Consider the following 40,922-nt stretch of genomic DNA (forward strand, 5'->3'; position numbering starts at 1 on the left):
AGGCCGTTGCTCGCCCCGTCCTGGTTGACCGCACTGCCCCGCACGACCGCGAGCACACGGTGCCCGTTGCGACGGGCGTCCGACAGCCGCTCCAGAACCAGGACTCCCACGCCCTCGGACCACGCCGTGCCGTCGACGTCCGCCGAGAAGGGCTTGCAGCGGCCGTCGGCCGCCAGGCCTCCTTGTCGGCCGAACTCGCGGAACATGCCGGCCGTCGCCATGACGGCCACGCCGCCGGCCAGGGCCAGATCGCACTCGCCCGACCGCAGGGCCCTCCCCGCCAGGTGTATCGCCACCAGCGACGACGAGCACGCCGTGTCCACCGTCACCGCCGGGCCCTCGAAGCCGAACGTGTAAGCCACCCGGCCCGAGATGACGCTGGGGGCGCTGCCGGTGAGGATCTGACCCGCGAGGTGGTCCGGCGCCTGGTCGGCGCGGGGGCCGTAGTCGTGCGGCGTGGCGCCTATGTAGACGCCCGTGGCCGAGCCGCGCAGACCGTTCGGGTCCAGTCCGGCCTGTTCGAGGGCTTCCCAGGAGGTCTCCAGGAGCAGCCGCTGCTGCGGGTCCATCGTCAGCGCCTCGCGCGGCGAGATCCCGAAGAAGCCGGCGTCGAAGTCCGCGGCCCCGTCGAGGAATCCGCCGCTGGGCGCGGCCTGGCCGGCCTCCGTTCCGGGCGGCGTCCAGCCACGATCCGTGGGCCAGGTCGTGGCGGGCGCCGCGCCGTCGGCGACCAGACGCCACAGGTCGTCCGGCGAGGCGACGCCGCCGGGGTAACGGCAGGCCATGCCGACCACGGCCACGGCATCGTCGTCGGCGTGCCGGGAGCGTGTGTCCCGCGCGGGTGCCGGGCCGGTCGTGCCGTCGTCCGGCCGAGCGGTGGACGGCGTGGGGCCGGGGTGATCCGCGCCCGCATCCGAGCTCGTGACGCCTGGTGACGCGGAGCGTGTGGCCAGTCCGGTGGCGGGCTTCTGGGAGCTGCCGGGTTCCGGGGAGCCGTTCCCCGGGCCGGTGGCCCCGGGGACGGTGGTGAGCGAGGCGTCGATGTGCGCGGCCAGGGCCTGGGGCGTGGGGTGGTCGAACACCGTGCTCCCCCTCACGGGCAGCCCTGTGCACGCCGCCAGGATCCTGCCGAGTTCCTCGATCATGACGGAGTCGAAACCGAGGTCCTTGAAGGTGAGCGCCGGATCGACCGGGGCCGTGTCTCGCATGACGATGGCCGCCTGCTCGCAGACGAACGTGCGCAGGGCCGCCGTCCGCTTCGGTCCGGTGAGCCCGCTCAGCACGGCGACGGCCTCACGTCCGGGGTGCGCGGGGTCGACCGCCGGGGCGGCAGGGGTGCCCGTGCCGGTGACGGCCGGCCCCTCAGCGGGTACCTCCGTGAGGGTCTGTGCGTCCGTGGCAGCCGGTGCGTCCGCGGTGGCCGGTGGCTGCGTCGCGGTCCCGGCCTCCGGGGCGGCCTGTTCCGGTCCCGTCTCGAGCCAGAAGCGGCGGCGCTGGAAGGGGTAGGTCGGCAGGTCGACGCTCCGGACGCCGCTCAGCAGAGGGGTCCAGTCGACGTCGGCTCCGGCCACCCACAGCGTCGCCAGCGACCTGACCGATACGCGGTCCTCCGCGACCAGCGGGACGAAGGCGGGAGGGATGTCGTCATCGAGCGTGGCGGCCGAGGAGGTGAGAGCCGCGTCCGGTCCCGCCTCCACGACGAGCGACAGGCCGCTGTCCCGCATCAGCGCTGAGCCGTCGGTGAACGGGCCCGTCTCCCGCGCTTGCCGCAGCCAGTGCTCAGGGTCCTGGAGGAGCTCGGGCTCCGCCGTGCCTCCCAGCATCGTCGACACCACGGTCAGCCGAGAGGCGCCGGGCTCGACCGAGGACAGCACCCTGCGGTAGGCCACCGCCCCGTCGGCCGGTGAGGTCTCCCCGAGCCAGCCGCGCGCCAGTGCCAGGCGTGCCGCGTCCCGCAGCGCCCATACACCCGCCGCGTGGGCGGCCGTCACCTCGCCCACCGCGTGTCCCGCGACCGTCGTCGGGCGCAGCCCCCACGATGTCAGCAGCCGCCACGAGGCCACGCCGAACGCGAAGGCGGCCGCCTGCTCCCGGCCGCCCTGACCCGGGCCCGGTTCCTGGACGTCCGGCTCCGCGTCGTCGGCCGCCGAGGTCATGGCCCGGCGCAACGCCGCACCGAACCCCCCGTCCGCCAGTCCCAGTCGCGTCCGCGCCCGCTCCGGCAGGCCGAGGGCGTCGGCGACATCGCCGGCCACCTCGTCGAAGACCTCGCACACCTCTGCCAGTGCCTCGGCGAAGACCGGGAAGACGGACAGGGCCGTGGCCGCGCCGCCCGCGCCCGGAGCGCCGCCCGAGAAGACCACTCCCACCTCGCCCGGAGTCGTCGGGCCGGACAGCACCACGCCGGATGCGGGATCGCCGTCGGCGAGTCCGCGTACTCCGGTCAGCAGGTCCTCGTGCGAGGCCGCTACGACGGCCGCGCGCCGCTCGAAGCCCTTGCGCGACGAAGCGAGGGACCAGGCGACCTCCGCCGCCGAGGCCTGTGTGTCGTCGGCCGCGCCGCTGCCGGCCAGCCGAGAGGCGGCGTCGCGCAGGGCGGCGTCGGTACGCGCGGACAGCAGCCACGGCACTTCGCGCAGCGCCACCGTCGGTGCGGCAGATGCCGTCGGTGCGGCGGATGCCTTCTGCTGGGGGTTCCAGTCGGACAGCACCACGTGGCAGTTGGTGCCGCCCATGCCGAAGGAGCTGACACCGGCGACGAGTTCACCGGCCTCGCCTTCCGGCTCCGCGGGGCCGTCGGGCCACGGACCCGGGCCCCGTTGCACACGGAGGTTGAGCTCGTCGAGCGGGATGCGCGGGTTGGGGTTCTCGAAGTTGAGGCTGGCGGGCAGCCGGCGATGCTTGAGCGAGAGGACGACCTTGATGAGTCCGGCGATGCCGGCGGCACCGCTGAGGTGGCCGATGTTGGTCTTCACCGAGCCGACGGCGAGGGGGCGCTCCGCGGGGCGGTGGCGGCCGAGCGCCTCGCCCAGCGCGGCGGCCTCGACGGGGTCTCCGGTGGGGGTGCCGGTGCCGTGGAGCTCGACGTAGCGTACGGCGGCGGGCGAGACGCCGGCGCTGCGGCAGGCGGAGGTGAGCACCTCGGACTGGGCCTCGGCGGTCGGCGCCGTCAGGGTCGCGCCGGCCGGGTCGTTGTTGGTCGCGCTGCCACGGACCAGGCACAGAATGCGGTCGCCGTCGGTGAGGGCGGTGTCGAGGCGCTTCAGGACGACGGCACCCCCGCCCTCGCCCGGTACGTAGCCGTCGGCACGCTCGTCGAAGGTGAAGCAGCCGCCGCGGGTGGACAGCGCACCGAGGCGAGCGGCGAGCAGCACGCTCTGCGGCAGCAGATGGAGGTTGACCCCGCAGACCAGGGCGGCGTCGGACTCGCCCGCGCGCAGGCTCGCGCCCGCGAGGTGGAGCGCCACCAGGGAGGAGGACTGCGCCGAGTCGACGGTGATGCTCGGTCCGCGGGCGCCGAGGAAGGCGGCCAGCCGGTTGGCGAGGACGCCGCGCTGCACGCCGGTCAGTGCGTGCTGCGTGGCGAGCGTTCCGACGTGCGGGGACAGGAGTTGGGCGTAGTCGTCGCCCGTGACGCCGACGAACGTGCCGAGCCGGGTCCCGCGCATCCGGTCCGGCGTGATCCGGGCGTCCTCCAGCGCCTCCCAGCCCAGTTCGAGGGCGAGCCGCTGCTGGGGGTCGACGAACGGCGCCTCGCGCGGTGAGATTCCGAAGAACGAGGCGTCGAACGCGTCGACGCGCTCCAGGTAGCCACCGGTACGGGGAGTGTGCTCGGCGGCGGCTCCCGTCCAGCGGCCCGACGGCACCTCGCCGACGCCGCTGCCACCCGCGGCCAGCAGTCGCCAGAACTCGTCCGGATTCTCCGCTCCGGCGAAACGGCACGAGACACCGATGATGGCGAGCGCCGAGTCCCGACCGTCCGCTGCCCTCATGAGTACGACTCCCTGGATTTCCTGGATTCCCCGGGACTCCGGACTCTTCGTGAAAAGGAACGGAGGAACGGGGTGAATACCTGTAGCCGAATGCGCCCGAATTCGAGTTCCGGCGGTATGCGAGCGGCGCTTCCCGCCCTACGCTTTCACCCGACGGACACGTCACCATCGGCGAACTCCGCCGTTACACGCCGGCGGCACGGGTGTCCCCCGAGCGCCGCGGCCGGCTCATTCGAGGTAGTCCTCGGGGCCGCCGTCCCGCACGGTGTCGAGAGTGAAGCAGTGAAATCCGCCGCCGAAGAGGCGCCGGTGCCGATGGCGTACCGGCACGACGGTGAACTTCGCGTCCTCCAGGGTCCGGACCAGCTCCGGGCTCGCCTCGTTGACCAGCACGGTCTCCGGGTCGACGGACAGCACGTTCAGGTCGATGAAGGGGCTGGTCAGGATGAGGTCGTCGTCCTCGTACCGTGGGAAGTCGTTCCGCGTGGGGGTGGGTGCGACGATACGGTCCCAGCGACGCAGGGCGGGCGGCAGGAGCTCGACGACCGCCTCGGAGCGGACCAGCAGCAGGCCGGGGCGCAGGGCCAGCACCATGCTGTCGATGTGACTGTCGCTCAGCCGGTGGACCCGGTGGACGCGGAAGCGGCCTTCGAGGTGCCGCTCCAGCCAGGCGACACCGAGCTCGTGGTTCTCGGTCGAGACGTTCGCGACGATGTCCCGGCCGAGCCGCAGGCACTGGGCCGCGTCGAACATCATCTCCAGACCGACGTCGTAGGGCGACGGCTGGGGCTCTCCAATGGGTTCGGTCGGTCCTCCGGCGGTCGCGGAGCGCACATAGGACAGATCGAACGACGCGTCCGTCATCAGCGGGCGGGGCATGACGGTCCAGCGGCAGCCGTTGCGGAAGTACTCCTGGAACAAGGGTTTCAGGAGCTGGGTCTCGAAGTAGCGGGAACGGATCATCGGTGATGTCTCGATGATCTCGTCGCCGAGGACGAGCGTGTTGTCGCGGATGTTGAGCGGCGGCACGACGGAGGCGGACCAGGCCGGGGTGCTGACCTCGGCGGTCGTGGCGGGCAGCGCGCGCGGGCGGTGGACGGTGACGCCGAGGCCGCGCAGGGTGTCGGCCAGCCCTTCGAGATCCTCGTTCAGCTCGTCGACGTAGCGCCGGGCCACCGGCTGCCGCCGGCGGTCGGACCGCTCGCCGCGTGCGGACAGCCTTGGGTAGTACCACTCGGAGCGGCCGGGGTTGTCCTGGGCGAGGTTGTCGTGGAAGAACAGGTCGAACGAAAGCTCCCGCTCGTGCGAGACGTAGTTCTCCGCCGATCCGACGACAACCTCACGCAGTCGCGACCACTCGTCAAAACTGTTCAGAAGCATGCAGTGAACCGCCTACTCGTCGGGGGCCGGCCGTGAACTCCGCAGAGCACTCGCCATCCTCACCGGGCTCCGCCCCCGCGGGCATCGGGGAGTTCCACCGTTACGGCACGGGTTCCCTGTTCACCCACTCACCGACGGTGAAAGGCATCCCCCATACTGGGCATGTAATGTCGCGGCGGATTCTGCGGAACAGCGAAAGGCAAAGACGAGGAGCGGGGTGGACACGCCCGCCGCCCGGCGGGTAGAAAGGCGCATGCCTTTCGGGCCTTGTCGAATTCGTTCTCTCGTGAGATGAGGAAGGGTCATGGGTGACCCGTTGCACACCGTCTCCACACTGCCGGCCGCGCGGCGACCGGGCTGCCCCTTCGACCCTCCGGCAGAGCTCCTCGAAGCCCAGGGCCACGGCCCCCTCAGCAGCTACACCTTCCCTGGCGGACACGACGGCTATCTGGTCACGGGGTACGATCTGATCAGGTCGGTGCTGTCGGACCCGCGGTTCAGTTCGCGGCGGGAGTTGATGCGTCATCCGACCGTCGACTACGGCGGCCTGAAGCTGCCGCCGGTCCCGCCGGGCGAGTTCCTCCTCATGGACGACCCGCAGCACAGGCGCTACCGCAAGCCCCTGATGGGCATGTTCACCGTGCGCCGGATGCGGCTGCTCACCGAGCGCGTGGAGGAGCTCACCGCCGAGCACCTCGACGCGATGCGGGAGTCAGGCCCTCCCGCGGATCTCGTGAGCGCCTTCGCCAAGCCCGTCCCGGCCAGGGTGATCTGCGAGCTGCTGGGCGTTCCGGCCGCCGACCGGGCCTCGTTCCAGGCGCAGTTCGAGTCGTTCATGGACGCCGAGGCCCGGGACGAGGACACGGCCGCCGCCTACACCACGACGCGCGAGCGTCTCGGGGAGCTGGTGGCCGCCAAACGCGCGCACCCCACCGACGACGTGCTCAGCGAACTCACCGGCAGCGACCTCACGGACGAGGAGCTGCTGGGAACGGCCCTGGTGCTGCTCGCGGCCGGCATCGACACCACGGCGAACATGCTGGCGCTCGGCACCTTCGCATTGTTGCGCCACCCCGAGCAACTCGCCGCCTTGCGCGACGACCCCGGCCTCACCGACCGTGCCGTGGAGGAACTGCTGCGGTATCTCAGCGTCGGCAAGACGTTCATGCGTACGGCGCTGGAGGACGTCCGCCTCGGCGACCGTACCGTCAAGGCCGGCTCGTCGCTCATCCTGTCCTACAACACCGCGAACCGGGACCCCGCGCGCTTCACCGACCCGCACAAGCTCGACTTCCAGCGTCAGGAAGGCGGGCATGTGGCCTTCGGGCACGGCATTCACCAGTGCCTGGGCCAGCAACTGGCGCGGGTCGAGATGCGCGTCGGGTTCCCCGCACTGCTCCACCGTTTCCCCTCGCTGCGTCTCGCCGTACCGGCCGCCGAGATCGCCCTGCGTACGGAACTGTCCGACATCCACGGAGTGAAGCGTCTTCCGGTCACATGGGACGTGTGAGGATGAGGGCCGTGGCGGAAGCCAGGCGTCAAGCGGGGCCCCGGGGGCGCAGGGGCCCGAGGCGCGCCCCGACGGCTTGTAACGGCGGCCTGCACGGATGCCGTGGCCCGTCCGACCCGAAAGGGTCGGCCGAGACCACGATCCCCGCCGAGCCGAAGGGAGCCGCTCTGCCATGGCACGACCCCTTCCGTCACGGAACACATGGTTCCGTACGTTCCACGCGCGCCCGGACGCCCGCGTCACTCTGGTGTGCCTGCCCTACGCCGGAGGGTCCGCGAGCGCCTTCATCTCACTCTCGGAGCGCCTGCCCCCTTGGGTCGAGGTGTGCGCCACGCAGTACCCGGGCCGCCAGGACCGCATTCGTGAGCCCTGCCTTTCCACAGTGCCGGACCTCGCTCTGGGTGCGTTCGAGGAATTGGGGACGCTCGTCGCGGGCCGTCCCTTCGCCCTCTTCGGGCACAGCATGGGTGCTGCCGTCGCCTTCGAACTGGCACGCCTGCTCGAACGCGACGGTCCTGCCGCGCCCCAGGCCCTCCTCGTCTCCGGACGCCGAGCGCCCTCCATCTCGGGCGACCGCGGCATCCGATTCCGGGACGATGAGGGCATCGTGAACGAACTCCGGGAGCTGGGAGGCACGGACGGCCGCGTCCTCGACGAGCCCGACCTGCTCCGGCTCATCCTGCCGACGGTGCGCGCCGACTACGGTGCCGCGGAGACGTACCACACTGGCCCGGACGCCACGGTGGGCAGTCCGGTCGTCGCGCTCGTGGGAGACCGGGACCACCATGTCCCGTTCGGCGAGGCGGCCGCATGGAAGGAGCACACCACCGGCGCCTTCGAGCTGAGACCCTTCCCGGGCGGTCACTTCTTCCTGACCGACAACGAGCCCGAGATCGCCGCGCTCGTCACCGATACGCTGCTGCGCGCCCACACCTGCCCGGACGCCGTCGCTGAGTGACACGGGGGGAGCCCGGCGGGGGGACGGGCCCCCTACCGAGGACAAGGCCCAGGCGTAGGCGTACTACGCGCTCTCCACGGACCCCATGACGGTTCATGTGGCTGATCCGGATCCGTGGTCGCCGAGTGCGTGGTTCCGTGTCACCGTCGCCGGGCTCTCCCCGGCAGTGGGTGACCGGCGCCAGGCCGCGTCGAAGGCGAGTTCGGCGTCCTCGAATTCCAGGCGCTGTCCGGCATGCGGTGGCCGGGTCCAGCCACGAGGCAAGGTAGAGCCGGCCCCCCGCGGTGGGGATGCAGGTGATGTCCCCGACGGTCTTCGTGCCGGGGCGAGTGGCGGTGAGGTCCCGGCCGGTCAGGTCCGGCGACGGGACGGCCTCGGTGTCGGTGTCGGCCTTGGTCAGGCTGCGGCGGCCGGTGCGCCGGCTGGATCTCGATCGTTTTTGCCCGCTCAGCGGTCAGCTTCCGCAGCCGCTTAAGCTCCGCGTCCCGGGCGTCGGCGCTCTGCCCTGTCCCGCCCGGCCGCGCGAGCGGATCCGGTGTCCTGAGCGGCGCGGGCCTTCTTCACCCAGCCCCGCAGGGACTCCGAGCTGACCCCGGGCTCCCGGGCGGCCTCGGTCACCGTCCGGCCCGGTGACCGCACGAGCTCGACCGCGTCCCGCTTGTACTCGTCCGAGTACCGCTTCGTGTAGTTGCTTCCCACCTGGCACTGCTTCCACTGGGCTCTCACGTCCCAGTCTCCAGGTGTCCACGGTCAAGGGGAAGCTTCACAGGCCGTCGTCTCCCGCTTCGACTGCAGCAGCCATGAGCGCCTGGTGGTCCAGACAAGACCTCGACGCCCGCCCGCGCGTCCCCACGCGGTCCCTGACGGGCCCGAGACGCGCCCATGGCGCTCTCGCACGTGCCCTTCGCTGCCGCAAGGCCGATACTGCCGACAGCGGCACTCCGACCGAGATCCATCTGCCCATCCGCCACCTGATGACCCGTCACGGAAATCAGCGTCAGTACCCCCGGAGCCCGCTCCGGACCGCCGCGGGCCGCCAAGATCACTAGCCACCCGAACCCGCTGCGACCAGCGAAAACGCAGGTCCAGAACTCGCCTGATATTCTTCCCAGGAGGTACCCATGAAAATGCTCATCAACGTCCCCGAGACCGTGGTCGCGGACGCCCTGCGGGGTATGGCGGCCGCCCATCCCGAGTTGGCCGTGGATGTCGAGAACAGGGTGATCGTCCGGCGGGACGCCCCCGTGGCCGGGCAGGTCGCCCTGGTGTCGGGGGGTGGTTCCGGGCACGAGCCGTTGCACGGCGGTTTCGTGGGGCCCGGGATGCTGTCGGCCGCGTGTCCGGGTGAGGTGTTCACCTCGCCGGTGCCGGACCAGATGGTGCGGGCCGCGGCGGCCGTGGACAGCGGGGCCGGGGTGCTGTTCGTCGTCAAGAACTACACCGGTGACGTGCTCAACTTCGACATGGCCGCCGAGCTGGCCGAGGACGAGGGCATCCGGGTCGCGAAGGTGCTGGTCAACGATGACGTGGCGGTGACGGACAGCCTCTACACGGCCGGCAGGCGCGGCACGGGGGCGACCCTGTTCGTGGAGAAGATCGCCGGGGCGGCGGCGCGGGAGGGCCGGCCGCTGGAGCAGGTCGAGGCGATCGCCCGCCGTGTCAATGACAGCTCCCGCAGTTTCGGCGTGGCACTGAGCGCCGTCACCACGCCGGCCAAGGGCAGCCCCACCTTCGACCTCCCCACCGGTGAACTCGAGCTGGGCATCGGCATCCACGGGGAGCCGGGCCGGGAGCGGCGCCCGATGATGACCTCGGGGGAGATCGCCGAGGCCGCCGTGGACGCCGTCCTCACCGACCTCGCCCCCCGCAGCCCCGTCCTCGTCCTGGTCAACGGCATGGGCGCGACACCGCTGCTCGAGCTGTACGGCTTCAACGCCGAGGTGCAGCGCGTACTCGGCGAGCGGGGTGTCGCCGTGGCCCGCACCCTCGTCGGCAACTACGTCACCTCGCTGGACATGGCCGGCGCCTCGGTCACCCTGTGCCAGATCGACGAGGAACTGCTCGGACTGTGGGACGCGCCGGTCAGCACCCCGGGTCTGAGGTGGGGCATGTGACGGCCGACGGGGGAAGAATCGCGACGCACCTACCAGGCAAGGAGATCCTGTGCTCGACGCCGACTTCTTCCGCCGTTGGATGACGGCGACCGCCGCGCTGGTCGACCGCGAGGCGGAGCGGCTCACCGCCCTCGACTCACCCATCGGCGACGCCGACCACGGCAGCAACCTCCAGCGCGGGTTCACGGCTGTGGCCGCCGCCCTGGAGAAGGAGGCGCCCGACACCCCCGGCGCCGTCCTGATCCTCGCCGGGCGGCAGCTCATCTCCACGGTCGGCGGTGCCTCCGGGCCCCTGTACGGGACGCTGCTGAGGCGTACCGGCAAGGCGCTCGGGGACTCCGCCGAGGTGAGCGCGGACGAGCTGGCCGAGGCCTTGCGGACGGGGGTGGACGCCGTCCGCACGCTCGGCGGTGCAGCGCCGGGCGACAAGACCATGGTCGACGCCCTGGTACCCGCCGTGGACGCGCTGGGCGACTCCTTCGCGGCGGCCCGCACGGCGGCCGTGGAGGGCGCCGAGGCGACCACACCTCTGCAGGCCCGCAAGGGCAGGGCGAGCTACCTGGGCGAGCGCAGCATCGGGCACCAGGACCCGGGGGCGACCTCGTCCGCTCTGCTCTTCGAAGCGCTGAAGGAGGCGGCCGGTGAGTGACGACGAGAGGGTGGGAATCGTGCTGGTGTCCCACAGCGCCCAGGTCGCCGCGTCGGTGGCGGAGCTGGCGAAGGCGCTGTCGGGCGGTGCCGGGGCGGTGGCCGTCGCCCCGGCGGGCGGTACCGCGTCGGGCGACTTCGGTACCAGCTCCGAACTGGTCGCGGCCGCCGCCGCGTCGGTGGACCGGGGCGCGGGGGTCGCCGTCCTCACCGACCTCGGCAGTGCGGTGCTCACCGTCAAGGCGCTGCTCGCCGAGGGCGACGAACTCCCGGACAACACCCGGCTGGTGGACGCGCCCTTCGTCGAGGGCGCGGTGGCCGCGGTCGTCACGGCCTCCACGGGCGCCGACCTCGCGGCCGTGGAGGCGGCGGCCGCGGAAGCGTACTCCTACCGGAAGGTCTGAGGGGAAAGTCCGAGGGGAAGGTCCGCCTCAGGGTCCTGCCCGAAGGTCCTGCCGTAAGGTCTGCCCGAAGGTCCTGCCTCAAGGTCCGGGCGGCGACTCCGGTCGGAGGTGCCGCCCGGGCGGCCCGGCCGGAACATCCCACCGGCAGGCCGCCGGGCCCACCGGGAGCCCGGCCGTGGCCGGTCGGGTGAGTGGCCGGTCGGGTGGGCCCCACCGCAGGCGCGGCCCGTCCGTTCGGATCAGTCTCCGCGCACGAACTTCCGCGCCAGCCGCTCCCCCGCCCTCTCCGCCGCCGCCGGGTCCTCGATGGGCTCGGCCTCGCTGCCCTTGAAGACGATGTACGTCACGTCGGAGGCCGCGCCGCCGCCCTCCGGGTCCGCCGGAATGCCGAGGGAACGTGCGGCGGCGTAGGAGGCCTCGCCGACGAGGTCGCGCGGACCGATGTCGCCGACGACCGCGTACCGCACCCGGTCCCCGTGGACGACGGCCGCGAGCGATCCGCCGCGGACGTCGTCCTCGCGGTGGTCCCAGGTGTCGCTCGGCTCGGGAACGACGACGTAGGGCAGCCTCTCGGCGTCCAGCGGGCGGCCGTCCGACCGGGTGAACGCGGTGGCCGGGCTGAAGTGCGCGTCGGTCCGGCTGTTGCACCGGTCACCGGGCCGCCCGTCGCAGTCGACGTCCAGGTCGGCCTTCCAGTACACGGCGTCACGCGTGCCGCAGACGGGGATGTCGGCCGGTGCTCCGGCGTCGCTGCGGTAGCGCCCGCTGGAGACGGGTTCGCAGTCCCGCACCCTGGCCAGCAGGTCGGCGGCGCGGACGGAGCCCTCGCCCGCGTTCCGCTCCGGCCGGGCGCCCGCCCCGGAGACCGGCCCGATGCGCGGTGGGGGCAGGAACGCCGCCGGGGGGTGCGCAACGGGGCCGGTCCGGACGCCGGACCTGCCCGCTCGCGGGGACACCGCCCGGTCCGGAACACCGGGCAGCAGGATCGGCGCCGGGGCGCCGGGGAGCGGCGCGGTGGGAGCGTTCGGGAAGGTCGTGGGAGCGAGCAGGGCGGCGCTGGCCGCGACCAGTGTCAGCGACTGGACACGCACGTTGTGGCCTCTCCTGGGGGGCATGGGCGGTCACTCGGCCCATCTGTCCCCGAAACGCTCACGCGAGCACCTTTTGCGGGGCCAGACGGTGCACGCCCACTGGCGGTTCCCCGGGTCCGGGCGCGACCGGGGGCGGGCGGGCCGGGCTCGTTCCGTTTCCGGGCCGCCCGGCCGCCCGCGGCGGCGCGGGATCAGCGACGACAGCGGCCCGCGCGCCGTCGGCCCGAACTCCTGGGGAGAACGGGGGAGTTCGGCCCTGAGGTGACTCAGCATGTGTAACCCTCCCGAGTGACCGTCCGTCGGGACCCTTGCGAGGAACCGTCACTCGCGGCCCTCTTGAAGTCATCGCGTCACGGGCGTCATATTGGTCCGGACCATTACAGCCGGAGTCGGCGCCGTACCGGAGGCAGAGCCGTGCGCGACGTTCCCGTTCCCGCTCCGCTCCTTCGCCGGTGCGCCCTGCTCTGCGGGGCGCTCGTCCTCCTCACGTCCTGCGGCGGGGGCGGGGGCGAGGGCGCGGGCGGCGGACTGCCCGGGGCGCCCACGGGCGTCACCGCGCAGGCGGGCAGCGCGACGACCGTGCACGTGATGTGGAACGCGGTCGACGGCGTCGGGACGTACGAGGTGTGTCGCGGCGGCACACTGGTGAAGGAGGTACCGGGGTCCGAGCGCATGGTGGACGTCACCCGGCTGCGCCCCTCGACGGCCTATGCCTTCACCGTACGGGCGCGCAACGCCGACGGGCGGCCCGGACCGCGCAGCCGCGAGGTGCGGGCGACCACCCCCGCCGCGGTGGCCGACGACTCCGCTCCCACGCGTCCCGGCGACGTGCACGGCCGGGCGGTCGGCAGCCGGGCGGTCCGGCTCACCTGGGTCGCCGCGACGGACGACCGCGGGGTGGCGTCGTACGACGTGTACCAGGGCGACTCGAAGGTCCACAGCGTCGGTGGCGGTCAGACCGCCGCCGTGGTCACGGGACTGCGGGCAGGCACCCGATACTCCTTCACCGTCCGGGCGCGGGACGCCGCCGACAACGTCTCCCCCGCCGGTGCCGCCGTACGGCTCTCCACCCCGGGCTCCGACGACGGGCACGCCACCGCGCCCACCGGGCTGCGCGCCGCGTCGCACCGCGCCGACGGGGCCTACTACCTCGACCTCTCGTGGATCCCGCCGCGAACGGACGGTCCGGTCACCGAGTACCAGATCCACCTGGACGGCCGTGCGGCGACCTCGTTGGTCTACGGCGCCGACGCGCCGCGCGGCCGTGCCGAGTACAGCTTCTACGCGGGACGCGAGGCCGGTGTCACCCACCGGGTGCGGGTCCGGGCGAGGCTGGCCGACGGAACCTGGGGCGGCCTCTCGGCCGAGCGCAGGGTGACCACGGGCTCGGACCGCTGACGCCCGGCCGGCCGCGGGCCGGGGGGAAGGGCGTCACCTGGGCGGTCGCGCTCCGCATGCGGGCACGGCGGGCACCCTGTTGGCTGCCAGAGGGGCACGGGCGTTCCCGATCCCCGGCGGCGCAAGGATGTACCGCCGACCGTGCCGCCGGAGGGCAGTCCACATGCGCATCTCATCGCCCCTTCTCCGCTCCGGCCTGACCGTGGCAGCCGCCGTCGCGCTGCCCGTCGCCCCGGCCGCCGGACCGGCTCTGGCGGGACCGGGGATCTCCGTGAGCACCACCGGGACCACGGTGTCGGTCACGACCACGGCCTGCGCCCGGCTGAACGGCAGCTGGGGCACCGCCTCGCTGCTCACCAGCAGCCAGCGGGACTTCGCCGAGGGGCGTCAGGTGGCGCTGTCCGGCAGCGGTTCGGGGCAGTCCGCGGCCTGGTCGGGGATCACGCCGGGCACGTACACGGTGATCGTCATGTGCTCGAACAACAGCACCGCCGGCACCCAGACGGTCATCGTCTCCTCGGCTCCCTCCCCCTCGCCCAGCCGCTCCGCCGCCCCTGCTCCGTCCGCGTCGCCGGGTGGTGTCATGGGCGGTCTCGGCGGGGCCGTCCAGGACTACGGCACGGCCACCCTGGTGGCGGGCGGCGCGCTGGTGGGCTCCGGTGTCATCGCCGCGGCCTGGTTCCTGCGCCGCCGCTCGAAGCCGTACCGGTTCTGAGCGGGGCCCCGGAGACCCGGCCGCCGGCCGCGGCCACCCGTCCCGGGCGCCGCGGCCGCCCATCCCGGCCGCCCCGGTCGCCGCCCTCGACCGGCACCCTCCGCCGCGCTCCTCGCCCGCCCCGGTCAGGCCGTCTCGTCGCCGGGCAGCTCGGCGAACTCCGCCAGCGCGAGCCTCAGCCACCGGGTCCAGAACGTCTCCAGGTCGATGCCCGCCCGCAGCACCAGGTGCCGCAGCCGGTCCTCGGTACCGTCGCGGCCGGGCGGGAAGTCCCGTTCCTCGATCTCCCCGTACTCCGCCAGCTGCCGCTCGTGCAGCTCCAGGTGGCGTCGCAGATCCGCCTCGACACCGGCGGTGCCGACCACGGCGGCGGCGCGCAGCCGCAGCAGCATCGTGTCCCGCAGGGGCTTGGGATCGTGTGCGGCGGCGGTCCAGCGGGCCAGTTCGGCGCGGCCCGCCGGCAGCACCTCGTAGGACTTCTTCTGCCCGCGGGCCGGCTGCTGGCCGGGCAGCGCGCGGATCAGGCCCTCGGTCTCCAGTTTTCCCAGCTCGCGGTAGATCTGCTGGTGCGTCGCCGACCAGAAGTAGCCGATCGACCTGTCGAACCTGCGGGTCAGCTCCAGCCCCGACGACGGCCTTTCGAGCAGGGCGGTGAGGATCGCGTGCGGGAGTGACATGCGCTCATCCTAGGGACGGCCCGTCCGCCCGCTACAGCGCCGCCGCCAGCTCGGTGCCCTGCTTGACGGCGCGTTTGGCGTCCAGCTCGGCGGCCACGTCGGCGCCGCCGATGAGGTGCGCGGCGCGCCCGGCGGCCACCAGTTCCTCGTACAGGCCGCGGCGCGGCTCCTGGCCCGTGCACAGGACGATCGTGTCGACCTCCAGCACGGTGGACTCGTCGCCGACCGTGATGTGCAGTCCGGCGTCGTCGATCCGGTCGTAGCGCACACCCGGGACCATGGTGACGCCGCGGTGCTTCAGCTCGGTGCGGTGGATCCAGCCGGTGGTCCTGCCGAGCCCGGCGCCCACCTTGGACGTCTTGCGCTGGAGCAGGTGGACGGTGCGAGGCGGCGCGGGGCGCTCGGGTGCGGCGAGACCGCCGGGCGCGCGGTAGCCGGTGTCGACGCCCCAGAGGCGGAAGTACGCCCGCGGGTCCTCGTGGGCCCTGTCGCCGCCGTCGGTGAGGTATTCGGCGACGTCGAAGCCGATGCCGCCCGCGCCGAGGATCGCGACGCGGGCGCCGACGGGGGCGCCGTCGCGCAGGACATCGAGGTAGCCGACGACGGACGGGTGGTCGACGCCGGGGATGTCCGGCGTGCGCGGGGTGACGCCGGTGGCCACGACGACCTCCTCGTGACCGGCGAGGTCGTCGACGCCGACCCGGGTGTCGAGACGTACGTCGACACCGTGCGCCGCCAGTTGGGTACGGAAGTAGCGCAGCGTCTCGTCGAACTCCTGCTTGCCGGGGACCTTGCGGGCGACGTTCAGCTGGCCGCCGATCTCGCTTCCGGCGTCGAACAGGGTGACCTCGTGGCCGCGTTCGGCGGCGCTCACCGCGCAGGCCAGCCCGGCCGGTCCGGCGCCGACGACGGCGACGCGCTTGCGCCGGCGGGTGGGGGCCAGGACCAGTTCGGTCTCGTGGCACGCGCGCGGGTTGACCAGGCAGGAGGTGATCTGCCCGCCGAAGGTGTGGTCCAGGCAGGCCTGGTTGCAGCCGATGCAGGTGTTGATGGCCTCCGGGCGGCCGGCCGCGGCCTTGGCGACGAAGTCGGGGTCGGCGAGCATCGGGCGGGCCATCGAGACCATGTCGGCGGTTCCCTCGGCGAGCAACCGCTCGGCCACCTCGGGGGTGTTGATGCGGTTGGTGGTGACGAGCGGGACCGACACCTCGCCCATCAGCCGCTCGGTCACCCAGGTGTAGGCGCCGCGCGGCACGGAGGTGGCGATGGTGGGGATGCGGGCCTCGTGCCAGCCGATGCCGGTGTTGATGATGGTCGCCCCGGCCGCCTCGACGGCCTTGGCGAGGGTGATCACCTCGTCGAGGGTCGAACCGTCGGGGACCAGGTCCAGCATGGAGAGCCGGAAGACGAGGATGAAGTCCTCGCCGACCGCCTCGCGCACCCGGCGGACGATCTCGACGGGGAAGCGTGTGCGGTTCTCGTACGAGCCGCCCCAGCGGTCGGTGCGGTGGTTGGTCCGCGCGGCGATGAACTCGTTGACGAGGTAGCCCTCGGAGCCCATGATCTCGACGCCGTCGTATCCGGCCTCGCGTGCCAGCCGGGCGGTGCGCACGTAGTCGTCGATAGTGCGCTCGATGTCCGCGTCGGTCATCTCGCGCGGCACATGCGGGCTGATCGGGGCCTGGAGCGCGCTCGGCGCGACCAGGCCGGCGTGGTAGGCGTAGCGGCCGAAGTGCAGGATCTGCAGGGCGATGCGGCCGCCCTCGCGGTGCACGGCGTCGGTGACGGTCCGGTGCCGCCCGGCCTCGTCCGAGGTGGTGAGCTTGGCACCGCCCGGGTAGGGCCGGCCCTCGTCGTTGGGGGCGATGCCACCGGTGACGATCAGCCCCACTCCCCCGCGGGCCCGGGCGGCGTAGAAGGCGGCCATGCGCTCGAAGCCGCGTTCGGCCTCTTCCAGGCCGACGTGCATGGAGCCCATCAGCACCCGGTTGGGGAGCGTGGTGAAGCCCAGGTCGAGCGGGCTCAGCAGGTGGGGGTAACGGCTCATCGGGCCCTCCGTGCGCGGTGACGTGCCTCAGTTGTAGAGGACGGCCGCCTCTTTGTGCAACTAGTTGCACAAAGAGGCGGCGCACGCCACATCACATGGCCCGAGGGCCTCGGGTCAGCGGCTCTCCAGCCGCACGTGCAGTTCCCGTTCCTGGTCACCGGACGCCGCGCTCAGATCCTGCACGGTGAACAGGGAGTCCAGGGTGGTGCGGAACCGCTCGATCGCCCAGTAGCCGCCCTGCGCGTCGGCCTCCACGGACGCCCCGAGCCGGGCCGGGCCGCACTCGCCCCGGTGGGCGTCGGCGACGTCGTAGGTACCGAGCCACACGGTCGGGCGCACCTCGTGGTGCTCCCGGGTCGCGTCGCCCGCGTGCCGGTCCGAGGAGAAGCACGCGCACAGGGCGTCGAACACGGTCCGGGCGTCCTCCTTGCTGCACCCGCTCAGCTCCACGGAGACGGACTCCGGATGCAGTCGCTCACCGTCCATCGCGATCGCTCCTCTCATGGCCCCTCCCACCAGGAAAGCACCACCCGCGGCCCGGCGCGAAGGGGCCGGGTCAGCCCCGGGTGAACCGGTACGTCCTGCTGTCGGTCAGCACACAGAAGCCGGGCGACACGACGATCACGCGCAGGGTGCCGGTACGGCGGTCGTAGTCGACGCCCTCCGCCTCGAAGCCGCCGGAGCAGGCGCTGCGCAGGGGCAACTGCCGCAGTGCGGTGACTCGGCCCGTGACGTCGGCCGTGCCGTTCGGCGCCGCCGAGAGGTCGATCCTCAGCAGCGGCTTGGTGATGCCGAAGAGCGTGCCCTCCGGGTCGTCGGAGGAGCACAGCAGCGTGGTCGCGTCCAGGAAGTCGCAGCCCTGGACGTCGCGCACGGCGTGGTCCAGGTGGACGGTGGCCGCCTGTGGGAGGTTCGCCGAGGGCGAGGTGGCGGGGTTGACGCCGGGGGTCGGGAAGACCAGCAGCCGGGTCATGGTGCCCCACTCGCCCGCCAGCATCCACTGGCCGTCCGGCGAGACGGCGGACCACGAGTTGTTCAGCGCCTCGCCGGCGCTCAGCGTGTGCACGTACTCCGACCAGCCCCCGTCCGGCGCCTGCACGCGGAACATCTTCGTGTTCCCGTCGTCGCGCTGGTACGGCTCGACGTAGTGGCCGTCGTAGGAGGCGTCGGGGTCGCCGACGTGGTTCCAGCCCCGGGCGCGGAGGCCGAGCGGAACGGTGCCGATTCCGGTGTAGCGGTTGGGGCTGCCCGCCGGAATCTCGACCGAGGCCAGGCCCTGGCTCTCGGTCAGCGGGTCGGCGCGGTCCGAGCCGGATTCGTTCCAGGTGTCGGCGGCGGGGGCCGCCGCCGTCGCCGGACCCGCCAGACCGATGGCGAGGGTGAGCACGGCGAGTCCGGTCAGGGCGGCGTGACAACGTTGCCGGGCACGCAGGGGCATAGAGGGCTCCTCGGGGGGGTGGCCGGGCGGCACGGGCGGGCGTGGGGCACTGGGCGCACAGTCTGGACCGCCCAGGGAGTCATGTACAGACCAACTCCGGCCGCGCTTCGTGCGGCGGTCCCCGCCCCGCGGGGAGATGCTGGAAGGAAAGGGCGGCGCCTCGGAGAATCGGCCCCGCGCGCGGTGGAACGCGGTAGAGCAAGGGAGTCGGCGTCCAAGGGCGTGCCGCGTCGGACGGTGAAGGCGGGGCGTGGGATGAGTACAGCCGGGTCTGCCGGGTTCGAGGGCGACGCGTCGCCGCGCGGACCGGTGCGGCCCAGTGGGCTGCTCGACCTGCTGAACGTGGCCTCGATCGTGCTGGACACCGACGGCCGGATCGTCCTGTGGAGCCCGCAGGCCGAGGACCTGTTCGGATACTCCGCTCGGGAGGCGCTGGGGCGGTACGCCGCCCGCATCATGGTCCACGAACGCCATTTCGACCTGGTCGTGAAGCTGTTCGGGGAGGTCATGAAGACCGGCCGGGGCTGGGCCGGCGCCTTTCCCGTCCGGCACAAGGACGGCAGCACCCGGCTGGTGGAGTTCCGCAACATGCGTCTGCTGGACGACCGCGGGAACGTCTACGCGCTGGGGCTCGCGGCCGACCAGTCGACGGTGCGCCGGCTGGAGCGGGACGTGGCCCTGTCCACGAGGGTCGTCACGCAGTCCCCGATCGGTCTGGCCGTCCTGGACACCGGGCTGCGGTACGTCTCGGTCAACCCGGCCCTTGAGCGGCTCGACGGCATCCCCGCCGAGGAGCACCTCGGACGGACGATGCGTGAGCTGCTGCCGCAGGTGGACGCCGTTCCGCTGGAGGCGGCGGCGGGCGAGGTGCTGGAGACCGGGCGGCCGGTCGTCGGCCGGCCCGCGACCGGGAGGACTCCCTCCGATCCGGACGAGGACCACGCCTGGTCGGTCTCGCTGTACCGGCTGGAGGACTCCCTGGGCGCCGTGCTGGGTGTGGCCCTCTCGGTCACCGACGTCACCGAGCAGTACCGGGCGAGCGCCGAGGCCGAGGCCGCGCGGCGGCGGCTGGCAGCCGTCGCGGACGCCTCCGCCCGGATCGGCACCACGCTGCGGCTGGACCGTACCGCGTTCGAGCTGGCCGACGTGGCCGTGCCCGACCTGGCCGACATCGCCGCCGTGGATCTCCTGGACGCCGTGGTGGAGGGCCGGCGCAGCACGTTGGGCCCGGCCGAGTCCGCGGTGCTCAGGGCGCTGGCCGTGCGGGCCGACGACGCCCGGGACGCGCTGCGGGCGGCCGACCGGCCCGGCGGGGTCGCCCGCTACGGACCGGACCGTCTGGTCACCGAGTGCGTGCGCACCGGCCGGCCGGTCATGGTGGCGCGGGTGACGCGGGAGGATCTGGCGCGCATCGCCCGCTCACGGGAGGCGGCCGAGCTGCTGCGCCGGGCGGGCGTGCACTCGTACCTGGCCGTACCGCTGATCGCGCGGGGCGAGGTGCTCGGCGCCCTGGACCTGAAACGGGTCACCAACCCGCTGCCGTTCGACGAGGACGACCTGCTGCTGGCCCGCGAGCTGGCCGCACGGGCGGCGCTGCAGATCGACAACGCCCGCTGGTACCAGAACGCCCGCGACACCGCCCTCACCCTCCAGCGCAGCCTGCTGCCGAGCCATCCGCCGGTGACGGGCGGGCTCGAGGTCGCCTCCCGTTACCAGCCGGCCGGGGCCACCAGCGAGGTCGGCGGCGACTGGTTCGACGTGATCGAGCTGGCGGGAGGAAAGACCGCGCTCGTGGTGGGCGACGTGATGGGCAGCGGCATCGCGGCGGCGGCCTCCATGGGACGGTTGCGGACCGCGACGAACACTCTGGCCGCCCTCGAACTGGACCCCGCGCTGCTCCTCGAGCACCTCGACCGGACCACGGCGGGCCTGGACCAGGCCATCGCCACCTGCCTGTACGCCGTCCACGATCCGCACCGGAGGCGGTGCCTGATCGCCAACGCGGGACATCTGCCTCCGGTCCGCCTGCGCACCGGCCAACCGCCCGAACTGCTCGACCTGCCCACCGGGGTGCCGCTCGGGGTGGGCGGCGTCGCCTTCTCGACCACCGCCGTCGGCCTGGAGCCGGGCGACCGGCTGGTCTTCTACACCGACGGTCTGGTCGAGACGCGCCGGCATCCGCTGGACGAGCGGCTCAACGCGCTCCTCGCCCTGCTGGACGGCCCGGACCGCCCCCTGGAGGAGGTCTGCGACCTGCTTCTGCGCACCCTGCACGAACCGGAGAACTCCGACGACGTGGCCCTGCTGATCGCCCGGGCCACGCCGCCGGCGTAGGGGAGCCGAGACGGTCAGTGCCTGACGCCGATCACGACATGGGCGTACCACTCCTCGGAGACGGCGAGACGGGTGGTCAGACCGGCCCGGGCGAAGGCGTCGGCGGCGGCGGGTGCCTGGCGTTCGCTCGTCTCGACCAGCAGGCAGCCGCCCGGCGCGAGCCAGCGGGGCGCCTCGGCCGCGACCCTGCGCAGCACGTCGAGGCCGTCGGTGCCGCCGTCGAGGGCGACCAGCGGTTCGTGGTCGCGGGCCTCGGCGGGCAGCAGGGCGACCTCGCCGGTGGGGACGTACGGCACATTGGCCGCGAGGATGTCCACCCGGCCGCGCAAGGCGTCGGGCAGCGCGCCGAACAGGTCACCGGCGTACACCCGGCCGCCCACGTCGGCGAGGTTGCCGCGGGCGCATCGCACGGCGGCCGGATCGACGTCGACGGCATGCACCTCGGGCCGGTCCAGCGCGGCGGCCAGGGCCGCGCCGACGGCGCCCGACCCGCAGCACAGGTCCACGACGACATCCGCGTGCGGCGCGTGGGCGAGGGCCTCGGACACCAGGAACTCGGTGCGGCGCCGGGGCACGAAGACACCGGGCGCGACGGCGATGCGCAGGCCGCGGAACTCGGCCCAGCCGAGGACGAGTTCGAGGGGCAGACCGGCGACGCGGCGGTCCACCAGCGCGGTGAGTTCGGTGGGGGTGCGGGCGGCGGCCAGGACGAGCGCCGCCTCGTCCTCGGCGAAGACGCAGCCGGCGGCGCGCAGCGCTGCGACGACGGAGTCACACGACGGGAGGGACGCGGAGAAGACGGAAGGGAAGGGCGAGGGGGACACGGGGAAGGAGGGGGGCATGAAAGCCGAGAGCCTTTCGGGAACCGAAGGGCGCTCTCCCGGTCACGCGTTGCCGGTGACCGCACTGCCGTGAGGTGAGAGCACCCGGGCCGACACAGCGGTAATGGGTCTCACCTCCCAGGCGTCCGGCGGCCGGGGCGGTCCGCGGCCGATGGTCACACTACCTCAGTGATTCACCCGCCGGCGGTGTCCTCGGCCTCCCCCTCGGCCCTGTGGGCAGCAGCCGACGGAGTGGTTGGCTTATACAACCTACTCTCCGAGTTGTACTGTACAACCAGCGATGTCGAGGAGGACCTGTGCCGACTGCCGAGATGCCGGACGGGACGACCGCCGCCCCGGCCGGGCACCCGGCGGAGGCGGCCGTCGAGACCATCCAGCGCGAGATGACGGCCTTCGCCCGCCGGGCCCGTGCCTCGGCGGGGCGCATGCATCCGGAGCTGTCGCTGGTGTCGTACACGCTGCTCGGGCATCTGGAGGAGCGGGACGGCCGCCGGGCCACGGATCTGGCCGCCCACTACGCCCTGGACAAGTCCACCGTCAGCCGCCAGGTGTCCGCACTGGAGCGCGCCGGGCTGATCGAGCGGCGTGTCGACCCGGAGGACCACCGCGTCCAGGTCCTGCACCTGACGGAGTCGGGACGGCACATGCTGGACCAGGTCACCGAAAGCCGGAGGGCCGCCTTCCGGGAGCGGCTCGCGGACTGGCCCGAGGAGGACCTGGTCCGCTTCGCGGCGTATCTGGAGCGGTACAACGCGTGGCGGGGTGCGGGGCGGGACGAGGAGCCGGTCCGGACGTCGCTCCCGGACACGTACGGTTGACGGGTACGCACTGATCACGCCGACCGCGGGCAGCACGCCCCGACGGCCCGAAAGGCCCCACCGCATGCACACCACCCGAGGCTTCACCGGCCGTCCGCGCGCCGCCCGGCCGGGGCTGCCGCCCGGCCAGTACGACGCGGGCGAGGACTGGCCCGTGCTGTCCGCCGAGGTCACGCCCGACCTCGCGCCCGCCGACTGGACCTTCCGCGTGGGCGGTCTCGTGGCCGAGCCCCGCACCTGGGACCTGGCCGGGGCCCGCCGGCTGCCGGCGTCCGGGTACGCGGGCGACATCCACTGCGTTACCGGCTGGTCGAAGTTCGGGGTGCGGTTCGGGGGCGTGTCCCTGGACGCCTTCCTTGACGCGGTGGGCCCGCTGCCGTCCGCGACGCACGCCGTCGCCCACGCGCACACCGGCTACGCGGCGAACCTGCCGCTCGCGGATCTGGCCGGCGGACGGGCCTGGATCGTGTGGGAGTACGACGGGCGGCCGCTCGCCCCCGAGCACGGCGGTCCGGCGCGGCTGGTGGTCCCGCACCTGTACTTCTGGAAGAGCGTCAAGTGGATCGCGGGCCTCGAGCTCCTCGACCACGACGAGCCGGGCTTCTGGGAGCGAAACGGCTACCACGCGCGCGGCAACCCCTGGGAGGAGCAGCGGTACTCCGGTGACTGAGGCAGCCACGCACACGGCAGGGGTCTTCACTCCCCCGACGCGGTTCGCCGTGCCCGGGCGCATCGAGGTGGACGGCCGGGCGGCCGGGACGTGGCAGACGGCCACGCTCACGGAGATCCGCCGCGAGACACCCCACGCGTCGACCTTCCGCCTCGCCGTGCCCGGCTGGGCGGGCCACCTGCCCGGCCAGCACCTGATGCTGCGGCTCACCGCCGCGGACGGCTACCGGGCCCAGCGTCACTATTCACTGGCGTCCGCTCCCGACGGGTCCGGGCACATCGAGCTGACCCTCGACCGCGTGCCCGGCGGGGAGGTGTCCGGCTGGTTCCACACGGTGGCGCGGCCCGGCGACGAGATCGAGGTGCGCGGCCCGCTCAGCGGCTTCTTCGCCTGGCCGGGCGACCGGCCCGCCCTGCTGCTCGGCGCGGGCTCCGGGGTCGTCCCGCTGATGTCGATGGTCCGGCACCACCGGGCGCGGGGCCTGACGGTGCCGCTGCGGCTGCTGGTGTCCGCGCGCAGTCCGGGAGAGCTGATCTACGCGCGTGAGTTCGGCGCGGAGACGACGCCCGTGTTCACCCGCGCCGCCCCGGCCGGGACGCCCGTGGGCCGCTTGACGTCCGCGCATCTCGCGCCGCTCCTGGCCGAGCCGCCCGGCGGCGGCTGGGAGGCGTACGTGTGCGGATCCAACTCCTTCGCGGAGCACGCGTCACGGCTGCTGGTCGCGGCCGGGCAGCCGGTCGACCGGATCCGGATCGAACGCTTCGGCTGACCGGGTCCCCGCCCCGCTGCGGGACACGGGCCCGGACCGCCCGGGATTCGGGCCGGATCCCGCCCCGATGGTGAGCGAGGGCCGCCGGACTGGGTACCAGACCAGTGCGGGACTCGCACACGTGGCGCGAGACGGAGGCGCGGCGGCCCCCCCGCAGTCCTACGGCCGTCCGCCCGCCCCTCCGGTCGCGGTGATCGCGAGGAGGTCGACATGCGAACCCGGGTACGCGGCTGGCGCTGGCGGCGCAATCCGCTGCGGCGCCGGTCGGACGTCGTCGAGGCGTGGACCGTGGTGGTCACCGCCCTGCTGCTGTTCGTGGGAGCACCGCTGCTCGGGGCCGCCACCGCCTGGTGGGGTCACGGGCAGGCCCAGGCGGTCGTCGCCCAGCAGCGGGCCGAGCGGCACCGCGTCCGCGCCACGGTGGTCGACAAGACCTCGGAGGCCCTGCCGACGGGGGAACTCGGCGGACAGGGCTCGTACCGCGCGAGCGTCCGCTGGAGCGCGCCGGACGGTACGAAGGAGAGCACCACGGCGCGGGTCCCGGCCAACACCCGGGACGGTGACAGGGTCGACGTGTGGCTGGACTCGCACGGCCGGAGCGTGCCGCCGCCGGCGGACGGTGCCGAGGTCTGGCAGCACAGCGCCACCATCGGCTCGTTCACCGCCATCGGAACGGCGCTCACCGTGCTCCTCGCGCACCACGCCGTACGCCGGGTGGCCCTGCGGCACCGCATGGCGGAGTGGGACCGCGACTGGGCGCTGACCGAACCGCAGTGGACCCACCGCCGGGCCTGACGGGACGCCCTGCGGCGCGGTGCCCGGGAAGGGGCCGGACCTGGCGGGTCTTCCGGCCGCTCACGTACGGTGTGATCGGCCGCACGGTCCGGCACGTCTCCTCGCAAAGGCGGTTCTCGATGGCCCTGTTCGACCTTCCGCTCGACGAGCTCCACGCGTACCGCAGCGCGTCGGCCGAGCCCGATGACTTCGACGCGTTCTGGAGCAAGACGCTCGGGGAAGCCCGCGAGCACGAGCTGGACGCCCGCTTCCAACCGGTCGACACGGGCCTGTCCACGGTGCGGGTGTACGACGTGACGTTCGCCGGGTTCGGCGGTCACCCGGTGAAGGGCTGGCTGACCCTGCCCGCCGCGGCCGAGGAGCCGTTGCCGCTGGTCGTGGAGTTCGTCGGGTACGGCGGGGGGCGCGGGCTGCCGCACGAGCACCTGCTGTGGGCGTCCACGGGCCGGGCGCACTTCGTGATGGACACCCGGGGCCAGGGCAGCGCCTGGGGCGGCGGTGGCGGGACCCCGGACCCGGTCGGCGGCACGCCCGCGTACCCGGGCTTCCTGACCCGCGGCCTGGACGCCCCCGAGAACTACTACTACCGCCGGGTCTTCACCGACGCCGTGCGCGCCGTCGAGGCGGCCCGCTCGCACCCGCTGACCGACCCGGCCCGCACGGTCGCGCTGGGCGCGAGCCAGGGCGGCGGCATCACGATCGCGGTGGGCGGTCTGCTGCCGGACCTCGTCGCCGTCGCGCCGGACGTGCCGTTCCTGTGCGACTTCCCGCGCGCGACCACGCTCACCGACCGCCACCCGTACCGCGAGGTCGGCCTGTACCTGAAGACGCACCGCGGCCGGACCGAGGACGCGCTGCGCACACTGTCCTACTTCGACGGCGTGCACTTCGCGGCGCGCGGCCGGACGCCGGCCCTGTTCTCGGCCGCCCTGGAGGACCAGACCTGCCCGCCGTCGACCGTCTTCGCGGCGTTCAACGCGTGGGCGCACGCAGACAAGGCGATCGAGGTGTACGACTTCAACGACCACGAGGGCGGCGGGCCGTTCCAGGAGGCCGCCAAGCTGCGCTGGCTGCGCTCGTACCTCTGACGCCCGTGGGTGGTGTTTCGGCCGAACCGGCGGACCGGCCTTCCCTGCTGGTTTAGACCAATGGTAGTTCTGGTGGCGCATCGAGCCCGCGCGGCTACCGTACGTCATCAACAGGAGGCGCGGCATGGCCCGCACCACCCCGCACGACCAGTCCCCGGCCGAGGCCCAGCCCCTGTACCGGCGGGTGGCGACCCAACTGCTCGCCGAGCTGCACGACGGGACCGTCCCGCCGGGCGAGCGACTGCCGGGCGAACGCCGGCTGGCCGAGCACTTCGGGGTCAGCCGGGAGACCGTGCGGCAGGCACTGGACGTGCTGCGCCGGGACGGTCTGCTCACCACCGACCGGCGGGGCAGCCACGTCGCCCTGCCGGGACCGCCGGCCGGGAGTCCGGCGCCCCTCGTCTTCCCGGTCGGCGCCCGGGCGGCGGACGTCCGCACCGGCGACCGTGCCACCGTCGCCTGGACGGCGCCGCCGCCCGAGCACGCCGCGGCTCTGGGCCTGACACCGGGCCGGCCGACCCTGGTGCACCGCTACACGTCGGCGTCGGCGGGGGGAGACGGCAGGCGAACGGCGGTGACATCGTTTTCCGCCGTCGCGCTCGCCGAGGTCGAGGAGCTGGCCCGCTATCGCGACCGCGCCGACGGTGTCGCCTCCGCGCAGCTGCGGCGGGCCTACGACTGGATGCGCAGGGCGGGCCTGACGCTGCATCACCGGGACACCATCACCCTTCAGCCCGACACCGCGTCGGTCCGGGTCGTGCGGCGGGTGCACGACCAGTACGCGCGCCCGCTGGAGATCACGGATCTCCTGGTGGACACCCGCCAGGACGCCCTGGTCTACGAGTTCACCCTGCCGGCGGCCGGATGACCTGCCCTATCCGAGCCGCCGGGCCACGACCAGCCGGACCCGCGGGCTGCCGTCGGGGCGGCGCCCGAACCCCGGCAGTGCGTGCAGGTCCGCCCGCAGGCCGGCACGCGACAGCTCGCGGCCCACGTCGCCGAGCCGGAACGTCCGGTAGTACATGACGAACGGCGGCCGCCACAGGGTGTTGCGCGCCCGCATCGCCGCGTCGAAGCCGAGCAGGGTCCAGTACGCCCGGGAGCCGGGCCGGGGCGGGGCGACGACGGGGAAGGCGAAGCGGCCGCCCGGACGCAGCACGGAGCGCACCTGCCCGAACAGGCCCGGCAGTTCGCGGGGCCTGAAGTGCCCGAACGCCCCGAAGCTCACCACGAGGTCGAACGCGGGGCCGAACGGCAGACGGCGGGCGTCCGCACGCACCCAGGAGCCCGCCGGGCCACGCGGCGTGGTGCGCCCCCGTGCGACGTCCAGCATGCCCGCGCTGAAGTCCACCCCGGTCACGCTCCCCCGGCACACCCGGGCCAGTGCGTCCACGCCCGCGCCGGTGCCGCAGCACAGGTCAAGTCCCGCGGCGAACGGCCCCATCGGCGCCAGCGCGCGGGCCACCGCGTCGAGCACCCGGTCCGGCGTCCGGTACGGAGTGTGGTCGAACTTCGGGGCGAGCAGGTCGTAGCCGTGCTCGACCGACGACAGCGCCTGGAGGGCGAGTTCGCGCAGGGTGGGGCCTTCGGGGCCGAACATCCGGTCAGCCCCGGGCCTGCCCGGCGGGCCCGCCGGGCCCGGCGGGAGCGCGGCGCTCGCTCAGCACGGTGAGTACGCGCTCGCACCAGCGGGCGTTCTCCCGCTCGAACGTGATCCCGGCGGCCAACGTGAGGTAGGGGCCGACACGTTCGGCGTCGCGGAGATGTTCCTCCTCGGTGCGGCCGTCCAGGAGGCGTTCGCGTACGCGCTCGTAACGGGCGAGCTTTCCCAGGGCCCAGGCCCTGCGCTCCTCGACCAGCGCACGGACGGCCTCCGGGTCGACGCCGTCCATGGCCTGCATCTTGATCAGGAACTCGTCGCGGACGGCGGTGGGACGCCGGGTCGGCTCGGCGGCGAACGCGCCCAGCCGCTCCCGGCCGGCCCCGGTGAGCGAGAACAGGCGCTTGGTGGGCCTGCGTTCCTGCGGCACCGTCCGTGCCTCGATCAGCCCGTCGCCCGCGAGGCGCTCCAGCTCCCGGTAGAGCTGCTGCGGCGTGGCGGGCCAGAAGTTGGCGAGCGACACGTCGAAGACCTTCGACAGCTCGTAGCCCGAGGCCTCGCCCTCCAGCAGGGCGGCCAGGACGGCGTACTTGAGAGACATGTCGACACGCTAGCAAGTACGGGCCACGGCGACTACTCTACTCCACACCTATTCAAATAGTTCAGTATGAAGGAGTGGCGATGCGGGCATTCCGTACGGCGATCGAGGCACACGACCTGGACGCCGTCGAAGCACTGCTGTCCGACGACGTGGTCTTCACCAGCCCTGTCGTCTTCAAGCCCTACCGGGGCAAGGCGGTCACGGTGGCGATCCTGCGCGCGGTCGAACGCGTCTTCGAGGATTTCCGCTACGAGCGCGTCATCGGCGAGGCGGACGGCCGCGACCACGCACTGGTCTTCACGGCGCGGGTGGGCGACCGCGAGCTCGGCGGCTGCGACTTCCTCCACCTGGACGCATCCGGCCGCATCGACGAACTGACGGTGATGGTGCGCCCGCTGTCGGGTGCGCAGGCCCTTCGGGCGGCCATGGCCGCGCAGTTCGAGCGGACGACCGGTGAGGCGCAGGGGGCCCAGGCACGTCCGGGCGGCTGAGCCCGGCCCGGACCCCGCGGAAGACGGAACAGGCGGCGCACCGGCCGCGTTGCCACCCGAGGGACGTGGACCGCCCCGCCCACCGCCACGGCCCGTGGTAGGATTCAGTCAGCACCTGTGTACGCCCTCGACAGGGCGCCGGTGCCAGTTTCCCTTCGGTTCGCGGACCCGCCCGTCCTGGTGCGACCGGCGCATCCGCTTCTCGGCGCAACCTCGTGAGCAGGGCTTCGTCCCCGCTGTGTCCGAGGTGCTGTTCCCGCCGTCCGGAGGCGTGTCGTCCGACCCCTCGCACGGCTTCCCCTCTTCCTTCCGCATGTCCCATGCCCGTGTCCTCGAAAGGACCGACCACCATGACCACCACACTCGAACACCCCCCTGTGCAGAAGGCCCCGGCCGAGATCGCGAGCGGTGTCCTCGACCTCGACACGGGCGGGAAGGGGCACCTGCGGGGCAAGAGCCTGCGGCCCGAGCCCTCCGACCCCGCCCTCTCCCCCGCGCTGATCCGCCGGCACGGCCTGCGCAAGGGCGACCTCGTCGAAGGTGTGCGGGGTGACCGGCACACTCTGACCGACGTCGTCCGCGTCAACGGCCGTACGCCCGACCGGCAGGGCGGCCGACGGAACTTCGCCGACCTGACCCCGCTGCACCCGCACGAGCGGCTGCGGCTCGAACATCCGGCGGCCGCCCTCACCGGGCGCGTCGCCGATCTGCTCGCCCCGGTCGGCAAGGGCCAGCGCGGCCTGATCGTCGCCCCGCCCAAGACCGGCAAGACCGTCCTCATCCAGCAGATCGCCGCCGCGGTGGCCGGCAACCACCCCGAGTCCCGGCTGATGGTGGTACTGCTCGACGAACGCCCCGAGGAGGTCACCGACATGCGGCGCTCGGTGCGGGGCGAGGTGTACGCCTCGACCTTCGACCAGAGCGCCAAGCAGCACGTCGCGCTCGCCGACCTGGTGATCGAGCGGGCCAAGCGGCTCGTCGAGGCCGGTGAGGACGTCGTCATCCTCCTCGACTCCCTCACCCGGCTGTGCAGGGCGCACAACAACGCCGCCTCGTCCGGCGGCCGCACCCTCAGCGGCGGTGTCGACGCCGGGGCGCTGCTGGGCCCCAAGCGGTTCTTCGGCGCCGCCCGCAAGGCGGAGGAGGGCGGCTCTCTCACCATCCTCGCCACCGCCCTGGTGGAGACCGGCTCGCGTGCCGACGACTTCTACTTCGAGGAACTCAAGGGCACCGGCAACATGGAGCTGCGGCTGAGCCGGGAGCTGGCCTCGCGCCGGGTCTTCCCCGCCGTGGATCCGACCGGCTCGGGCACTCGGCGCGAGGAACTCCTGCTGTCCGCCGCCGAGGTGACCGCCGTGCGCGGGCTGCGTCGGGCGCTGTTGTCCCGGGACGGGCAGTCCGGCCTGGAGACACTGCTGGAGCGGCTGCGCCGGACGCCGGACAACGCCACGTTCCTGCGGCAGGTGCAGCCGACGCTGCCCACCGGCTGACGCCCTCCAACGGCCCCGTCCACGGACACCGCCGACGCTCACCTCCCGGCGGCCTCCGCTACGGCATCCGGGTGCTTGCGGGCGTGACCCGGCCCGGTCAGCGTGGCGGCTCGGAGGGCCGTTCCTACGTTTGCGGTATGACTATCGGATTCCCATTCCGGGCGGCTCGATCCACCTGCGTGCTCTGCGTCGCAGGGCTGCTGACGCTGATGCCCGCCGCGGCCGCCCGTGCGGGGCGACCGGACCCCGGCCCGCCCGGCGGTCCACGGGCGGCGGTGCAACCGTCGCTGCTGCACCGCTCCGGCATCCAGGTCCGGCCACTGCCCGGGGCGCCCGGGGTTCCCGAGGTCTCCGCCCTGTCCTGGGTCGTGGCCGACGCCGGCACCGGCGACGTGCTGGCGGCGGACGACGCGCACCGCAGGCTGCCGCCGGCCAGCACCCTCAAGACCCTGTTCGCCCTCACGGTGCTGCCGGTCCTGCCGGGCGGCATCCGTCACGAGGTCGGCACGGAGGATTTGTCCGGCATCGGTCCCGGCAGCAGTCTGGTCGGTGTCGTCGAGGGGCAGACGTACCGTGTCTCCGACCTGTGGAACGGCGTTTTCCTCAACTCCGGGAACGACGCCGTGCACGTCCTCGCCTCGCTCACCGGCGGCTGGGGCGCCACGGCCGCCCGGATGCAGGCCGAGGCGCGCGCACTCGGCGCCCGCGACACCCACGTACGCTCACCCGACGGGTACGACGCGCCGGGCCAGGTCTCGTCGGCGTACGACCTGGCGGTCTTCGGCCGGGCGGGGTTGCGGCGTGCGGACTTCGCGCGGTACTGCGCCAAGGTCGACGCGATGTTCCCGGGCCGTGACGGAAGCTCGTACGGGATCATGAACACCAACCGGCTGCTCACCGGAGCCGACGGCGTGGAGCCGTACCCGGGGCTTATCGGTGTCAAGAACGGCTACACCAGCAACGCGGGCAACACGCTCATCGCCGCGGCGCGCCGCGGCGGACGCACCCTGGTCGTGACGGTGATGAACCCGCAAAAGGGCGGCGGCCACGCCGTGTACGAGGAGGCCCGTTCGCTGCTCGACTGGGGGTTCGAGGCCGCCGGGCGGGTCGACCCGGTGGGCTCGCTGGCCCCCGGGGACGTCCGGCTCGGGAAGGGTCCGCAGGCCGTACTCGCGGCGCCGGCCGCGGCGAAGCCCGCCGAGGACGAACCGGGCTGGCCCGAGACCGGCGCGATCCTGGGCGTCGCGGGGCTGGGCGCGGGCGTCGTGGCCCTCGCTCTGCGGCTCAGGCTCGTGCGGGACGACGGGAGTTGACGCCATCGCCCGGCCCGTTCAGAAGACCGACAGTCCCGTGAGCGTCGTGAAGCGGTCCAGGGCCGCCACCCCGGCCACCGAGTTGCCCCGCTCGTCCAGGCCGGGGCCCCACACGCACAGCGTGCAGCGGCCCGGCACGACCGCGATGATGCCGCCGCCGACCCCGCTCTTGCCCGGCAGGCCCACCCGGTGGGCGAAGTCGCCGGCCGCGTCGTACGTCCCGCAGGTGAGCATCACCGCGTTGATCTGTTTGGCCCTGCTGCGGCCGAGCAGCCGGGTGCCGTCGGCGCGGATGCCGTGCCGGGCCAGGAAACCGGTCGCCAGGGCGAGGTCGGCGCAGGACGCGGCGACGGAACACTGACGGACGTACTGCTCCAGCAGCACCGGTACGGAATTGTCGATGTTGCCGTACGAGGCCATGAAGTGCGCCAGTGCGGCGTTCCGGTCGCCGTGTGCGGCCTCGGAGGTGGCGACCTCCTCGTCGTAGGTCAGATCCGGGTTGCCGCTCTCGGCGCGCAGGAAGGCGAGCAGTTCGCCGGCCGCGTCGCCGGTGCGGGTGTGCAGCCGGTCGGTGACGACGAGGGCGCCCGCGTTGACGAACGGATTGCGCGGGATGCCGTTCTCGTACTCCAGCTGCACCAGGGAGTTGAACGGGTTGCCGGACGGCTCTCGGCCCACGTGCTCCCACAGGGCGTCGCCCTCCCTGGCCAGGTCGAGGGCGAGGGTGAAGACCTTGGTGATGGACTGCGCGGAGAACGGCTCCCGCCAGTCCCCCACCCCGTACACCGTGCCGTCCGGCTCGGCGACGGCCATGCCGAAGCGGCGCGGGTCACAGGCGGCGAGCGCCGGGATGTAGTCGGCGGGCCGGCCCCTGCCCGGGGTCCGCTCGATCTCCTCGGCGATGCGCTCCAGGACCGGCCGGAAGGTCGTCGGTGTGCTCATGATCGCCATTCTCCCCCGGGCCGGCCCGGGCGCGGGACGGCCGGCAGGGGTGGGCCCCCGGGCCGTGGTGGTGCTGGCCGCACCCCCAGGCCGGGGGCAGACATCATTCCGGGGCCGGGAAGCCGTTCACATACTGAGGTACATGGCAGATCCAACGGTGCTCATCGAGAGCTCGCCCACGCGCGGACAGGACAAGCGACGCGACAAGGGAAGCGACTTCTCCGAACTCTCCCGGCGCATAGCCGACGCGGGGCTGCTCCGGCGCCGCCCGCTCTACTACACGGTGCGTTTCGGCGCCGTCGCCCTCGCGCTCGCGGGCGGTGTCGCCGCGTTCGTCACCCTGGGGGACAGCTGGGGTCAGCCGGCCGTCGCGGCCGCGCTCGCCGTCGTCTTCGGCCAGCTCGCGCTGGCGTCCCACGACCTCGCCCACCGGCAGGTCTTCTCCCGTCGGCGCCCCAGCGAGACGGGCGGCCTGCTGGTGGCCAACCTGCTGCTGGGCATGAGCTACGGCTGGTGGATGAACAAGCACACCCGCCATCACGCGAACCCGAACCACGAGGAGAAGGACCCGGACGTCTCCCCCGACATCCTGGTGTGGTCACGGCGCCAGGCGAGCCGGGCGACCGGGCTTCCGCGCTTCGTCGGGAAACACCAGGCGGCCCTGTTCTTCCCGCTGCTGACGCTGGAGGGCCTGAACCTGAGCTTCAACAGCTTCAAGGCGCTCGGCAGCCGGTCCGTGAAGCGGCCGGTCCTGGAGGGCACGCTGCTCGTCGCCCACTTCGCCCTGTACTTCGGCGGCCTGTTCACGGTCCTCTCCCCCGGCAAGGCGCTCGCCTTCATCGCCGTGCACCAGGGCCTGTTCGGCGTCTACCTGGGTTCGGTCTTCGCGCCCAATCACAAGGGCATGCCGATGATCGAGGGGGGCACGCGGCTGGACTTCCTGCGCCGCCAGGTCCTGACCTCCCGCAACGTGCGGGGCGGCGTGCTCGTCGACGCGTTCATGGGCGGGCTGAACTACCAGATCGAGCACCACCTCTTCCCCAGCATGCCGACCCCCGCCCTCGGCCGGGCCCAGGCCCTCACCGAGGCGTACTGCGCCGAGCTCGGCGTCCCGTACCACCAGACGGGACTGCTGGCCTCCCACCGCGAGGCACTGCGGCACATGAGGAGCGTCGGGGAGCCGCTGCGCGACGCCCGCTGAGGTGCGTGCGCGGGCGCCGCCCCGGCGTGCGGCGGCGGTCAGCTCCGCAGCACACCGGAGCCGAGCAGCCCGAACAGCAGGACGCCGACCGCGATCCGGTAGATCACGAAGGCGTTGAAGGTGTGCCTGGCGACGAACCTCAGCAGCCAGGCGATGGAGGCGTAGGCCACCACGAAGGAGACGAGGGTGCCGACCGCCAGCGGGACGGCGCCCGCGCCCGTGCCCAGGGCGTCCTTCAGCTCGTAGAGGCCGGCGCCGGTCAGGGCGGGGATGCCGAGGAAGAAGGACAGCCGCGTGGCGGCGACCCGGTCGAGGTCGAGCATCAGGGCGGTGGACATGGTGGCGCCGGAGCGGGAGAAGCCCGGGAAGAGCAGAGCGAGGATCTGGGACCCGCCGACCAGCATCGCGTCCTTCAAGGACGTGTCGTCCTCGCCCCGCTTGTGCCGGCCGGTGCGGTCCGCCCACCACATCACCCCGCTGCCGACGATCAGCGAGCCGGCCACCACCCACAGCGAGGCGAGGGGGCCCTTGATCAGGGGCTTGGCGGCCAGTCCGACGAGCACGATCGGGATGGTGGCGAGGACGACCCACCAGGCGAATTTGTAGTCGTGGTGGTACCGCTCCTCCCGGTCGCGCAGCCCGCGCCCCCAGGCGGAGACGATCCGCGCGATGTCCCTGGAGAAGTAGACGAGCACGGCGGCGATCGCGCCGACCTGGATGACCGCCGAGAAGCCGATGACGGCGTCGTCGTCGACGGGGATGCCCATCAGCCCCTCGACGATTCTGAGATGCCCGGTGGAGGAGACGGGGAGGAATTCGGTCACCCCCTCGACGGCTCCGAGGACGACGGCCTGACCGATGCTGATGGCGCTCATGGGAACCAGTTCCTACTACACGCGGGTGAGCGCCCGGGTCATGCCCAGAGCGCGTCGGCCAGCGTCACCCCCGCGAACGCCGCCGCGAGGCCGGCCGCCACGCTCCCCACCACGTTCACGGCGGCCTGGAGGCGGGCTCCCGTCCCGGTCAGCCGGAGCGTCTCGTAGGAGAAGGTCGAGTACGTCGTGAGGGCACCGCACAGCCCGGTCCCCAGCAGCAGCCGCAGCTCGGAACCGGCCGCTCCGGCCAGGGCGGCACCGGTCAGCAGGCCGAGGACCAGGCTGCCGATCACATTCACCGTGAGGGTGCCCCAGGGGAAGACGGAGTCGTGCCGGGACTGCACCGCGCGGTCGGTGAGATAGCGCAGCGGAGCACCGGCCATGCCGCCCGCGACGACCAGAAGCCAGTTCACAACGATCTCTTACCCTTCGGGTCCGTTTCGTCCGGTGCGGCGGCCACGTCGCCCCGGCCGACGTATCGGATGACCTCGCAGCCGTCGAGGATGACCAGGCCCTCGGTGACGAGTTCGTCGAGGAGCGGCAGGAAGTCCCGTACGCGATCCTCGGTGTCGACGATGACGACGGCCACCGGCAGGTCCTCGCTCAGGGAGAGCAGTCTGGTGGTGTGGATCAGGGAGGAGGCGCCGAAGCCCTCGATGCCGCGGAAGACACTGGCGCCCGCGAGGCCCGCCGCGTGGGCGCGGTGGACGATCTCCGAGTACAGGGGGCGGTGGTGCCAGGTGTCGTTCTCGCCGACGAAGACGGTCACGCGCAGGGCGCTGCCGGTCAGCCTGGTCATGGCTGCCTCCTCTTCAGGACGCGGCGGGCCGCCCATGCGGCGAGCCATACCGCCGTGAGTGCCGCGAGCGGGGTCGCGGCGAGGTAGGCCAGGCCGGTGCGGACCTGGCCGTCGGCGAACAGGTACCGGCTGTCGACCGCGTAGGTGGAGAAGGTGGTGAAGCCGCCGAGCACACCGGTGCCGAAGAAGGGCCGGGTCAGGCGGTGGGCGGCCCACACCTCGGTGATGACCACCATGAACACGCCGATCACGGCGCAGCCGACCACGTTGACCCCGAAGGTCGTCCAGGGAAATCCGCCGGTCTGCGTCGGCCACCACAAGGAGGCGGCGTAGCGCGCGGCGGCGCCGATGCCTCCGCCGAGGGCGACGACCGCGACGACCGGCGCCTGGGCGCGCCACCGCTTCCGTGACGGGGCGACCGGCCGGACATCGCCGAAACTCCCGGTCTTCGGGGCTGTCATGGTCGCATGTCTCCTACTCGCCGGGCAGGGGGAAGCCCCCGTGCGCAAGTAGGGACCGTTGGCGGCGCCTGAGCCGCGGTTCGGGTACGGCGGGCCCCACCGCCGCGCCGCGCCCGTGCGGGTCGCGGCTGATGCCCAGCCTAACGCCGTGGCGGTGGCCGGGTCACTCCGGGACGGTGCCACACGCGTCGTCGGCGGGGGCACTCGTCCGCGTCTGCAGGCCCGTTTCGAACATGCTCGGCACCTCGGCGATCCGCACCTCGTCGCGGCGGCAGTGGGTGCGCCGGCGGACGCGCCCGGTGCGGAGCCGGCCGAGGCCGGCGAGGTGGGCGAGGTGGGCGAGGTGGGTCTCGGCCACGCGGCGGGCCACGCCGAGCTTCGCGGCGACGGCGTCCGCGTGGACGCCGTGCTCGACGACGTCGGCACGAGGCCGCGGCGGGAAGTGCGCCGCCGGGTCCTTCAGCCATTCCAGGATGTCGAGGCGCGTGCCGCGTACGGGGGTCCGCGGCATCTCGTCCTCGTCCGTGCGGGCCCGCCGCTTCCGTGTCCCTCCACCTTCGCGCGACCGGGCTCCCGTTGCCCGGCAATCGTGACATTTATGCATTCAGCCAATATTCAACCACCATCGCACCCGGTGCTACCGTTCGGTCATGGCAGCCACAAGGCCCGGCGCGCGGCTCGAGGAACGGTGGCGGGGCGTCCTCGCGCTGCACGCGCGCACGACGTGCGAGATCGACCGGGCGCTGCATCCGTACGGTCTGGGAGCGAGCGACTTCGAGGTGCTCGACATCCTCGCGACCGAGACGACCGAGACGACCGCGAGTACCGCGGCACCCGGAACGACCGGCGCGGCCCAGGACGAGGAGCGCACCCGGTGCCGCGTGCACGATCTGGTCGGCCGGGTCCACCTGAGTCAGAGCGCGCTGTCCCGGCTCCTCGCCCGGCTGGAGCGGGACGGGCTGGTGGAGCGCTCGATGTGCGCGGAGGACCGGCGCGGTGTCCGGGTCGCGCTGACCCGCAGGGGCCGCGATCTGCACACCGAGGTACTGCCGCTGCAGCGGGCCGTACTGGCCCGCGTGCTCGGCGACGACGTCGGGGGCGCCCCGGCCTAGGGACGGGCCAGCAGCGTGCGCACGCCGTCCGACGTGAGGGTGAGGCGGTGCTCCGAGCCGGCGTCGATGGACAGCGAGAGGTCCTCGGCCGGCCACTGGGCGGCGAGGGCGCCCAGCGGCACCATGCGGTAGCGGGAGACGTACGGCAGCAGGTCGGCCATCTCCACCTCCGACGTGAACACGGGCACCACCTGGCGGCCGCCCTGCTGTTCCAGCACCGGCAGCGCCAGCATCCCGGGGTCGGCGCTCTCCTGGCCGTTCGCGTCGTCGGGCACCGGCACGAGGACGTCGCTGCTCGCGAGCGTGTCGAGCGCCGTGGTGTCCTCGGTGTTCTCGGCGAGCGTGTCCAGCGCCCGCTGGGCGGGCGTGACGGGGTGGTCGTTCGCGGGTGTCTCCATGGCAGATTCCCTGATAGCGGGGACGGTGGGGCGCCGCGCGAGTGATCGGCACGGACGCGGTTCAGCCTCGCGTACCCGGTCGCACCCGGCGCAATCCTCTTCGGCGGGCGTGGCCCGCGGGCCCCCTTCGGCCGTCGCCGGACCTCCACCAGTGCGCCAGTGCTCCCAGGGCCGTGCGCGCGCCCGCCTGTCGTCCGCGGCGGGCATCGCGTCGGGGGATGCCCGCGGAGGACGGCGGCCTACGCGCCACCGGGTCCGGTACTCATCTGATCAAGGAGGGGCCCACTTGATCGATCATCGATGTGGTGGGGTTAGCATATGAGCGCCGCCTAGCTCGAAAGATAGAGACGTGACTGTCAACGACGACTCGTTCACCAACTGGAAACACCGCGAAGAGATCGCGGAATCGATGATCCCGATGATCGGGAAGCTGCACCGGGAGCAGGACGTGACGATCCTGCTGCACAGCCGTTCCCTGGTGAACAAGTCGGTGGTCAGCATCCTCAAGACCCACCGTTTCGCCCGCCAGATCGCCGGCGCGGAGCTGTCGGTCACCGAGACGATGCCCTTCCTGCGGGCCCTCACCACGCTCGACCTCGGCCCGTCACAGATCGACATCGGCATGCTCGCCGCGACCCACAGGGCCGACGACCGCGGACTGACGGTGGAGGAGTTCACCGCGGAGGCCGTCGCCGGGGCCACGGGCGCCAACAAGAACGACCGGCGCGAGGGACGCGACGTCGTCCTGTACGGCTTCGGCCGCATCGGCCGGCTCGTCGCGCGCCTGCTCATCGAGAAGGCCGGTTCGGGCAACGGCCTCAGGCTGCGCGCCATCGTCGTCCGGGGCGGCGGCGACCAGGATCTCGTCAAGCGGGCCTCGCTGCTGCGCCGCGACTCCGTGCACGGCCAGTTCCAGGGCACGATCACCGTCGACGAGGACAACGGCACGATCCTCGCCAACGGCAACGCGATCAAGGTGATCCATGCCGACGACCCGGCGCAGGTCGACTACACGGCGTACGGCATCAAGAACGCCATCCTCATCGACAACACCGGCAAGTGGCGTGACCGCGACGGCCTGTCCAAGCACCTGCGTCCGGGCATCGACAAGGTCGTGCTGACCGCTCCCGGCAAGGGCGATGTCCCGAACATCGTCCATGGCGTCAACCACGACACCATCAAGCCGGACGAGCAGATCCTGTCCTGCGCGTCCTGCACGACCAACGCGATCGTCCCGCCGCTCAAGGCGATGGCGGACGAGTACGGCGTGCTGCGCGGCCACGTGGAGACGGTCCACTCCTTCACCAACGACCAGAACCTGCTGGACAATTACCATAAGTCGGACCGTCGCGGCCGCAGCGCGCCGCTGAACATGGTCATCACGGAGACCGGTGCCGCCTCAGCCGTCGCCAAGGCCCTGCCCGACCTCGGGGCGCGGATCACGGGCAGCTCGGTCCGGGTGCCCGTGCCGGACGTGTCGATCGCGATCCTCAACCTCCAGCTGGCCCGGGAGGCGACCCGCGAAGAGGTCCTGGACCACCTGCGCGAGGTCTCCCTGACCTCACCGCTCAAGCGCCAGATCGACTTCATCAGCGCGCCCGACGCCGTCTCCAGCGACTTCATCGGCTCGCGCCACGCTTCGATCGTGGACGCCGGCGCGCTGAAGGTCGAGGGCGACAACGCGATCCTCTACCTCTGGTACGACAACGAGTTCGGCTACTCCTGCCAGGTCGTCCGCGTCGTCCAGCACGTCTCCGGGGTGGAGTACCCGACGTACCCGGCGCCGGCGGTCTGACGAGATCGCGCACCTCGGCCGCGCAGGTGCAGCCGGAGCTGTCTCAGGGCTCCTGAGGATGGTCCTGACCTGCACTGATAGGCATGATCGACGTGCACAGCGAGGGCCGCTACCCGCAAGTCAGGCGGCGGCCCTCAGTGATCGTGCACGGGCCTGGGGGTTCTCAGGGGGTTTCCGCGGGAGTGCGCGCGCCCACCTCGCGAGGCTCGATCCGAAGCCGTCCGAGCGTCTGATACGGCCTGACCGTCTCGGGGAACTCACCGTTCAGGTTCAGCGCCTGGGCCACGGCGAGCCCTTCGCGTTGACAATACTCTTCCACCCACGCGAGGCCGGCCGCCAGCGCAGCGTCTCCGTCACCGGGGTCCGTCCGAATCTCCCCGTACAGAGGGGCATCGGCGGATGCCTGTACGCCCACGGCCCAGGCCCCGCCGTAACGAGCCCCCGCCAAGAGGAACTCGGACGGCTCCCCTACGCCGTCGGTCGGCAGCGACAGAGTGCTGGTCTCGGTGTAGCCGAGGGGCACCGACGCGCGTAGGTCCACGGCTGCCGGGGGTTTGGGCGCGCCGTTGTCCAGCCACGCGTCCATGGCGGTCCGGCCCCGCATCCCGTTGTCTGGCAGGAAGTGAGCGTACGTCTCCAACGTGATGGTCACGGAGGCGTGCCCCATCCAGTGCGACACTGACACCGGATCCTCCCCGGCACCGAGCTGCACGCTGGCGTAGGTGTGTCGCCACCGGTGGTGCATCATCTCCCGGCTGGGCTCCCAGCCCCAGGCCTCGTCTTCTCGCCGCGGCTTGATGAGGCCGGCTGCCGCGAGGGCAGGTTTCATCGTCTTTTCATTGAACGAGCCGGGACGGACCCGGTTCCGCCACTGCGTTGTAACGAGCAGGCTGACGGTGGCGCTCGCCCGCCCGGAGTTTCCCGACCCCTGCCACGGCAGCGTCACCGTGACGGAGGGGAACTCGTCCGCGTACTCGTTGATGCGTTTGAGGAGGCCCGGTGACAGCGGGACCTGACGCTCCTTCCGGTTCTTCGGCAGCTTGAAGTACGCGGTCTTGCCGTCCTTGCTCCATTGCAACTGACGACGGATGCGCATGACCATCAGGCTTTCGTCAATGTCGTCAAGGCTGAAGGCGAACGCCTCTCCCTGCCGCAGCCCTGCATGCATGCCCAGGTCGGCAACCAGCTGGTAGCGGCGGGGCGTCGCCTCCCGAATGGCGTGGGCCTCGCGACTGGTCCAGGCGCGTGCTTTCGTTTTCCCCGCTCGCGGCCGGACGCCGGTGGCGGCAGCGCGGCAGGGGTTCTGCTTGATGCGTTTACCCTCTGCGCTCTTGAAAATCGTGGAGAGGTGCGTCCACAGCACCTCCATCGTGGTGTCGGCCAGGCGCCTGGCCTTCAGTTCCTTCTTCCATGCGATGAGGTGGTCGTCGGCGACCACGTTCATGGGAGTGCGGCCCAGCGAGGTGTGCACGATGTTATTGCGGATCTTCCCTTCCATCGACTCGGCCGTGGACTGGTCATAGTCGCAGTTCGGCCACCACACGTCGGTGATGTAGTCGCGGAGCAGAATCTCCCCCGCACGCTCGTCGAAGAAGTCGCCCTTCTTGATGGCCGCCAGCGTGTCCGACAGCCAAACCTTGGCCTCGTCCGCCGTGTCGAAGGACCGCTTGCGGACGCCGGGGATGCCGGCTACTCGGTAGCGCTTGCACTTCCCCCAAAGCTTGGTCCGTTCCCGCTTGCCGGTCCTCGGGTTCGGCCGTTTTTTCAGCCAGCGATCCTCGATCCACCCGGACGTTGCCACAGCCAGCCCTCCCCCCTGAGGTCGTTAAGGCGGACCTCCAACAGCCGTTCCGTCACCATCAGCTCGCTCGCGGCGGTGCAGATGTCGCTGGCCCACTCGGCGACTTCGGCGAGGCCCGAGGTGGGTATCAGCTTGCGGGCTGCAGCGAGGTCCGCTCTTCGTTCTGGGCGGGTTGACCGGATTCGATTGCGGCAATTGATGTCTTCGGCCCAGACGTGCTCCAACTCATGTGCTAGGACGCATCCTCCCTGCACGGCGCTAAGAGGTTGTCTCACGTGGTGAGTTTCGCGAGCTTCTTGTAGCAGGTGAGGGCTGCGGCCAGGCCGAGGAAGGCGAGGAAGTGACTGCCCTTGCG

At 72.6% G+C, this 40,922-nt stretch carries 39 protein-coding genes; 20 read left to right on the forward strand and 19 right to left on the reverse strand.

What is annotated here, in order from left to right; translation table 11 throughout:
- Both ACGFYH_RS33185 and ACGFYH_RS33190 read right to left on the reverse strand, forming a co-directional pair.
- A partial coding sequence (locus ACGFYH_RS33185) for a type I polyketide synthase (protein WP_393806877.1) occupies window positions 1-3,992 on the reverse strand: 3,992 nt, incomplete at its 3' end.
- Window positions 3,993-4,220: 228 nt separating this feature from the next.
- The gene (locus ACGFYH_RS33190) at window positions 4,221-5,372 is read right to left on the reverse strand and encodes a glycine amidinotransferase (RefSeq protein ID WP_393806878.1); all 1,152 of its coding nucleotides are present in this window, start codon (window positions 5,370-5,372) and stop codon (window positions 4,221-4,223) included.
- A 304-nt stretch (window positions 5,373-5,676) separates the two neighbouring features.
- Between ACGFYH_RS33190 and ACGFYH_RS33195 the strand changes: the two genes are divergently transcribed.
- Together ACGFYH_RS33195 and ACGFYH_RS33200 are read left to right on the forward strand one after the other, a co-directional pair.
- The gene (locus ACGFYH_RS33195) at window positions 5,677-6,882 is read left to right on the forward strand and encodes a cytochrome P450 (RefSeq protein ID WP_393806879.1); all 1,206 of its coding nucleotides are present in this window, start codon (window positions 5,677-5,679) and stop codon (window positions 6,880-6,882) included.
- Between the two features lie 172 nt (window positions 6,883-7,054).
- Window positions 7,055-7,840 carry a thioesterase II family protein gene (locus ACGFYH_RS33200; protein ID WP_393806880.1) on the forward strand — a complete coding sequence of 262 codons (786 nt, stop codon included), beginning with the start codon at window positions 7,055-7,057 and terminating at the stop codon, window positions 7,838-7,840.
- Between the two features lie 471 nt (window positions 7,841-8,311).
- Here the strand turns inward: ACGFYH_RS33200 and ACGFYH_RS33205 are convergent, their stop codons facing one another.
- The gene (locus tag ACGFYH_RS33205; protein WP_393806881.1) at window positions 8,312-8,566 is read right to left on the reverse strand and encodes a transposase; all 255 of its coding nucleotides are present in this window, start codon (window positions 8,564-8,566) and stop codon (window positions 8,312-8,314) included.
- Window positions 8,567-8,961: 395 nt separating this feature from the next.
- On the opposite strand from ACGFYH_RS33205, the gene dhaK reads away from it, so the two are divergent.
- Genes dhaK through ACGFYH_RS33220 form a run of 3 tightly spaced genes read left to right on the forward strand, consistent with a single transcriptional unit; the run spans window position 8,962 to window position 11,006 of the window.
- Window positions 8,962-9,954, forward strand: a complete 993-nt coding sequence (gene dhaK, locus ACGFYH_RS33210; RefSeq protein ID WP_393806882.1) for a dihydroxyacetone kinase subunit DhaK — start codon at window positions 8,962-8,964, stop codon at window positions 9,952-9,954.
- Between the two features lie 49 nt (window positions 9,955-10,003).
- Window positions 10,004-10,603: a dihydroxyacetone kinase subunit DhaL gene (dhaL, locus tag ACGFYH_RS33215; protein WP_393806883.1), complete on the forward strand. Its 600-nt coding sequence runs from the start codon at window positions 10,004-10,006 to the stop codon at window positions 10,601-10,603.
- Window positions 10,596-11,006 (forward strand): PTS-dependent dihydroxyacetone kinase phosphotransferase subunit DhaM, encoded by a 411-nt coding sequence (locus tag ACGFYH_RS33220; protein WP_393806884.1) that lies wholly within the window; start codon window positions 10,596-10,598, stop codon window positions 11,004-11,006. The genes dhaL and ACGFYH_RS33220 overlap by 8 nt, the downstream gene beginning before the upstream one ends.
- Before the next feature lie 239 nt (window positions 11,007-11,245).
- On the opposite strand, the gene ACGFYH_RS33225 is transcribed toward ACGFYH_RS33220, so the two are convergent.
- Window positions 11,246-12,097 carry a glycoside hydrolase family 75 protein gene (locus ACGFYH_RS33225; protein WP_393806885.1) on the reverse strand — a complete coding sequence of 284 codons (852 nt, stop codon included), beginning with the start codon at window positions 12,095-12,097 and terminating at the stop codon, window positions 11,246-11,248.
- 414 nt (window positions 12,098-12,511) lie between these two features.
- Between ACGFYH_RS33225 and ACGFYH_RS33230 the strand changes: the two genes are divergently transcribed.
- On the forward strand, window positions 12,512-13,495 hold the full coding sequence (locus tag ACGFYH_RS33230) for a fibronectin type III domain-containing protein (protein ID WP_393806886.1): 984 nt from the start codon (window positions 12,512-12,514) through the stop codon (window positions 13,493-13,495).
- Between the two features lie 163 nt (window positions 13,496-13,658).
- Window positions 13,659-14,210: a hypothetical protein gene (locus tag ACGFYH_RS33235; RefSeq protein WP_393806887.1), complete on the forward strand. Its 552-nt coding sequence runs from the start codon at window positions 13,659-13,661 to the stop codon at window positions 14,208-14,210.
- A 125-nt stretch (window positions 14,211-14,335) separates the two neighbouring features.
- Here ACGFYH_RS33235 and ACGFYH_RS33240 read toward each other — a convergent pair whose 3' ends face one another.
- The 4 genes from ACGFYH_RS33240 to ACGFYH_RS33255 all read right to left on the reverse strand — a co-directional run bounded on the left by ACGFYH_RS33240 (window position 14,336) and on the right by ACGFYH_RS33255 (window position 18,372).
- Window positions 14,336-14,887 carry a PadR family transcriptional regulator gene (locus tag ACGFYH_RS33240; protein ID WP_393806888.1) on the reverse strand — a complete coding sequence of 184 codons (552 nt, stop codon included), beginning with the start codon at window positions 14,885-14,887 and terminating at the stop codon, window positions 14,336-14,338.
- Window positions 14,888-14,918: 31 nt separating this feature from the next.
- Entirely contained in the window at window positions 14,919-16,934 is a 2,016-nt protein-coding gene (locus ACGFYH_RS33245; RefSeq protein WP_393806889.1) for an FAD-dependent oxidoreductase, read from the reverse strand.
- Between the two features lie 114 nt (window positions 16,935-17,048).
- Entirely contained in the window at window positions 17,049-17,420 is a 372-nt protein-coding gene (locus ACGFYH_RS33250) for a hypothetical protein (protein WP_393806914.1), read from the reverse strand.
- A gap of 70 nt (window positions 17,421-17,490) precedes the next feature.
- Window positions 17,491-18,372, reverse strand: coding sequence for a hypothetical protein (locus tag ACGFYH_RS33255; protein ID WP_393806890.1), 882 nt, complete (start codon window positions 18,370-18,372; stop codon window positions 17,491-17,493).
- 255 nt (window positions 18,373-18,627) lie between these two features.
- Between ACGFYH_RS33255 and ACGFYH_RS33260 the strand changes: the two genes are divergently transcribed.
- Entirely contained in the window at window positions 18,628-20,706 is a 2,079-nt protein-coding gene (locus ACGFYH_RS33260; RefSeq protein WP_393806891.1) for a SpoIIE family protein phosphatase, read from the forward strand.
- Between the two features lie 14 nt (window positions 20,707-20,720).
- On the opposite strand, the gene ACGFYH_RS33265 is transcribed toward ACGFYH_RS33260, so the two are convergent.
- Window positions 20,721-21,548 carry a putative protein N(5)-glutamine methyltransferase gene (locus ACGFYH_RS33265; RefSeq protein ID WP_393806892.1) on the reverse strand — a complete coding sequence of 276 codons (828 nt, stop codon included), beginning with the start codon at window positions 21,546-21,548 and terminating at the stop codon, window positions 20,721-20,723.
- Between the two features lie 311 nt (window positions 21,549-21,859).
- Here ACGFYH_RS33265 and ACGFYH_RS33270 point away from each other — a divergent pair, with 311 nt between their 5' ends.
- From ACGFYH_RS33270 to ACGFYH_RS33295, 6 genes are all read left to right on the forward strand, one after another.
- Window positions 21,860-22,366 (forward strand): MarR family winged helix-turn-helix transcriptional regulator, encoded by a 507-nt coding sequence (locus ACGFYH_RS33270; RefSeq protein WP_393806915.1) that lies wholly within the window; start codon window positions 21,860-21,862, stop codon window positions 22,364-22,366.
- Between the two features lie 64 nt (window positions 22,367-22,430).
- Window positions 22,431-23,036, forward strand: a complete 606-nt coding sequence (locus ACGFYH_RS33275; RefSeq protein ID WP_393806893.1) for a sulfite oxidase-like oxidoreductase — start codon at window positions 22,431-22,433, stop codon at window positions 23,034-23,036.
- Window positions 23,029-23,805, forward strand: a complete 777-nt coding sequence (locus tag ACGFYH_RS33280; RefSeq protein ID WP_393806894.1) for a ferredoxin reductase — start codon at window positions 23,029-23,031, stop codon at window positions 23,803-23,805. Before ACGFYH_RS33275 ends, ACGFYH_RS33280 begins: the two co-directional genes overlap by 8 nt.
- 210 nt (window positions 23,806-24,015) lie before the next feature.
- A complete protein-coding gene (locus tag ACGFYH_RS33285) occupies window positions 24,016-24,600 on the forward strand; it encodes a hypothetical protein (protein WP_393806895.1) in 585 nt (194 codons plus the stop codon).
- 119 nt (window positions 24,601-24,719) lie between these two features.
- Complete coding sequence (locus ACGFYH_RS33290; RefSeq protein ID WP_393806896.1) at window positions 24,720-25,688, forward strand: acetylxylan esterase; 969 nt, start codon at window positions 24,720-24,722, stop codon at window positions 25,686-25,688.
- A 124-nt stretch (window positions 25,689-25,812) separates the two neighbouring features.
- On the forward strand, window positions 25,813-26,556 hold the full coding sequence (locus tag ACGFYH_RS33295) for a GntR family transcriptional regulator (protein ID WP_393806897.1): 744 nt from the start codon (window positions 25,813-25,815) through the stop codon (window positions 26,554-26,556).
- Window positions 26,557-26,562: 6 nt separating this feature from the next.
- On the opposite strand, the gene ACGFYH_RS33300 is transcribed toward ACGFYH_RS33295, so the two are convergent.
- Together ACGFYH_RS33300 and ACGFYH_RS33305 are read right to left on the reverse strand one after the other, a co-directional pair.
- Window positions 26,563-27,288 (reverse strand): class I SAM-dependent methyltransferase, encoded by a 726-nt coding sequence (locus ACGFYH_RS33300; protein ID WP_393806898.1) that lies wholly within the window; start codon window positions 27,286-27,288, stop codon window positions 26,563-26,565.
- Window positions 27,289-27,292: 4 nt separating this feature from the next.
- Window positions 27,293-27,889 (reverse strand): PadR family transcriptional regulator, encoded by a 597-nt coding sequence (locus tag ACGFYH_RS33305; protein WP_393806899.1) that lies wholly within the window; start codon window positions 27,887-27,889, stop codon window positions 27,293-27,295.
- An 80-nt stretch (window positions 27,890-27,969) separates the two neighbouring features.
- Here ACGFYH_RS33305 and ACGFYH_RS33310 point away from each other — a divergent pair, with 80 nt between their 5' ends.
- The 3 genes from ACGFYH_RS33310 (at window position 27,970) to ACGFYH_RS33320 (ending at window position 31,183) form a co-directional block, all read left to right on the forward strand.
- Window positions 27,970-28,380, forward strand: coding sequence for a nuclear transport factor 2 family protein (locus ACGFYH_RS33310; RefSeq protein ID WP_393806900.1), 411 nt, complete (start codon window positions 27,970-27,972; stop codon window positions 28,378-28,380).
- Window positions 28,381-28,730: 350 nt separating this feature from the next.
- Window positions 28,731-29,870 carry a transcription termination factor Rho gene (gene rho / locus ACGFYH_RS33315; protein WP_393806901.1) on the forward strand — a complete coding sequence of 380 codons (1,140 nt, stop codon included), beginning with the start codon at window positions 28,731-28,733 and terminating at the stop codon, window positions 29,868-29,870.
- A gap of 137 nt (window positions 29,871-30,007) precedes the next feature.
- A complete protein-coding gene (locus tag ACGFYH_RS33320) occupies window positions 30,008-31,183 on the forward strand; it encodes a D-alanyl-D-alanine carboxypeptidase family protein (RefSeq protein WP_393806902.1) in 1,176 nt (391 codons plus the stop codon).
- 18 nt (window positions 31,184-31,201) lie between these two features.
- Here the strand turns inward: ACGFYH_RS33320 and ACGFYH_RS33325 are convergent, their stop codons facing one another.
- Complete coding sequence (locus tag ACGFYH_RS33325; RefSeq protein WP_393806903.1) at window positions 31,202-32,134, reverse strand: glutaminase; 933 nt, start codon at window positions 32,132-32,134, stop codon at window positions 31,202-31,204.
- Between the two features lie 133 nt (window positions 32,135-32,267).
- On the opposite strand from ACGFYH_RS33325, the gene ACGFYH_RS33330 reads away from it, so the two are divergent.
- Window positions 32,268-33,326 (forward strand): fatty acid desaturase family protein, encoded by a 1,059-nt coding sequence (locus ACGFYH_RS33330; RefSeq protein WP_393806904.1) that lies wholly within the window; start codon window positions 32,268-32,270, stop codon window positions 33,324-33,326.
- Between the two features lie 38 nt (window positions 33,327-33,364).
- Here ACGFYH_RS33330 and ACGFYH_RS33335 read toward each other — a convergent pair whose 3' ends face one another.
- The 5 genes from ACGFYH_RS33335 to ACGFYH_RS33355 form a co-directional block, all read right to left on the reverse strand.
- On the reverse strand, window positions 33,365-34,201 hold the full coding sequence (locus ACGFYH_RS33335; protein WP_393806905.1) for an undecaprenyl-diphosphate phosphatase: 837 nt from the start codon (window positions 34,199-34,201) through the stop codon (window positions 33,365-33,367).
- A 38-nt stretch (window positions 34,202-34,239) separates the two neighbouring features.
- On the reverse strand, window positions 34,240-34,614 hold the full coding sequence (crcB, locus tag ACGFYH_RS33340; protein ID WP_393806906.1) for a fluoride efflux transporter CrcB: 375 nt from the start codon (window positions 34,612-34,614) through the stop codon (window positions 34,240-34,242).
- Complete coding sequence (locus tag ACGFYH_RS33345; RefSeq protein ID WP_393806907.1) at window positions 34,611-35,000, reverse strand: DUF190 domain-containing protein; 390 nt, start codon at window positions 34,998-35,000, stop codon at window positions 34,611-34,613. The genes crcB (ACGFYH_RS33340) and ACGFYH_RS33345 overlap by 4 nt, the downstream gene beginning before the upstream one ends.
- On the reverse strand, window positions 34,997-35,461 hold the full coding sequence (gene crcB, locus ACGFYH_RS33350; protein WP_393806908.1) for a fluoride efflux transporter CrcB: 465 nt from the start codon (window positions 35,459-35,461) through the stop codon (window positions 34,997-34,999). The genes ACGFYH_RS33345 and crcB (ACGFYH_RS33350) overlap by 4 nt, the downstream gene beginning before the upstream one ends.
- A gap of 163 nt (window positions 35,462-35,624) precedes the next feature.
- Window positions 35,625-35,972 (reverse strand): ArsR family transcriptional regulator, encoded by a 348-nt coding sequence (locus ACGFYH_RS33355; protein WP_393806909.1) that lies wholly within the window; start codon window positions 35,970-35,972, stop codon window positions 35,625-35,627.
- A 139-nt stretch (window positions 35,973-36,111) separates the two neighbouring features.
- Here ACGFYH_RS33355 and ACGFYH_RS33360 point away from each other — a divergent pair, with 139 nt between their 5' ends.
- Entirely contained in the window at window positions 36,112-36,573 is a 462-nt protein-coding gene (locus ACGFYH_RS33360; protein WP_393806910.1) for a MarR family winged helix-turn-helix transcriptional regulator, read from the forward strand.
- Here the strand turns inward: ACGFYH_RS33360 and ACGFYH_RS33365 are convergent.
- Complete coding sequence (locus tag ACGFYH_RS33365; RefSeq protein WP_393806911.1) at window positions 36,570-36,971, reverse strand: SseB family protein; 402 nt, start codon at window positions 36,969-36,971, stop codon at window positions 36,570-36,572. The two genes, ACGFYH_RS33360 and ACGFYH_RS33365, sit on opposite strands and share 4 nt — an antisense overlap.
- 349 nt (window positions 36,972-37,320) lie before the next feature.
- Here ACGFYH_RS33365 and ACGFYH_RS33370 point away from each other — a divergent pair, with 349 nt between their 5' ends.
- Window positions 37,321-38,766: a glyceraldehyde-3-phosphate dehydrogenase gene (locus ACGFYH_RS33370; RefSeq protein ID WP_393806912.1), complete on the forward strand. Its 1,446-nt coding sequence runs from the start codon at window positions 37,321-37,323 to the stop codon at window positions 38,764-38,766.
- A 163-nt stretch (window positions 38,767-38,929) separates the two neighbouring features.
- On the opposite strand, the gene ACGFYH_RS33375 is transcribed toward ACGFYH_RS33370, so the two are convergent.
- Entirely contained in the window at window positions 38,930-40,567 is a 1,638-nt protein-coding gene (locus ACGFYH_RS33375) for a tyrosine-type recombinase/integrase (protein WP_393806913.1), read from the reverse strand.
- Window positions 40,568-40,922 lie beyond the last annotated feature (355 nt).

The organism is Streptomyces sp. NPDC048392, from assembly GCF_043200575.1.
Classification (GTDB): Bacteria; Actinomycetota; Actinomycetes; order Streptomycetales; family Streptomycetaceae; genus Streptomyces.

Coding starts and splice junctions, on each gene's coding strand:
- ACGFYH_RS33255 (WP_393806890.1), bottom strand. CDS start 18,372: ATGCCCCTGCGTGCCCGGCAACGTTGTCACGCCGCCCTGACCGGACTC.
- ACGFYH_RS33195 (WP_393806879.1), top strand. CDS start 5,677: ATGGGTGACCCGTTGCACACCGTCTCCACACTGCCGGCCGCGCGGCGA.
- ACGFYH_RS33250 (WP_393806914.1), bottom strand. CDS start 17,420: ATGGACGGTGAGCGACTGCATCCGGAGTCCGTCTCCGTGGAGCTGAGC.
- ACGFYH_RS33200 (WP_393806880.1), top strand. CDS start 7,055: ATGGCACGACCCCTTCCGTCACGGAACACATGGTTCCGTACGTTCCAC.
- ACGFYH_RS33285 (WP_393806895.1), top strand. CDS start 24,016: ATGCGAACCCGGGTACGCGGCTGGCGCTGGCGGCGCAATCCGCTGCGG.
- ACGFYH_RS33260 (WP_393806891.1), top strand. CDS start 18,628: ATGAGTACAGCCGGGTCTGCCGGGTTCGAGGGCGACGCGTCGCCGCGC.
- ACGFYH_RS33360 (WP_393806910.1), top strand. CDS start 36,112: ATGGCAGCCACAAGGCCCGGCGCGCGGCTCGAGGAACGGTGGCGGGGC.
- ACGFYH_RS33300 (WP_393806898.1), bottom strand. CDS start 27,288: ATGTTCGGCCCCGAAGGCCCCACCCTGCGCGAACTCGCCCTCCAGGCG.
- ACGFYH_RS33355 (WP_393806909.1), bottom strand. CDS start 35,972: ATGCCGCGGACCCCCGTACGCGGCACGCGCCTCGACATCCTGGAATGG.
- ACGFYH_RS33240 (WP_393806888.1), bottom strand. CDS start 14,887: ATGTCACTCCCGCACGCGATCCTCACCGCCCTGCTCGAAAGGCCGTCG.
- ACGFYH_RS33190 (WP_393806878.1), bottom strand. CDS start 5,372: ATGCTTCTGAACAGTTTTGACGAGTGGTCGCGACTGCGTGAGGTTGTC.
- ACGFYH_RS33330 (WP_393806904.1), top strand. CDS start 32,268: ATGGCAGATCCAACGGTGCTCATCGAGAGCTCGCCCACGCGCGGACAG.
- ACGFYH_RS33335 (WP_393806905.1), bottom strand. CDS start 34,201: ATGAGCGCCATCAGCATCGGTCAGGCCGTCGTCCTCGGAGCCGTCGAG.
- ACGFYH_RS33310 (WP_393806900.1), top strand. CDS start 27,970: ATGCGGGCATTCCGTACGGCGATCGAGGCACACGACCTGGACGCCGTC.
- ACGFYH_RS33325 (WP_393806903.1), bottom strand. CDS start 32,134: ATGGCGATCATGAGCACACCGACGACCTTCCGGCCGGTCCTGGAGCGC.
- ACGFYH_RS33270 (WP_393806915.1), top strand. CDS start 21,860: ATGCCGGACGGGACGACCGCCGCCCCGGCCGGGCACCCGGCGGAGGCG.
- dhaK (WP_393806882.1), top strand. CDS start 8,962: ATGAAAATGCTCATCAACGTCCCCGAGACCGTGGTCGCGGACGCCCTG.
- ACGFYH_RS33305 (WP_393806899.1), bottom strand. CDS start 27,889: ATGTCTCTCAAGTACGCCGTCCTGGCCGCCCTGCTGGAGGGCGAGGCC.
- ACGFYH_RS33290 (WP_393806896.1), top strand. CDS start 24,720: ATGGCCCTGTTCGACCTTCCGCTCGACGAGCTCCACGCGTACCGCAGC.
- crcB (WP_393806908.1), bottom strand. CDS start 35,461: ATGACAGCCCCGAAGACCGGGAGTTTCGGCGATGTCCGGCCGGTCGCC.
- rho (WP_393806901.1), top strand. CDS start 28,731: ATGACCACCACACTCGAACACCCCCCTGTGCAGAAGGCCCCGGCCGAG.
- ACGFYH_RS33275 (WP_393806893.1), top strand. CDS start 22,431: ATGCACACCACCCGAGGCTTCACCGGCCGTCCGCGCGCCGCCCGGCCG.
- ACGFYH_RS33295 (WP_393806897.1), top strand. CDS start 25,813: ATGGCCCGCACCACCCCGCACGACCAGTCCCCGGCCGAGGCCCAGCCC.
- ACGFYH_RS33265 (WP_393806892.1), bottom strand. CDS start 21,548: ATGCCCCCCTCCTTCCCCGTGTCCCCCTCGCCCTTCCCTTCCGTCTTC.
- ACGFYH_RS33320 (WP_393806902.1), top strand. CDS start 30,008: ATGACTATCGGATTCCCATTCCGGGCGGCTCGATCCACCTGCGTGCTC.
- ACGFYH_RS33345 (WP_393806907.1), bottom strand. CDS start 35,000: ATGACCAGGCTGACCGGCAGCGCCCTGCGCGTGACCGTCTTCGTCGGC.
- ACGFYH_RS33245 (WP_393806889.1), bottom strand. CDS start 16,934: ATGAGCCGTTACCCCCACCTGCTGAGCCCGCTCGACCTGGGCTTCACC.
- ACGFYH_RS33365 (WP_393806911.1), bottom strand. CDS start 36,971: ATGGAGACACCCGCGAACGACCACCCCGTCACGCCCGCCCAGCGGGCG.
- ACGFYH_RS33235 (WP_393806887.1), top strand. CDS start 13,659: ATGCGCATCTCATCGCCCCTTCTCCGCTCCGGCCTGACCGTGGCAGCC.